This is a genomic window from Janthinobacterium algoris, from assembly GCF_051380935.1.
Lineage (GTDB): Bacteria > Pseudomonadota > Gammaproteobacteria > Burkholderiales > Burkholderiaceae_D > Janthinobacterium.
Window position 1 is genome coordinate 396,410 of record NZ_JBNYXZ010000002.1, and the last position, 56,150, is coordinate 452,559.

The window sequence follows — 56,150 nt, forward strand, 5'->3', positions numbered from 1 at the left end:
GAGCACGGCGTCATCATTGAAAAATGCGGCCTGTACTCATTCTTCATCATGTTTACCATCGGCATCACCAAGGGCCGCTGGAATACCCTGTTGACGGCCTTGCAGCAGTTCAAGGACGACTACGACAAGAACCAGCCGATGTGGCGCATCCTGCCGGAATTCGCGGCGGCCAACCCACGCTATGAAAAAATGGGCTTGCGCGACCTGTGCCAGCAAATCCACGATTTCTACAAGGCTTACGACGTGGCCCGCCTGACGACGGAAATGTACCTGTCGGACATGATCCCGGCCATGAAGCCGTCGGACGCGTTCGCCAAAATGGCGCACCGTGAAATCGAGCGCGTGGCCATCGACGAACTGGAAGGGCGCATCACGTCCATCCTACTGACGCCGTATCCACCGGGCATTCCGCTCTTGATCCCGGGCGAGCGCTTCAACAAGACCATCGTCGACTACCTGCGCTTCGCGCGTGACTTCAACGAGCGCTTCCCCGGCTTCGAGACGGATGTGCATGGCCTCGTGAAACGCGAAGTCGATGGCAAGCGTGGTTACTTCGTCGACTGCGTCAAATTGGATGAGAACGTTTAAAAACGTCGCCCTTCCTTAGACAGTGGTCATGAACGCCGCCTGATGCAGATCAGGCGGCGTTTTTCATTTCAGACGGTTGCTCATGGCTGGCTCCGATGAAAGACGGAGGGCCCCATGCCTTCCTCACGCAAGGGCCATGCCGGCCAAGCGCAGGGCACGGACGGGGTAATGACGAACGGCGTTTCGCCGATAGCGTAAAAACCATCGTTTCCGGCGTAGCGCGTTTCCTTGTCAAGATAAGCTTTCAAACAAGCTTAATCGGCTGGAATGATTACGTCGCCTATCCGCCACAGTGCGCGTCATCAGTAAAAAATATTTTTCATTTTCAAATAACAAACTTCGCCCTACCTCACTATAAATAGCCTCAATAACACGCTAACGTCCATTAAAAATAAACGTAGTCAACATGCAAATACTTAATTGAAAACGGGATTTTGGTAAGCAAGCCCTACAATTAACAGGTCAGATTTTAATTGCCTGAAAGAAACTAAATGACGCACCCTACTTTGCGCCGCTTACTGTCCATCACATTGCTCAGTCTGCTTGCCGCCTGCGGCGGTGGCGGTGGCGGCGACAGCAAGACCGGCTCTACCCAGAACCCGGACGTTTCGGTCGTGCCGCCAGCGATCACCGCTCCCGGCACGTCGCCTGGCGATACCATTCCGCCGCCGCCCCTGACCACGCCGCCTGCCAAGCAGACGGCCACCTTTACGCGCCCGGAAGCGTCGCGCTTCCTGGGCCGCGCCACGTTCGGCCCGGACATGGCAGCCATCGATGCGCTGGCCGCCAGCGATAGCGATGTCTGGTTCCGCGCGCAGTTTTCCAAGCCGCAAACCTTGCACCGCAAATATATCGATGCCAAATATTCCGCTGCGGGCGCGGTGGCCACCAAGGCCGTGCCAAACGACTTTTATGAGTCGTTCTGGCAGCAGGCCGTGCGCGGCGATGACCAGTTGCGCCAGCGCGTAGCCTTTGCCCTGTCTGAAATCTTCGTCGTCTCTACGCAAAACGAGGCCGTGTGGCCGCAAACGCGGGGCGTCGCCAGCTATTACGATATGCTGGGGCAACAGGCGTTCGGCAACTTCCGCACCTTGCTGCAGGGCGTGGCCAGCCATCCGATGATGGGTCTGTACCTGTCGCACCTGCGCAACCAGAAGGAAGCGGCCACGCGCACGCCCGACGAAAATTTCGCGCGCGAAGTCATGCAGTTATTTACCATCGGCCTGTACCAGCTGAACACAGATGGCTCATTGAAATTGTCCGGCGGCAAACCCATCGACACCTACACACGCGACGATGTGAGCGGCCTGGCGAAAGTATTTACGGGCTGGAGCTGGGCCGGGCCGGACCAGGCCGCGAACCGTTTTTATGGCAGCGTGGCCGATCCGGACCGCGACTGGAAACCGATGCAGAACTATGCGGCGTTTCACTCCACCAGCGAAAAACGCTTCCTCGGCGTGAGCGCGGCGGGCGCTGGCGGCGGCGAAGCGGACATGGCGCTGGCCCTCGACACCCTGTTCAACCATCCGAATGCGGGCCCGTTTTTTGGCCGCCAGCTGATCCAGCGCCTGGTCAGCAGCAATCCCAGCCCGGCCTATGTGGGCCGGGTCGCGGCCGCCTTTGCCAATAATGGCTCGGGCGTGCGCGGCGACATGCAAGCCGTGATCCGCGCCGTGCTGCTGGACCCCGACGCGCTGGCGCCAGCGGGCACCAGCCTGCGCACGGGCAAACTGCGCGAACCGCTTGTGCGTTTGGGCAACTGGATGCGCGCGTTTAACGCCAAGGATGCCGCCTTGCAGTACCGCATCTATTACCTGAGCGACCCACTCTCCGGCTTGGGCCAGAATCCCATGAACGCGCCATCGGTCTTCAACTACTTCCGTCCCTCCTACGTGCCGCCCAATTCGGCGCTGGCGACGGCCGGCCTGGTGGCGCCGGAAATGCAGATCACGTCGGAGCCGTCCGTCACCGGTTACCTGAACTTCATGCAGGACGCCATCCGCGGCGGCGTGGCGGAAAGCCGTGCCGTGCGGGCCGACTACTCGGCCGAACTGGCTCTGGCCGACCAGCCGGCCGCCTTGCTGGAGCGGGTCAACTTGCTGTTGATGTCGGGCAATATGTCGTCCCGGCTACGCAGCAAGATCGTCTCGGCTGTGAGCAGCATCGCGATTCCCGCAGCCAGCGGCAGCAATGCCGCGCAAGTGACGACGGCGAAAACCAACCGCGTGCACCTGGCCATTTTCCTGGCCATGGCCTCGCCTGAATACCTGGTTCAGAAATAAGGAAGCTGCATGACTATCACCTCCCACTTCTCGCGCCGCCGCTTCCTCGGTTCCATGCTGGGCCTGGCCGGCAGCACGGCCGCGCCATTCGCCCTGAACCTGGCCGCCATGGGCCAAGCTGCGGCCCAGTCCGCCGACGACTACAAGGCCCTCGTGTGCCTGTTCATGGCCGGCGGCAACGATACCTTCAACACGGTACTGGCCACCGACACGCCCTCCTGGAGTGAATACTTGCGGCTGCGCAACACGGGCGGCAACGACTCGATCCACCTGCCCGGCGTCGGCGAAACGGGCGGCGTGCTGCCGATCGTGCCTGCCACGGCGCAAGCGGGCCGCAGCTTTGCCCTGCATCCCGCCCTCGGCCCCGTGAAAGACCTGTTCGACGGCGGCCGTGCCGCCATCCTTGCCAACGTGGGCACCCTGATCCAGCCAGTGACGCTGGCGCAATACAAGGCAGGCAATGTGGCGCTGCCGCCGAAACTGTTTTCGCACAACGACCAGCAATCGACCTGGCAATCGGGTCTGCCGGAAGGCGCCAGCGTGGGCTGGGGCGGACGCCTGGGCGACCTGCTGGGCACGCGCAACTCCAATGCGACGTTTACGGCCATCTCGGCCGCGTCGAACGCCCTATTCCTCAGCGGGCGCCAAGTGCGCCAGTTCCAGGTGGGACAGGCAGGCGCCGTGCCGATCCGCAATATCGGCAGCGGCTACCTGTTCGGCACCACCCAGGGTGAGACCGCCTTGCGCGACATCATCAGCACGGCGGGCGACGACATGATGGAGCAGGAACACGTAGCGACAGTCCAGCGCGCCATTTCCAGCCAGAGCGTGCTGAGCGGCGCCATGCTGGCGGCCGGCGCGGGCGGCGTGCCGAATCCGCCGCCGTATGTCAACCCGAACACGGGCGCGTCTGGCGTCAACCAGTTGGCCGTGCAATTGCAGACCGTGGCGCGCATCATCGGCGGACGCGGCGCCCTGGGGGCGAAACGGCAAGTGTTTTATGTGACACTGGGCAGCTTCGACACGCATGACCGGCAAAAAGTGTTGCACGGCGACCTGATGGCGCGCCTGGCGCACGCGCTGGCGTATTTCGACGCGACCCTGGCTGCCCTGCAGGGCGCCGACGTGCGGCGCCAGGTGACGACATTTACGGCATCGGACTTCGGCCGCACCTTCAGCAGCAACGGCGACGGCACGGATCACGGCTGGGGTGCGCACCACTTTGTCGTGGGCGGCGCAGTGAAAGGCCGCGACATCTACGGCACCGTTCCCGTCACGGGCCTGGGCCATGCGCTGGACGTGGGTTCCGGCGCCCTGCTGCCGACCACGTCCGTCGACCAGTACGGCGCCACCCTGGCCACGTGGTTTGGCGTGGCCGACAGCCAGCTGGCCGAGGTGTTTCCGAATATCGGCAACTTCAGCCGGCGCGACCTGGGTTTCATGACGGCAAGCTAGCCGTTGACGGCCACCGTCAAGGTGACGACATAGCCATCCGTGGCATTGCCCGTCACCGCGGCCATCTGCAGGCTGGTGCCGTCGCTGAAGACGTTGTCGGTGGCATAGCTGATCTGTGCCAGGTTGCGCACGCTGGCCGTGTAGCCGCTGGCCGCATACACCTCGTTTAGCGTTGCCATCGGGAAGGTGAATTGCGAGGTCTTGATGCGGTTCGCAGCGCTGGCCGCCTTGGCCAGACTGGGATAGACCTCGAAATGCACGTGCGGCATGCGCCCCGCGTAGCAGCCGGGGAAAATGGTGGTGAAGGCGAGGTTGCCGGTGCTGTCCGTTTCCTGCACGCCGCGCAAATAATTTTGCGCCGTCACGCCGCTCGAATACAGCGAATACAAGCCTTCGCGGTCGCAATGCCACAGGTAGACGGCATAGCCGGCCAGGCTGGCGCAATTGCCGCTGGCATTGAGCAACTGCAGCCTGATGGTGAGCGGCACGCCCGCCGCCGCGCCCGTGGCGCCATTAAAGCTGGCGCGGATATCGCTGCGCACCACGCCCGACTGGTTCAGCACATTAATGATGCTGCCGCCATTCGTGTTCGTGCCGTCGGCCGGATACGGCCCGCCCGTTTCCTCGGGAATCACCGTGCAGGCGCCCGTGGTGGGCGTCGCGGCCGTACCCATACCGGAGGTGCCCGTGCTGGCGCCGCTGCTCGCGGCGGTACTGCTGGCGTCCGAACCACCGCCGCAGCTGACCAGGGGCAAGGTGGCGGCGCCGGCCAGCAGCCAGCGCAGGACTTTCCGCCGGTCAGCCGCCTGCCGCATCATTTCGAGGTCGGATGCCAGACCGTGATCGTGTAATTCCATACATACTCCAATAAGTGGGGCAAGCCCGCCAGGGCGAGCTTGCGTTCCATGGTTCAGGCCGTTGTATTGACCAGATTGCCGCTGGCAGACAGGCTACCGCCCGCATTCGCCGCGCCCAGGCTACCCGACAGCGCCTGCAGGAAGCTGCCCAGTTTGCTACTACTGCCGGTGCTGCCCTCATCGCCGCCCAGTGCGCTGAGCAGGCTGGCAAAGCTGGACTGCAAGTCCGTCACGCTGCTGTCCGTGCTGTCGCTGCTGCTGTCGCCACTGTCGCTACTGGACGCGGCGAGTTTTTGCAGCAGGTTTTGCAAGTCCGACTCAATGTTGCCGGGTCCGCCAGCGCGCGCGCCACCGCCGGGCGGCGGTTCGGAAGGCGGTTCGCCGCCCTCCTCTTGCCCGCCAACACTGCCGCCGCTCTGCGCATGCAGGCTGCCCATCAGCTGGTGCAGGAAGGCGCCCAATGCCTGGCCCACGTCGCCGCTGGCGCCACTTTCAGACGTGGCGGTATCACTGCCGCCATCACTGGCGTCCACTGACACGCCAATCGATGACAAGGCGCTGGAAATGGCGTCGAGAAAGGCGCCATCGTCAGGCTTTTGCGGCCGCGCGCCGCCCACGCTGCCGGTGCCGCCGCTGCTGCTGGTACTGCTGGTACTGCTGGTGCTGCCGGTACTGCTACTGCCGCTCAGGCGGCTGAGCGCGCTCAGCTGGCTGGCGGTGCTGTTTGAACTCAAGGCAATGATGCTCATGCTCAATCTCCTATGCTTCGATGATACGGTTATTGGGGGTGGCGCGGACCGGGGCGGCTGTCGTGCTGCTGCGTCTGCTCGCGCTGCTCCGGCGTCAGCACGGCCAGCAATTGCTGCTCCAGCCGCGCCTGCTGCAAGCTGATTGTCGCCATCGCTTGCGCCGCCGTGTTCGCTAACGCGCTGGCTTTCGTATCGTCGTAGGCGCTGGACGCGGCCAGTTCGCGCAGCTGTGCATGGGCCTTGAAGGCGATCTTTTCCTGTTGCCGCAGCAAGGGTGCCTGGGCGTAGGTGGCAGCAAAAACCTTGTCCTGCTGCGCTTCGCTCAACTCGATGCCGCGCAGAAACGGCGGCAAGCCTTGCGCGCCTGGAGCGCTTGGAGCGTGAGCAAAGCCGGGCGGCGGCTCTGGCATGGCGCGTGGCGGCGGGCCGTCCGGTGCCGGGGTCTGCTGGCTCTGCTGGGCCAGTGCGAGCAGCGGCATGCTGCAGGCGGACAGCAGCAACAGGGATACGGCGATACTCAGGTATTTCATCGAGCTTTCCTTTCCTGGCGATCAGTCCTGATTGTCGGCGTCTGGCATGTAAAGCAACGTTAGGGCCGCGTAAAAGCGTGTAAAGGAAGGTGCGGGAATGTAAGCAGACGTATGTAAAAGCGCGTAAAACCGCCTTGAACAGCCCCCTTTGACTGCTATCATCGGGCGATATTCACCCGAAAAAGCACAGGCATGAGCAAGGTTTTGTTAATCGATGACGACGTGGAACTGGTCGGCATGTTCCAGGAATACCTGACGCAGGAAGGTTTTGACGCCCGCGCCGTGCATGACGGCGAAAGCGGCGCGGCCGAGGCGCTGACGGGCCTGTACGCCATCGCCATCCTCGACGTCATGATGCCGCGCATGAATGGCCTGGAAACCCTGCGCCGCATCCGCGCCGGCAGCAACTTGCCCATCTTGATGCTGACGGCGCGCGGCGACGATACGGACCGCATCGTGGGCCTGGAACTGGGCGCCGACGATTACGTGACAAAACCTTGCACGCCGCGCGAGCTGACGGCGCGCATCCGCGCCATCCTGCGCCGTTCGCAAGCGGCGCCGCACGACAGTTCGGGCCTGGCGCCGCTGGCCGTGGGCCAGTTGACGATGTGGCCGGAACAGCGCCGCGCGTCCTGGGCCGGTGCGCACCTGGAGCTGACGAGCACGGAATTCAACCTGCTGGAAGTGCTGGTGCGCCATGCGGGCAAGCCTGTGAGCAAGAATCAATTGTCTGAGCTGGGCCTGGGCCGGCCCATGGCACGCTTCGACCGCAATATCGACGTGCACTTGAGCAGCCTGCGCCGCAAGCTGGGCAGCCTGGCCGACGGCCGTTCCTGCCTGCAAACCGTGTACCGTCTCGGCTACCAGCTGATCAAGGAGTAAGCGTGGGCCGTCTGTTCTGGAAGTTTTTTCTGTGCATCATGCTGGCGCAAGTAACGGCTACCATCGGCATCGGCGGCACCTTCTGGCTGAAAAACCGGGCCGCGCAGCAAGAGCGGGCCCTCGACATCGACACCAGTCCGCCGGCGCAAATGATCATCGAGGCTGCCAGCGCCACCCTGGAAGCGGGTGGCAGCCAGGCCTTGCGGCAATTCCTGGGCAAGCTCGAACGCATGCGCGTATTTGCCGTCGATATCCAAGGGCAAGAACTGATGGGCCGCACGGTGCATCCCACCATGCTGGCCAAGGCGCGCGCCATGCTGGAACAGGGCCAGGCCCATCCCGTGGTGCGCGAAGCGGCGGGCGGCGATGGCAAGCGCTACCTGCTGTTCCTGCCGTCGTCTGCACGCTTCCGCAATGCCGAAGCGGGCGCCGCGCGCGACACGCTCAATGCCGTCGCCATGAGCGGCCCGCGCGCCATGGGACCCGGTCCACGACCCAACGAAGCGGGCGCCCCGCCGCCACGCGGCGAATTCGGCCGCGGCATGCCGCCCGGCCCGCGCATGGACAGTCCCTACCGCACCTTCATCCCGCTGGCCGCCGCCATCGCCGCCAGCCTGCTGTTCTCCTTCTTGCTGGCCTGGTATTTTGCGCGCCCCATCCGCGACTTGCGCCAAGCGTTCGAAGCCGCTTCGCACGGTAATCTGGCGCCCCGTTTTCATGCCAGCGGCAAGCGCGGCGATGAATTGACGGACCTGGGCCGCGATTTCGACCGCATGACCGGCCGTTTGCGCAGCCTCATGGAAAGCCAGACGCGCTTGCTGCATGATGTCTCGCATGAGCTGCGCTCGCCATTGGCGCGCTTGCAGGCTGCCATCGGCCTGGCGCACCAGCAGCCGGAAAAGATGGACGCCTCGATGCAGCGCATCGAACGCGAAAGCGAACGCATGGATAAGCTGATCGGCGAACTGCTGACCCTGTCGCGGCTGGAAGCGGGCGCCGGCTCGCCCCTCAGCGAAGACGTCGACATCGCCGACCTGTTGCACGACATTATGGAAGACGCCCGCTACGAAGCGAAGGCGCGCCAGGTGAGCATAGCCCTGGCGGGCGACGCGGCCATCGCCGACGCGGCTGTCTCGGGCCGGCCAGAACTGCTGGCGCGCGCCGTGGAAAACGTGGTGCGCAATGCCGTCAAGCACAGCCCGGATGGCGGCACGGTGGAAGTGAATTTATCGCGCCTGCATGACGGCAAGCAGGATCTGCTGTGCATCGCCGTGCTGGACCGGGGGCCAGGCGTGGCCAGCGCCGACCTGGCCAACATTTTCCAGCCTTTCTTCCGCGCCATCCATACCCAGCACAGCACGGATGGGCATGGCCTGGGCCTGGCCATCGCCCAGCATGTGATCAGCGCCCACGGCGGGCGCATCGGGGCCAGCTTGCGCAGCGGTGGCGGGCTGTGCGTGGAAATGCTGCTGCCCGTCAAAACGCCAGGCTGACCTGTCGGCGAGCCTGGCGTCGGGTATTGCCGGGAACTTTGCTAAGCCTGCGTATCGATGATGCTGCCCAGAGTGGACGAAGTCGATTTAGCAGGACTCGTCGCCGTATCGGCGCTGCTGGCCGTCTGCGTATCTTGTTGCGCCGCCTGTTGCGCGGCCGCCGCTTGCAACTGAGCAATTTGCGCCTGCAAGGCCTGGATTTGCTGCGCCAGCTGCTGTTGCAGCTTTTGCGACGCGTCCGTCTGCGTGCCCTTCTGCGATTCCGTCAATTGCTTTTGCGCCGCCGTGATCTGCTTTTGCAGCGCCGCGATCTGCGAACTGCTGCCCGAACTGGCGCTACCGGCCGCGCCGACTGCGCTGCCTGAACCGATTGCCGCTACCATGATGCCTCCCGAATGTGTCGATACCAAGGTTAACGGCAGGCATGGGCGCGGATGTAGTGCCGCGGGTGTAAAGGCAGGTAAAGAGCGCGGCCGGCACGCATGCTTGCTCCTCGGCACAACAAACTGGCACACTGACGCTTCCCCAGCCAAACCCTGATCGGATCGCCATGCCCCTGCTGCCCGCCCTGCCCGACCACGTGCCCCGCCAGCGCTGCGGCGTGATCGAGTTTCCCGTCCACCACATGCGTGGCGGCACATCGACAGGCCTGGTCTTGCATGCGTCCTGCGTACCGGCCGAGCAAACGTTGCGCGAGGAATTGCTGCGCCACCTGATGGGCGTGCCACAATCCGGCCGGCTGCCGGGCAACCGGCAAATCACGGGCCTGGGACGCGGTGCGCCCACCAGCAACAAAGTCTTCCTGGTCGAGGTGGAACAGCATGCCGGCCAGCCGCGCCTGGTCAGCACCCTGGCGCAGCTGGCCGGCGAGCACGCGGATATCGACTGGAGCGTGAACTGCGGCAATATGTCGTCCGCCCTGCAACTGTGGGGCCTGGACAGCGGCGTGATCGAGGCGCTGGCCATCGGCGCGCACGATATCGATATCCGCAACACCAACACGGGCGTCATCACCACCTCGCGCATGGCGCGCGAACTCGATGGCAGCTTTACGGCCACCGGCATTCCCGGCGTGCCCGGCAGCTTCCCCCGCGTCGACCTGTTCCTGCAGCAACCCGCGGGCGCCAAGACGGGTAAATTATTACCGACAGGCAAGGCGCAAGACAAGGTGCACGGCTACGACGTCTCGTGCGTGGACGTGGCCGTGCCCATGGTCATCGCGCTAGCGAGCCAGTTCGGCAAGACGGCACAGGAAGCAATACGGAAACTGGAGGCGGACACGGCGTTCATGCAAGCCATCCGCCAGGCATGGAGCGCGGCGGGACTGCTGATGGGCTTGCGGCGGCGCGATGGCGGGTTGATGACATTGGAAGAACTGGAACGCAGCGAAACTATCCCCAAGTTCTGCATTGTGGCAGCGGCAACGGGAGAGGGAAATATTGCGGTACGCTACTTTACGCCGCAAGCGGGCCACGCCTCGCTGGCCGTCTCGGGCGGCTGCTGCCTGGCGGCGGCTTGTCTGATACCGGGCACGGTGGCGCATGCGCTGGTACGCGGCGTGCCGCCAGTCGGGCAAGCGGATGCAGAGATTGAACTGGGCATAGCAAACCCGGCCGGCATCCTGGCCACCACCATCGTGGCGCGCCAGGCTGGGGCGACGGGAAACATCGTCATCGACAGCGCGGCCTACCGGCGCAGCACGCAAATCTTGCTGCGCGGCCATGTTCCCCTGTACCAGCCGTCAGCCGCATTGAAAGCGTGGCTACTGAAGCAGTTTTAAAGCAAGACCAGGCTGGGCTGGCGCCCCGCCATGCATGGCAATCAGGTCTTGGGCAAGGTCACGCCAACTTGGCCCTGGTATTTTCCACCACGGTCCTTGTACGAGGTTTCACACACTTCATCGGACTCGAAGAACAGCACTTGCGCCACGCCTTCATTGGCGTAGATTTTCGCCGGCAATGGTGTCGTATTCGAAAACTCCAGGGTCACAAAACCTTCCCATTCCGGTTCGAACGGGGTGACGTTGACGATGATGCCGCAGCGCGCATAGGTGCTCTTGCCCAGGCAAATCGTCAATACGTTGCGGGGAATGCGGAAATACTCGACCGTGCGGGCCAGCGCGAACGAGTTCGGCGGGATGATGCAATAGCCCTTGCCCGACACATCGACGAAGTTGTTTGCGTCAAAATCCTTCGGGTCGACGATGGTAGTGTTGATGTTGGTAAACAACTTGAACTCGTCGGCGCAGCGGATGTCATAGCCATAGCTGGACGTACCGTAGGATACGATGCGGTTGCCGTCGCGTTCCTTGACCTGGCCCGGTTCGAACGGCTCGATCATGCCCGTTGCTTCCGCCATGCGGCGTATCCATTTATCGCTTTTAATCGTCATCGCAGGGGGTTCTTTCTAGAATATCAGAATGGCGGGGGCCGCATGCCTGCTGCAGGCACGGCCCGAATGGCAGGATTTTACGCGAAAACCCGCCACTTTTGGCCCTTGCAAGATGAAAATCGTTGGTCTCAGGCTACTGTTTCGCCTGCAAGGAAGTGATCATCTCGCGCACCACTTGCGCCGTCAGTTCAGGGTTTTCCATAGGAAACAGATGGCCGCCCGGTACCTGGCGGAAAAACTTGCCGACCAGCTTGCGCGTGGCCTTCAAGCCCGCCTGGCGGCATTCCACCGATTCCGTGCCGCCGATAAAACCGATGGGCACGGGAAAGCCAGCCTTGACGAGGCCGCCGATATGGTGCGGCAAGCTGCGGTAGACATCCGTTTCCACTTCGCGCGTAAAGCGCAGCTGCACCCCTTCCGGATGAGGGACCAGGCCGCTGTCTATGTAGTCGTGCAAGACTTGCGGCGCCCAGATGGCGAACATGTCTTTGGCGGCAAAGTGTGCGTACGCGGCTTGCGCGTCGGGCCATAGCTTGCGCCGTCGGGCGGAAAAACGCGACGGAGAAAACCGTTCGCCCAGCGCCGTATTGCGCGCCAAGCGCACCAGCAAGGCGCGCCAGCCGGCCACAACGGGCGAATCGAGCAAGACCACGCAGCGCACCAGGTCGGGCCGCTGCTTGGCCACCATCACGCTGAGCATGCCGCCGAGCGAATGACCGACGAGGATCACGGGCCCGCTGTAGCGGCGCTCCAGCGCATCGATATACTCGCGCACCAGCTCGGGCCAGCCCGTGCTGACGGGGTAAGCAGGATCGTGCGCGTGCATGTCGAGCGCCTGCACAGCGTAGTGCTGGCTCAGCAAGCCGAACAGCTTGCGGTAGGTGCCGGCAGGATAACTGTTGGCGTGGGCAAAGTGCAGCTGCGGGAGGGTCATCGTGGGATGGTGCCGGTGAATGCGATAGGCAATTGTAATGGCATGCCGGCACGACGTATCAGAGGAAGGCCTCTAATTTCCGAGGTACCAGCGGGTGCGCTGAAGCCATGCCCGGCACGAAGGAGGCCAGCACCGCGCCCAGCTCCGCGCTTGATTCCACCACGCAAAAGGCATCGTCGAACGCATGCTCGCGGTTCATGTGATTGCGCACAATGATGCATTCCAGCCCAGCCGCGTTGGCGGCGCGCAAGCCGCGCGGCGAATCTTCCACGGCCACGCACTGGGCGGCGGCCAGGCCAAGGCGCTGCAAACCCAGCTGGTAGCCGTCGGGCGCCGGCTTGCTTTCCCCATACATTTCACGCGTCAGCACGAAGTCGAAATGTTGCAACATGCCCGTGGCCGCATGGCTGATCTGGAAGTGCTGTGCATACGCGCTCGTCACCACGCCCATGGCCACATGCGGGCGCAGCGCCGCCAGCACCGGTTCGATGCCGGGCATGGCCAGCCGACGCGCCTGGCGCAGCCGTTGCGCAAACAGCACGGTGCGCTCGGCGCGCAGGCGCTCGACCAGTTCGATGGCGTGGCCCTGCCCCAGCAGCACATGCCAGGCGCCGTAGTTATTGTCCAGGAACCAGTCAAAGAATTGCTTCAGCGTCAAGTCTATGCCGTAGGGCAAGAGCAAGTCGCGGTTGCTTTCGTAAAACAGCTGCTCGGTATTGACCAGCACGCCATCGTTGTCCCACAGCACGCCCTGGATGGTTTTCATGGTGAGGTTTTTACGTACAGAAATTACTTGAAAAATATGTCGTAAGACAATTTCACGATCAGCAACACCAGCAGCACCAGGAACAGGATGCGCACGAAGGCGGCGCCGCGGCGCACGGCGATCCAGGTGCCGGTCAGGGCGCCCAGGATGTTGCACACAGCCATCGGTGCGGCCACCGCGTACACCACGTGACCGGCGGGAATGAAAAACGCCAGCGCGGCCACGTTGGTGGCAATATTCACCAGTTTCGAGCAAGCCGAAGCAAGGATGAAATCGAAGCCGAAGACGCGGATGAAGAGGAAGATCAAAAAACTGCCCGTGCCTGGCCCGAACAGGCCGTCATAAAAGCCGATGGCGCCGCCGATGACGATGGCGAGGATGCGTTCGCGCGGACCGATGGGGCGCGCTTCGCGCGTCGTGCCGAAATCCTTCTTGATGAAGGTGTAGATGGCCATGATGATGATCAATACCAGTACCATCGGGCGCACCACCTGCTGCGGCACATACGACACGGCCGCCGCGCCGATGAAGGACATGAAAAAAGCGCTGGCCACGGCGGGCAGCACCAGCAACCAGGGGATGTGCACCTTGCCGACAAACGAGCGGGCGGCAAACGTGGTGCCGCAGGCGGACGCCAGTTTATTCGTGCCCAGCAAGGACGTGGAAGCCATGTTCGGCATCAGGTTGAACAGGGCCGGCAGCTGGATCAGCCCGCCCCCGCCCACGGCGGCATCGATCAGGCCGGCAAAGAAGGCAAATAAACACAGCAGCGAGATGGTCAGCATGATAGGCAGTAAGGAATGGGCGACAGCGGCAGTATAGGCGCCGTGGATTTTTCCGGATGCAACTTCATATTGCGGAAAACGCAATCAGGCGTGACGCTTGACGGAATGCGCTTCGTGCGGTCTACTGGCTTCTTTTGCCGGGAGCCACGCGATGTCGATGAAACTGATGTGGGAGATCCGCGCCTTCTGCAGCGTGGTGGAAAAGCGCAGCTTCATCCACGCGGCGCGCATGCTGGGACGCTCGCCGTCCGCCGTCACGCGCGCCATCCAGTTCCTCGAAGACGCCATCGGCGCCGAGCTGATCCTGCGCACGCAAAAGCAATTCACCCTGACGACGGCCGGGGAAACATACTATGCGTCGGCCAAGCACTTGCTGGAAACGCAGGCCGAGGCGGAAGATCAATTGGCTGAGCTGAGCAACTCGCCGCAAGGCTGGGTGCGCCTCTCGGCGCCGGAAATCCTGTCGCTGGGCTTCTTGCCGAAAGTGCTGGCGCAATTTTCGCGCGATTATCCGAACGTCTCGGTCGACATTCATTTCTCGGACAAATCGATCGACCCCATCCAGGAAAAGCTGGACTTTGCCATCCGCGGCGCCTTTCCCCAGTCGAGCGAGCTGATCGGCTATCCCCTGTGGAACTACCGCCGCTACATGTACGCTTCACCCGACTATATACAACGCATGGGCGCACCGGACGAACCCGAAGAGCTGGCCGGCCACGACATCATCATGCACTCGGCCCCGCGCATCCTGCGCGACTGGCATTTCGTCTCCAGCGACCGCAACGTGCGCTACCAGGTGCAACCGCGTTTCCGCTTCACTTCCGGCATCGCCACGTTCCAGGCCGCCCTGGAAGGCGCCGGCATCGTGCGCCTGGCCAGCTGGCTGGCGGAACCGGCCGTAGCCGCCGGAACACTGCGCCGGGTCTGCACGGCGTACCGCTTGACGTCGTCCAAGGAGCTGGACCCCAGCATCCACGCCGTCTACGGCAGCTCGCGCATGGCCAAGGGCGCGCGGCTGTTTCTGGAATATGTGCGGCAGCGGGGGCTGGAGATACCCGATGAGCGGGTCGGCGTCGCGCACTCCCCCGCATGAATAAGCAGGCATAGTCGGCCTGAACTAAGTAATCCTCGGGACATTATGATGAACTTATGGCGCATAGAACCGGCTGCTATGCAAGGCGCCCGCTGCGACGCAGTGCGCGCATTGCGAGCAGTGGGCAACGCCGCAGAGCACCAGTGATGGAAGTCAGAAATCACAATAATTTATTGGGGGTTACTTAGCGCCCATGCCAGTAGCGCGGCCGGCTGGCGCGATACTGCGTTACCTCAATACCCGCCCCGAACTCCAGCACCACGGCACCCGCCACATCCGTGCGTAGCCGCGTGATCCCCATGTCGCCATAGCGCGCATACACCTGCGCCTTCGGATGTTTATAGCGGTTGCGGTGCCCGACCTGGAAAATCGCCAGGGTCGGATGAACGGCGTTCAAAAACGCCGGCGTGGACGAGGTACCGCTGCCGTGGTGCGGCGCCAGCAGCACGTCGGCCGCCAGTTCGCCATCCGCCGAGCGCGCCAGCAACTGCGCTTCCTGCGCCGCTTCGATATCGCCGGCCAGCAAAATTGCATGCTGGCCTGCCGTGATTTTCACGCTGCAACTGCGGGCGTTCGGTTTCAACGATATATCGTCGTGGCTGGCTGGCAGCGGGTGCAGCATGGCGAAATGTACGCCTTCCCAGGTCCAGCTCTGGCCCGCCATGCAGTGTAAATACGGCCGCCGGGCTTGCCGTCGGAGCTCGACGGCCGGGTGGCCATCGAACAGCGACGAGGCCAGCCAGCCTACGTCTATGTTTTCCAGCAAGGACACGGCGCCGCCCGCGTGATCGAGGTCGCTGTGAGAAATAATCACGCCATCAAGCGTGCCTATGCCGCGTGCGCGCAAGTAGGGCACGATGACGCGGCTGGCGCCATCGGCATCGAGGCTGTAGGCGGGTCCCGTGTCGTACAGCAGCCGGTGCCCATGCGTTTCCACCAGCACGGCCATGCCTTGTCCCACGTCAAAGGCCGTGATCCACATGCGGCCCGGCGGCGGACTGGACGGCAAGGCCGTCAGCAGGGGCAACCAGCCCAGCATGCCTGCCCAGCGATGCGGCCATCCCCGTGGCGCCAGCAGCCATGCCGTGCCAAATAATGCCCAGCAAAAACTCCACCACGGCGGCGCGGGCGCCGTCCACACGGCAAAACGGCGCGCGCCCAGCCAGTCCAGCACTTGCGCCAGCATCTGCACGATGGCGTGCGCCAGCAGCAGCAACCAGTCACACAGGGGCGCTGGCATCAGGCTGCCCGCCAGCGACAAAGGCGTGACGACCAGGCTAATGATGGGTATGGCCAGCGCATTGGCCACGGGGCTGACCAGCGACACTTGCGAGAACAGCAGCATCGTCAAGGGCACCAGTCCCACCGTCACCACATACTGCGTGTGCGCGCCCAGCGCCACGGCGGCGCGCAGGCGGCGCCAGCGGCTGGCGCTCTCCGGCAAGGACGCCGTGGTGCGGCCCGCCGTGGCGTACAGCATGGTGGCGACGGCGCCGAACGACAGCCAGAAACCGGGCCACAGCACGGCCCACGGATCGAACAGTACGACCACGCCCAGCGCCAGGCACAGCACGTGCCCTATGCTGGTGATGCGTCCCAGCCACAAGGCCAGCGCCACCACCAGCAACATATACAAGGTGCGCTGCGCGGGCACGCCGAAGCCAGCCAGCAGCACATAGACAAATGCCGCCAGCGCGCCCGCCAGTGCCGCCACCTTTTGCGCCGGCAACAGCAAAGGCAGTTGCCGGTCGGTAAAAAACGAGCGCCGCCACAGGGCGCCCGCGCCCAGGGCGAACAGGCCCGCAATCATGGTGATGTGCAGACCCGATATCGAGATCAGGTGACTGACGCCCGTACGGTTGAACACTTGCCAGTCCGACTGTGGAATGGCGCGCTGGTCGCCCACCACCAGCGCCACGATCACGCCCGCATACTGTTTGCCGTCCAGGCTACGCAGTATGCGCGCACGCAACGCCGCGCGGCTGGCCTCCACCACATTGCCGAAGCCGGGCACGAAGGCGGCCAGGCGCACGTTCGGCGTATCCGCGCGCGGTTGCGGCCGCACATAGCCGGTGGCGCGCACGCCCCGCTCCAGCAGCCACGCCTCGTAGTCGAAACCCATGGGATTCGCGTTGCCATGCGGGCGCTGCAGCCGTACCGTCAGGCGCCAGCGCTCGCCCGGCTGCACGTCACCCACCGCGTTCGTCACCTCATCGCGAAAACCCGCGTACCAGGACAGGGCGATCAAGGGCGGCACCTTCGCCCCAACAGCCTTTTCCACGGCAAAATTGAAGCGCACACCCTGCTCGAAACGGTACGGCAGGCTGGCCACCGTACCGGTGACGGTGATGTCCTGGCCTTCATCGGCCAGCGCCAGTTGCGGCGCCAGGGCCGCGTGGGCCAGCCATGCAGCCCAATAAAAGCCCAGTCCCACACCGGCGACAAGCGCGACAGCAGAGCGCCAGCGCGCGTGATGGCGCAGCAGCAATGTAAGCAGTCCCCCTGCGCCAGCGATCACCCATAGCAGCGTGCCTGCATGCGGCGGCAGGCTGGCCTGCGTCTGCAGCCAGGCGGCGCCGGCGGCAAAACCGAGTATCAGGATGCTCATGAGTAGGCCGGATCGTCGCTCGACGCGAAAGGGGCTCAGGTACTGTGCCGCTTTCCACGCCCTGCCATCTGATCTGGCGCAAAGATAGGGTAGATAAAACCGCTCTTGCACGCAATGCGCCACGGTCGCTGGCGAAACTTCCCCCATGCTAAGATGGTTATCCGGCGCCAAAGCGCCACGACTTTGCGGACCTTGCATGACCCCACTGACAGCGGTCGAAACCTATTTGCGGGACTTTCATCAGCGCCAGGTCGGCGTGACCTCCGCAGCGTTTGCACACCTGCCCGCCCGCTCTGCGTCCACCCGCTACGCCTCGTCCTATGCTGTGCTGACCGACCTGGTGCTGACCGACCTCGTGCCGCTCAGCAATATGCCCCTGACGGTGCTCGACCTGGCCTGCGGCGATGGCTATCTGCTGGGCCTGCTCGCGGCCAGGGCACCGGCAACACTGCATTTGACCGGTATCGACATGAGCGAAGCCGAACTCGCTGTGGCGCGCGCCACCCTCCCCCCATCCGTGCGGCTGCAGTGTTGCCGCGGCCAGGCGCTGGACCTGCCATCGGCTAGCGTGGATTATCTCGTTTCGCACATGGCGCTGATGCTGATGGACGACATCGAGCAAGTCGTCAGGGAAATGCGCCGCGTGCTGCGGCCCGGTGGCCAGGTCGCGGCCATCGTCGGCCGGACTTTTTTGCTGGGCGAAGTCAACGACGTTTTCATGCGCGTCTTCAACGCCATTGCCAGCGTAGCGCTGCCGCCGCTACGCTTCGGCGACCGGCGCGCCGGGTCGGAAGCCGGCTGGCGCGAGCTGCTCGATGGCGCGTTCGCGCACGTCGCGTTTGACGATATCGACGTCCCATGGACGCCCACGCCCAACGAACTGTGGGCCGCCCTGACAGACACGTATGACATCGACCGCCTGGACGACGACGCCAGGCAGCGCCTGCGTAGCGCGTTCTTGGATGCCGTGGCGCATCTGCTAACCGGTGACGGAGTGATCGTCACCGGCTGGGGGCTACGCCTGGTACGCGCGCGCGCCGTCTGAACTACCATCGACGCCATGACCTGCTGGCATCACCGGCAACAGGGCTGGCGCGCAGCCCCCCACCTGTCAATTGCAGGCTTGCTGGCAGGCGGACTGCTCGGCGCCGCACTCGGCTTGAGAAGTACCGCCAGCGATGCAAGCCCGCCATTCGACAGCGCAGTAGTGATAGCAGCTGGCGAGGGCTGGCGTCGCAGTCACAGCTAAGCCGAGACCTGTCGCAAAAAGAAATGCAGCGAGCTTTTTATTCATAGTGTTCTCCCAAAGTCGAATGGCTGATGAATCCCTGCGCGCGCCATCCTCTGACGCAGGGTCACATACACAGGTATGTCGGGTGTCATCGCAAGCTGTCTGTGCGTCAGCGCGAAGTGGAAAGTCCTGCGGCTGCCAGCGCATCCTGGAGCACCGTTAAGTCAAGCTGTCTATATTAACGCGGCGCGCCCCAGCTAATAGCCAGGCCGGCAGCCAGAATAATTTCGCGCATCGCCGTCAATTTCAGTTATTTTAAAAACATGCAAAAATTTCTTCGCCAAATCTGAGGCCATGATCAGCTCATCATTATTAATTGTCAAGATAATTCAATTCATTTCGCGCCATCGGATAATTCCTCACGCAATGAAAAGAATAGGCGCGAGACCGTAGCTGTACCGCTTTGCTTCATTTCAAATCCACGGTGTCGGGCGCCGTCACCATTGAAACGAAGCGGCAATTACTCCTTGTTCGACGCGCGCAAGAGAATAAGTCCAACCTTGCCCCCGGAAAAAAAATCCGCACACCATGCAAATATCATTACCATGGAAATGAATAGAAACATACTCTTTGTTATTATCACCATAACGGCAATAAAAAATGCACAATTAAATTAAGCAGATCATAAGCAGATCAAATATACTTAATAAAAATACATTCATTGATTCTCTGGCAGAATAAAAGCGCAATAGGCAAAAACGACAAGCCACTTGAAAGATCAGCGCTCCTCATTGGCTGGTCGCGCCTTTGTGGCTCTCGTTCTTTGCAACAACCGCACCACGCGCGCGGAAAAATCTTTGCCCTGCGCACGGTATAATCGGCCTCGCTTACCTCGACACCCAGGCACGACATGACTTCCTCCGCACTTCCTCCCGATACTTCCACCGACATTTCCGACAGCACCGAAGACAATAACGACGCCACCCTGGTCGCGGAACTGGGGGAACTGGCCGAACATATCCGCCTGGTCAAGATGGAAGGCCGCGTCTTTGTGCGCTTTTCCGGCACGGTCAAGGCGGGTGGCTTGCACGTGCCGTATGCACTGGTGCCAGCGCAGGGCGTGCTGGCGCGGCCGGCCAAGTGGCGCAAGATGGACCGCGAGGCCAAACTGGCCATGGTGCGCGAACGGGCCAGCGCGGCCGTCTTCGAGGAATTGCGCCAGCATGTGATGGATTTCGTCGCCGATATCGCGGGCCTGAGCGAAGACGTGGAGACGGACCCGATGGTCTTCCTGCACACCCTGGCCGACATGCAGACGTCGGAGCCGGCCGGCATGGTGTTCGACCGCATCCGCCAGCGCTTCAACCACGCCATCGAGCGCCAGCAGGAAGAGCAGCATGCGGCGCGCACGCGCCAGAGCATCAACCTGGCCGAGTATCCCGCCTCGTTCGAGATGGCCCGGCGCCTGCCGCGCCGCTTCATCGCCCTGCTGGGACCGACGAACTCCGGCAAGACACACCGCGCGATGGAAGCGCTGGTGAAAGCGAAGAGCGGCATTTATCTGGCGCCCCTGCGCCTGCTGGCCCTGGAAAACTACGAACGCCTGCAGGAAGCCGCGCCGCATGGCAAGGCGCTGGCCGTGAGCCTGATCACGGGCGAGGAACGCCGCCTCGTCGACGACGCCACGCACGTCGCCAGCACTGTGGAAATGCTGGACACGAAAACTGTCGTCGAGGTAGCCGTTATCGATGAAATCCAGATGCTGGCCGACCCGGACCGGGGCGCCGCGTGGACGGCGGCAGTCTGCGGCGCGCCGGCCCACACCGTGTACCTGGTGGGCGCGCCGGAAGCGCGGCGCGCCATCGAAGCGCTGGCCGAGCGCCTGGACTGCCCGCTGGAAGTGCACGTATTAAAACGCATGGCGCCCCTGTCGATGGAGCCGACCGCCGTGCGCAAGGTGCGCAACCTGCGCCGCGGCGACGCCGTCATCGCTTTCTCGCGCCGTGAAGTGCTGATGTGGCGCGACATGATCACGGAAACGGGGTTGTCGGTAGCGACCGTCTACGGCAACCTGTCGCCCGAAGTACGGCGCGCGCAGGCGCAGCGCTTTCGCGATGGCACGGCCGATATCGTCGTCGGCACGGATGCGCTGGCGATGGGCCTGAACATGCCAATCGCGCGCATCGTCATGACCACCTGCGTCAAATACAATGGCCGCGAAGAGGAAGAGATTTCGGCCGCGCTGGCGCGCCAGATCGCCGGGCGCGCGGGCCGCTATGGCGTGCATGAGGAAGGCCTGGTGGCCGGCTACGACAACGAGACGCATGAAGTCATGCGCGCGCTGCTGAAGGAAAAGCTGCATCCGCTGAACACCAGCGGCTTTGCCGTGGCGCCCTCGCTCGAACATTTGCACCGCATTTCGTCGGTGACGGGCGAGCTGTCGCTGTCAAAACTGCTGCGCCGCTTCATCCACAATATCGACGTGCCGGACGGCTTCTTCTTCCCCCGCATCACGGAAGACCAGAAGGAGCGCGCCGTCTGGCTCGACACCCTGCCCCTGTCCGTGGCCGACAAGTTCACCTTGTCGCTGGTGCCGATTTCCAGCAAGGTGCCGTCCTTGCAGACGGCGTGGGAACACTGGGCAAAGAATCTGTCGCAGGGCAAGACCAGCACTCTGCGCCAGCATGCGTATGGCGGCGGTACGCAGAATCTGCAGCAGGTGGAAGACACTTGTCGCTACTACTCCGCGTATGCGTGGCTCAGCTACCGCCTGCCGGAATTCTTCCCCGATATCGCCGTGGCGCAAAACCTGTCGCGCGACGCGTCGGAACGCGTCGATTCCATCCTGCGCGCGCACAATGCGGCCTCACGCGGACGCTCCGGAAAAAAGTTCAAATGAGCGTCAACTGATTTCCCAGAACCAGACCTCGCCGCAATCCCAGTAGCATTCGGTGCCGCAGGCCTTCACGCCGATGGATGGCAGCAGGATGTCGATATGCCCGCCAGCGCCGCCCAGATAGCCGGGGATGCGGAAGAAGGCGACCAGGCCCTGGCGCTGGCCGATGCCGGCCATGGCAGCATCCCTGGCTAATTTTTCGGGCCTGCCAAACATCGAGGGGCTGGCCAGCATGTGCGCCAGCTTGGCCTGTCCCGGCTCGATCAGCGCGCCCTTGAATGGCCCCTTGCGGATGGCCATGCGGCCTTTCAGCCTGATGCCGGCCTTGATCAGCGCCAGGCTGACGCGGATGGCGCAGGTGTTGGCAAAGCTGTCCTGGCCGATCAAATCCTCCCAGCCGATTTCGCCAAACAGGGCCGCCTGGTCGACGGCTGCGACGCTCGAGTAATTTTCACGCAGATTGATGAATGCAGGTTTCACGCCAGCCTCCCGTTGCCCCTGGTCAACAGGGAACATCAGGCCGATTGTAGGAGGCTGCGGCAGCCCCGCACTGAGCGAGGTCAAGCGTAGATCGGCTTAGGTCGGCTTAGGTCAAAGGCCGTAACCCGACAACACCCGTAACACCAGCAACGTGTCGGATGAGCGCCGCTTACGGTTTGCCCGGCGCCGCATAATGCAATTTGAGCACCAGCCCATTATGGTCATCGGCCATGTAGATATCGCCATCCTGGCCCTGCTTCACGTCGACGGGCGCGCCCCTGCCTTGCTTGCCCTTGCGCTCCCAGTTGCTGATCAATTCGACGGACTTGCCCAGCGGCGCGCCGGCCTTGTCGGGCAGCAGCGCCACCAGGCGGTGGCCGTTGCTGCGATAGCCGTGGTAGCCGATGATCAGGCTGTTCTTGTACAGCTCCGGGAAGCGGCTGGCCGTGTAGAACGTCATGCCCAGCGGCGCGGCGTGGCCGGGCAGCAGGCGCTGCGGCGCCGCATATTGGGCGTCGCAAGCCGTCTTCGGATATTCGGGGCTCGCCACATTGTCGTCGTAGCAGTACGGCCAACCATAGTGCCGGTCGGCCTTGATCAAATTGAGTTCTTCATGCGGCAGGTTTTCGTCGCTTTTCAGTTGCGGCATGGCGGCCTGGATGGCGTCGCGTGCGTTTTCCGCCTGCCATAACTCGCCCGTGGCGGGATGGAAGGCCAGTGCCATGGAATTGCGCAAGCCGCGCGCATGCGTGCGCCAGCCCGTCACCGTGCCGGCCGGCCAAGCCATCTTGTACTCGCGGATGGCGCCCAGCGCTTCCGGACCTTCCGCCGAAGGGCAGGCCTTGGCCGGATCGGGTGCCTTGCCATCGTTCTCGCAATGGTCGGTGCTGGAACCCACGTTCACATACAGGTCGCCCTTGGGACTGAAGCGCATGTTCGTCAGCAGGTGCAAACCCAGTCCCGGCAGGCGCGGCGTCTTCGCCGTGCCGCCGATGATATCGGTGGTAGCGCGGGCGGGGTCGCGCAAGTCGACGCGGAAGATGCGTCCCACCTCGCCCACGTAGACCATGCCGTCCGGTCCCTGCACGATGCCGTTCGGGCGATCAAGCTTGTCGAGCAACAGCTTGCGCTCGTAGCCACCACCGTCCGCCTTGCGCTGCAACAGCCACAATTTGCCCTGCTTCGGCGTCCATCCCACCATGTCCGTGACGAGGATGTCGCCATTCGTCAGCGGCAGCACGCCACGCGGGAATTTCAGGCCGTCGGCCAGCACGGCCACGCAAAAACCGGGCGGCGTGTTGACGTCGAGGCGCGGCAAGCCGTCGCACTGAGCGCCAGGCGCCGCCAGGGCTTGCGCGAACGCGCCGCTCAAACAGGCCGCCAGGGCGCCAGAGGTGATCTTTTTGTTCATCAGGGTGTTTCCATCAAGGGTAGTCGGGGCATCACGGCGCGCGCGTTGGCACTGGTAACGGCGGCCACTTGCGCGATATCCAGGCCGCGCAATGCAGCCAGCACGGCGCCAATGCGCGGCAATGCTTCGGGGCTGTTGCGGCCAGGGTGTATCCAGGCCGGGGAAATATCGGGCGCGTCCGTCTCCAGCACGATAGCGTCCAGTGGCAAGTCCGTGGCCATGCGGCGTATCTGCAGGGCGCGGGTAAACGTCATGGCGCCGCCGAAACCGAGCTTGAAACCGAGGGCTATATAGCCCTGCGCCTGCTGGAAGCTGCCGTTGAAGGCATGCGCGATGCCGCCGTTCGGGCGAATCTGGCGCGCATGCTTGAGGACGATGTCCTGCGAGCGGCGCACATGGGCCAGCACGGGGAGGTCGAAGTCGCGGGCGATCTTCAGCTGTTCGCGCAAAAAATGCTCCTGCTTGGCGCGCATGGCCGGTTCGCACAGCATGGGAATGAAGAAATCAAGGCCGATCTCGCCTATGGCGACAAAGCGCGGGTCGGCCATGGCCGCTTTCACGGCGTCGCGCAGGGCGATCAAATCGTCTTCCGTGGCGTGTGGCACGTAGATCGGGTGGATGCCCAGCGCATAGCAGGCGTTGGACGCCGCTGCCGCCAGGTCGCGCACGATGGTGAAATTGGCCCGTTCGACGGCGGGAATGACGATCATTGCCACGCCCTGGCCGCCGGCACGTGCCGCCACCTGCAGCGATTCGCTGCCGAATTCATGCGCGTCGAGGTGGCAGTGCGTGTCGATCCACAGCATGGCGGCTCCTTAGTATTGCTTAGTATTGCTCAGTATTGCTCAGTATCAATAAGGCTGCAGCCCTTCGTCCGTCAGGCGCAGCACGCGGTCGCAGCGCTTGGCCAGTTCAATATCGTGCGTGACGATGACGAAGGCCGTGCCCAGGGTGCGTGACAATTCCAGCATCAGGTCGAAAATCTGTTCGGCCGTGGCGTGATCGAGGTTGCCCGTCGGTTCATCGGCCAGCACGCAGGCTGGCTGCGTGACGAGGGCACGCGCCAGGGCCACGCGCTGGCGCTCGCCGCCGGACAATTCGCCCGGCGTGTGCGTAACGCGCTTGGCCAGGTTCACGCGCGTAAGAATTTGCTGCGCCAGGTCGGTGGCGGGCGCGCGCTTCATGCGCCGTATCATCAGCGGCATGGCGACATTATCCAGCGCGGAAAACTCGGGCAGCAGGTGATGGAATTGGTAGACGAAACCCAGCGAGGCGTTGCGCAGGTCGCCGCGCGCCTTTTCGCTGAGGGTGGCGAAGTCCTTGCCCAGCAGGGTCACCTTGCCGCTGGTCGGCGTATCGAGGCCGCCCAGCAGGTGCAGCAGGGTCGACTTGCCCGAGCCTGATGCGCCGACGATGGCCACGCGTTCGCCGCGGTGGATGTCGATGTCGATGCCGGCCAGCACCTGCACCTTGTAGCTGCCTTGCGTAAAAGTCTTGCCCAGGCCACGGCAGCTAAGGACGGCAGAATCAGCGGAAGCGCCGTTAGAGGCAGGTTTGTTCAGATCGGTCATGGTAGTAGTCAGTGGTTTATTCATAGCGCAGGGCTTCCGCGGGTTTGACGCGGGCAGCCCACCAGCTTGGGTACAGGGTCGCCAAAAAGGCGAGGATCACGGCCAGCACGCCGATCTTGGTGACGTCGGGCCAGCGCAGGTCGGACGGCACGGTGCTGATGAAGTAAATGTCCTTGGAGAGGAACTGCACGCCCAGCAGATGCTCGATGAAGGGCACGATGACGTCAATGTTCATGGCCACCAGCACCCCGCCGCCCACGCCCAGCAGCGTGCCCAGGATGCCCACCAGAGCGCCCTGGATCATGAAAATCTTCATGATGGAGCGGGGCGAGGCGCCCAGGGTGCGCAGGATGGCGATATCGGCCTGCTTGTCCGTCACCGTCATCACCAGGGTTGACACCAAGTTGAAGGCGGCCACCGCGATGATCAGCGTCAAAATGATGAACATCATGCGCTTTTCCGTCTGCACGGCGGCGAACCAGTTGGCGTTCAGCTTCGACCAGTCGCGCAGCCACAGGTCGCCAGGCATGGTTTTTTTCAGCTCCGCCGCCACTTGCGGCGCCTTGTTCATGTCGGCCAGGCGCAGGCGCAGGCCGGACGGGCCGTCGAGGCGCAGCAAACGCTGGCCGTCTTCGATATTGATGAAAGCCAGGCCGGCATCGAATTCATTGTGGCCCGCCTGGAAGATGCCGCTGACGGTAAAGCTGCGCATGCGCGGCAGCACGCCGGCCGGCGTGACCTGGCCCTGCGCCAGCATCAAGGTCACTTTTTCACCGAGGTTGACGCGCAAGGCGCGCGCCAGTTCGATGCCCAGCACGATATTGAAGGTGCCCGGCTGCAGCGCCTTGAAGCTGCCCATGCGCGTCTGGCCGGCCACGTCGGAAACGTTCGGCTCTTCCTCGGGCAGCACGCCGCGCACGATGGCGGGGCGCAGCGCATCGTCGCGCAGCAGCATGCCTTGCGTTTCCACAAACGGCGCGGCGCCCTTGACGGCCGGGTTTTTAAATGCCTGCGCCGCCTCGGCGCGCCAGTCCGGCATGCTGCCGCTGTTGTCGAACACTTCCACGTGGGCCAGCACGGACAGCATGCGGTCCGTCACTTCCTTCTGGAAGCCATTCATCACGGACAGCACGACGATCAGCGCCGCCACGCCCAGGCCGATGCCGGCCATGGAAATGAGGGAAATAAAGGAGATGAAGCTGTTGCGGCCACTGCGCTTGCCGGCCCGCGTGTAGCGCAGGCCGACCAGCCATTCGAAGGGCAAATTCTTGAAAATACTCATTGTTCAGGCGGTCTTTATCGTTTCTTGGAAAGTTATTCGTAGCGCAAGGCCTCGGCCGGCTTGACGCGCGCGGCGCGCCAGCTAGGGTAGATGGTCGCCACCAGCGCCAGACCAAAAGCGATCAGACCGATCTGCGCCACGTCCAGCCAATGCACGTCCGACGGCACGGCGCTGATCTGGTAGATTTCCTTGGAGATGAAGTGCAGGCCGAAGATGCCTTCGATGAAGGGTACGATGACGCCCACGTTCAGCGCCAGCAGCACGCCACCGATCACGCCCAGCGCACTGCCCAGCAAGCCCACCAGCGCGCCCTGGATCATGAAAATCTTCATGATGGAGAACGGCGAGGCGCCCAGGGTGCGCAAAATCGCGATGTCGGCCTGCTTGTCGGTGACCGACATCACCAGCGTCGAGACGAGGTTGAACGCGGCCACGGCGATGATCATGCTGAGGATGATGAACATCATGTTCTTCTGGCTTTGCACCAGCGCATACCAGCTGGCACTGGCGCGCGACCAGTCGCGCATCCACAGCTGGCCCGGCATCGAGGCTTTCAATTCGCGCGCCACCTGCGGCGCCTGGTTCATGTCATGCAGACGCAGACGCAGACCGGACGGGCCATCGAGCTGCAGCAGCTGCTCGGCATCCTGCATGTTCACAAACGCCAGGCTGCCATCGAGTTCGTTATGACCCGCCTCAAAGATGCCGGTCACCTTGAGCGCGCGCATGCGCGGCATGACGATGCCATTGGCCGGGTCGCCCGCCCTCGGCTCGCGTTCCAGCATCAGGGTCACGTTCTGTCCCACTTTCACGTCGAGCGCCTTGGCCAGGTCGATGCCCAGCACGATGTTATACGAGCCTGGCGTGAGGTCCTTGAAACTGCCCTGCTTCATCTGGCTCGCCACGCTGGAGACGGTGGCTTCCTGCTGCGGCAGCACGCCGCGCACGACGGACGGGCGCATGGTTTCGTCGTTGAGCAGCATGCCCTGGGTTTCCACGAACGGCGACACGGCTTTTACTTGCGGGTTGGCGTAGGCGGCGCGCTCCTGCGCCTGCCAGTTAGGCATAGAACCGCCGGTATCGAACACTTCGACGTGGGCCAGCACCGACATCAGCCGGTCGGTGACTTCCTTCTGGAAGCCGTTCATGACGGAGAGGACGACGATCAGGGCGGCCACGCCCAGGCCGATGCCGGCCACGGAAATGAGGGAGATGAAGGAAATGAAGCTGTTGCGGCCACTGCGTTTCCCGGCGCGCGTATAGCGCACGCCGACCTGCCACTCGAAAGGAAATTGTTTGATGATGCTCATGCGCTCCCGCGACAACGATGATATGCGAGCGCGCAGTGTGCCACACAATGGCCATTTCATGCATGAAACTGCATGTGAAACAGCGCACGCTGGCGCCAAATCTGGCGCCAGCGCCTTATTGTGCCAACCCAAACACCTGCAGCAGCTGCCCCGCCAGCGCATATTGCCGCATCTGCGCCAGGGTCAAACGGTGCAGCTGGTCGATGCGCCGCTGCTGTATCGTGAAGTAGCTGTCGCGCGTCTGGATGATCTGCTGCAGGTTGCGCCGCCCCGCCTCGTACTGGATACTGCCGCCGCGCACGACAAATGCCATTTTCTTTTCCTGCTCGTCGAGCAGAGCCAGGGTGCGCTGCGCACTGGCGATACGCGGCAGCATGCTGGCCAGGTCGGCGCGCGTGCCCTGCTCGGCGCGCGCCACGTCCGCCTCGGCCGCCTGGGCGCGGCTGATGCTCTCGTCGCGCTGCGCCAGGGAGCCGCCGCCGAGTGGAAATTCCCAGCTAACGCCCACCGACCAGCCGCGCTGCTGTATCGTCGATGGCGGCGGCGTGGTCTTGTTATTGAGCAAATGTCTGACATCGAGGTCGATTTTCGGCGCCAGCGTGGCCGCCACGCTGCGCACGCGCAGCTGGGCCGCCGCCGCCCGCTCGCGCGCGGCGCGCAACTGCGCCTGCAGCATGTCGGCGTTTGCCAACGCCTGCGCCGGCAGCGGCGCAAACGTAAAGTCAGCAAACTGCGCCACCGGCTCGAAGGCCAGCGCCTCGAGCTTGATCTGCGCGGCCAGACGGTCCGTCAGCAGGCCGTCGTGTACCAGTTCCGCGTCCAGCTGCGAGCTTTGCGCCAGTTCGCGGTCCACTTCCGACGATTTTCCCAGCTCCGCCTGACGCGCCACCTGTTTCACCAACTGCGTCACGTCGCGCAGGCGTTCCTGCGACTGCAGCAGGCTGCGTTCCAGGCGCTGCATGTCGAAATACGCTTCGGCCAGTTTTTCCGCGCTTTCCGCGCGCGCGCGCTGCACGTCGAAGGCGGCGCCCGCCATTTCGCGGTCGGCCGCATCGAGTTCGGCGCGGTCGGCGCCGCCGTTGTACACATTCCAACGCAGGCTCGCCTCCACTTCGTGCGTGCGCCGTTCCACGTCCAGCGTCCCGTCGAGGTCATTGCTGCGCCCGCGCCTGGCCTGCAGCGCCGCATTCGGGAACAGGCGCGAGCGGGCCTGCTTGTAGCGCGCCTCGGTGGTGGCCAGCGCCGCCTGCGCCGCGATAAGCTGCGGGTCGCGCGGCACGGCGCGGGCCAGCAGGGCCGGCAAGCCGCGCATGGGCGCCGGCTGGACGGACAAGGTTCCTGGTGGCTGCGCCTGCGCTTCCACCACGATGCTGGCGCACGCCAGCATGATCGATACCAATATGACACGCATCAACGCTCCTGCAGGGAAGACTGCAAGCCGCGCAGCACGGGCTTGAACACATATTGCAGCACCGAGCGGCGCCCCGTCAGGATGCCCACGTCGACCGGCATGCCGGGGGTAATCGGCAGCACCTTGCCGTGCGCCGTCAACTGGCTGCGGTCGGTACTCAGCTGCACTTCGAAATACGGTTCGTTACGCTCGTCGGGGATGGCGTCGGCACCCACGCGCACCACTTGCGCCTTCATGCGGCCATAGGTGGTGGCGTCGTAGGCGAGCACGTTTGCCGAGGCGCTCTGCCCCACGTGGATAAAACCGATGTCGGACGGTTTCACGCGCACGGAAATGAGCACTTCCGAGTCGGCCGGCACGATTTCCAGAATAGGTTTCCCAGGCTGCGCCACGCCGCCCACGGTGGCTACCAGCACGCGGTTGACGACGCCGTCGACGGGCGCCATCACGTCGCGCCGGCTCACCTGATCCTGCTGGCCCTTGACGGTACTGGCCAGGGCGCCGGCCTTGGTTTCATATTCGCTGCGCTGCGCGCCCCACTGGCCGCGCATGCGCGCTTCCACTTCGCCAGCCTGCGCCTGCGCCTCGGCCAGGGTGGCCACCAGGCGTGGCACGGAGCTGCGCAGGCTGTCGAGCTCCGTGCGCTGCTGCTGCACGCGCTGCTGCGCGTTCAGGTAATCGCCGCGCGAACCAGCACCCTCTTTGAACAGCCGCTCTTCGATCGACAAACTTTCCAGGGCGATCTTCAAGCCAGTGTCGAGCTGGGCAATGCGGCTGTGCGCCTCGGCCAACTCGCCGCGCCGGCGCGTCACGCCTTCGCGCGCGGCCGCCGTGGCGGACGCAAATTCGCGCTGGCCATCGCGCCACAACTGCGTTTCCTTGGCGATCAGCTCGGGCGCCTCACGCTGCCATTCCGGCGCGAACTGCGGCGTGCCGCCCGTCAGCAAGGCATCGAGGCGTGCCCTGCCCGCCAGCGCGGCCAGGCGGTTCTGCACGCTGGCGCCCAGGTTGGCATCGTATTGCGCCGTATCAAGGCGCAGCAGCAAGTCGCCGCGGCGCACCCGCTGGCCCGGTTTCACCAGCATTTCACGCACGATACCCCCTTCCAGGCTTTGCACTTCCTGCAAATGCGATGGCGGCGTGATGGCGCCGCGCCCATTCACGGACACGTCGAGCTGGGCGAACGTGGCCCAGGCCAGGGTCAGCGACAGCAACACGGCCGTCAGGGCCAGCATGCAAATAATGATGCGGCGCGGCTCGCGTTCCGGATCCGGGTGCGCCTGCGGCAGCGGACGGGCATTCAGCGCGCTCATACTGCAGCGCCCGTCGTGTTGGCAACGGCGGCGGCTGGCTTCGCGGCCTGGTTTTGGCCCGCATTTTGACTTGCATTTTGACCCGCATTTTGACCATTAATCACACGCAAGACTTCATCGCGCGGGCCGTCGGCCACGATGCGCCCCTTGTCGAAGACGATCAGCCGGTCCACCAGCGCCAGCATGGCCATGCGGTGCGTGACGAGGACGATGGTCGTATCTTTTAAGGTACGCAAACGGCCGATCAAACGCTGCTCGGTGGCCGGGTCGAACATGCTGCTCGGTTCATCGAGCAGCAGCATCGGCGGTTTCGCCAGCAAGGCGCGGGCCATGGCCACGGCCTGGCGCTGGCCGCCGGACAGGCGTTCGCCCCGCTCACCCACTTCCGTCGCCACGCCATTCGGCAGCTGGGTGATGATGTCGTCCAGGCAAGCAAGGCGGATGGCGTCAAGCAGGCCGGCATCGTCCGCCTGGCTGCGGCCCAGTTCGATATTTTCGCGCAGGGTGCCGTGGAATAGCGTCACGTCCTGCGGCACATAGCCGATCTGGCGGCGCAGGCTCAAGGGTTCGAGCTGGGTGCTGGCCAGGTCGTCGAACAGCACGCTGCCGCTTTGCGGGCCGTACTGGTTCAGCAACAATCGCAACAAGGTGCTCTTGCCGGAACCGAGCTTGCCGATCACGCCCACCCGTTCGCCGGGACGTATCTGCAGACTCAGTTTATCCAGCAGCGGCGGCGAGTTCGGGTAGGCAAAACCCACGTCGCGGAACTCGATGCGCCCGGACAGTGGCGGCGCCTGCAGGCTGGCCGCATCGTCGTCCGTGGGCGCTTCCATGATCTTGTTCAACGCGTGGTATGACAGCTTGGTCTGCTCCCAGCGCATGATCAGGCCCGCGATCTGGCTCACGGGCGCCAGCGCGCGCCCCGTCAGCATGCTCACGGCGATGATCTGGCCCAGGGTCAGCAGGCGTTCTCCCATCAGCAACGCGCCGACGGCCACCACGGCCACGCCGGACAGGGCCAGCACGGCCGTGTTGATGTAATTGACCCGGCTGACGATTTCACGCGTCTCGACGCTGTTGGCGGCGATGGCCACCGTCAGACTTTCCCATTTGCGGCGGCTCCACGCCTCAGCGCCCAGCGCCTTGATGGTGTCGAGGCCATTCATGGTTTCAAACAGATGCGCCGTGCGCTGCCCGCTTTCCTGCATCGAAGCGGCCACGTGGCGCGCCAGCGCCGCACGCGAGGCGAAGGCGACGAGCAGCAGGATCGGGATGGCGGCCAGGGGTACCAGCACCAGCCAGCCGCCGACAAAAGCGATGACCAGCAGGAACAGCAGCAGGAAGGGCAAATCACCGAGGGTGGTCAGGGTGGTCGAGGCAAAGAATTCGCGCACGGATTCAAAGTCGCGCACGGTATTGGCCAGGGCCCCGCCCGAGGCGGGCCGGCTGGCCGCGCGCAGACGCAAGCACTGGGCGAAGATGTTCGACGACAGCGCCACGTCCATGCGCCGCGATGCCGTTTCCACCAGTTCGCCGCGCAGCAAGCGCATGGCCAATTCAAAACCTGTCAGTCCCACCACGGCGATCGTCAGCACCCACAGGCTGGACGTGGCGTTGTTGGGGATCACGCGGTCGTACACTGCCATCGCATAGAACGGCACCAGCGCGCTGATGACGTTCAAGACCAGCGTGCCCAGCAAGGCCCAGCGAAAGACCCAACGGTTGCGGTTGAAGACGTCCCAGAACCATCGGCCCGCCGCCGGCATGCTGTAGAGCAAGCTGCGCTGGTCGAAAAACATCACGGGCCGCACGGCCACCCAGCGCCCGGCGGGAACTTCCTGCGCCAGCATGGCCGCGTCCAGCCAGGAGGTACCGGCGATGCCCGGCACATGGCATTCATATTTATCATCGGCAATGCTCAGCACCACCAGCGCCTGGCCCTCGCCGTTGACCAGCAAGGCCGGCATTTCCGTGGCGCGGCGCGGCTTATCCATCGGCAGCGGCGTGCCGGCCAGGTTGGCATGGCTGAGCGCCTGGTCGAGAAAATCAGCGGCGGCCGGGTCGCCATGCGCTGCCACGCTGGCGCGCAAGCGCTCGGCTTGCACGCCGGTGTCAAGAAAGCGGGCCAGGAAGACGATGGCGTCGGCAAGCGTCTCGGCGCAGGCGGTGGATGGGGAAGCGTCGACGGCGGCGTGCGCGGCAGAAGGTAGCGTCATGATGAGCTCAAATCCGATCTCAGGCAGTTGCAATGAACAGTGAGGAACTATTGTCAAGGTCGCGCAGTAGTGGCTTGCAGAAACATTGTGCCATAGTAATAACAGCTATTCAGAATGATGTTGTGAAAAAATAAAACTGCGGTGCGTCGTGACCGACGCACCGCAGCAGAAACTACCAAGTCAATACCGCTGCTGCCGATTTATGCCGCGCCAGCCCTGCGGCGGCGCGCCATGAAGCCCAGCAAGCCCAGGCCTGCGACCAGCATGGCCCACGTTTGCGCTTCCGGCACCGGCGACACGCTGAGCAGGGTTTGCGAGGCAGGATTGACGCTGCTCAGGCTAGTGTAGTTGTACAGGTTCTGGATGGCGCCATTGCCCTTAGCCACGCCCAGCATGCTGTTCGCCTGGCTGACGACGGCATTATTCAGGTTCTTGAAGCGCAGGTCGCCCGTCAGCAAGTTCGTGTTGTCGTTATTCAATTCCCACAAGGCCAGCTGGAAGGCGGCGGCGCTGTTGGCGCTGGTGGACACATTCGCAATGGACGAGGCGTAATAGCCCTCGTACAGGCGCTTGACGGAATCGCTGGCGGTAAAGGCGCTGCTGCTGTAACTATTCGCGCTGTTGCTCACGGCCACATGGGGATCGAGGCAAAAAGCCAGGAAGGTGTTGCTGTCGTACTTGACTTCCCACAAAGTAGGCGAGATGGCGTTGCCGGAGCCAAAAGCACCGCCGCTGGCGGTAAACAGGCTGACGCTGTGCGAGTCGATGACTTGCAGGTTGGACGCTGCCAGGGCGCTGCCGCTGGCGAGGGCGAAGACAGCCGCTGCGATGCTGCCGCGGACGATCAGGTGCATGGATTTTTTCATTGCGTATTCTCTTTAAAGTGATTGGAGAGCGCCGGCGCCGCCTGCGGACAGGGGCGCCGGAACATATCAGCCAGGCGGGTATGGCCTGGTAAAACAGGACATCAGGCAGCCATTTCCTGGGGCTGTGCATTGGCATGTGCCATGGCGCGGCGCAAGACTTCGGCCATTTCGCACTGGGCCTGGGCTTCGGCAGCGGGAGCCACCGGGGCTGCAGCCACCGTGGCGACGGTCGCATCCTGGCCCAGCGCCGTGTCGAGTGCATGGTCGTCGCGCAGCAGGTCGGCCATGCTCGGCAAGGTGATGCCGGCCTTGGCCGCATCCTTGGCGTCGACGTTGAAATACACGTCCGTCATGTCTACCGTCTTGCCATCGGCCAGGGTGGCGCTGCTGCGCTCCAGGTGCAGGTTGTCGTTGGCGTCGAGGAAAGGCAGTTCCGTGTAGGAAACCGTCAGGCTGGCCACGCCCGCGTCATGCAGCGACATCAGCTCGCCATCGTCCGTGACGCCATTGCTGTTGGCGTCGCGCCAGATGCGCAATTCGGCAAACTTGTCATCGTGCAAGTCGACCACGCCGTCACCGTTCGAGTCATAGCTGGACAGCTTGGCAAAGCCCGTGCCCTTCTCGCTGCCGCCGAACAATTCGGAGATATTGTCGATCTTGCCATTGCCATTGCTGTCGATGGCCAGCAAGCCGTCATGTGCCGAGACCCAGCCCGACTGGATGGCGCTGCCCGTGCCCAGCAAGTCGAAACTGCCGTGGAAATCGGCGCGGGCGATCGTGTGCACGCCGTCACCGTTCAGGTCGATGACGATAGGCGTGATGGCGGCATCCCAGCGCATGTCGTTCTGGCCCGAAGCCAGCTTCAGGATGTCCGTGTAGATCACGTTGGCATAGGAACCATTGCTGTTGACGTCCGAATCGATGTTGTCGTTGCTGCCCACGTTCTTGGCGCCCCACTTCCAGCTGTTCATGGCATAACCAGCATGCATCACGTTGCTCTTGTCGAACTTCAGCGAATAGCTGCCCGGATCGAGGTTGCTGAACAGATAGTTGCCACTGGCATTCGTGTACGTGGTGGCCAGCAAGGCACCGCTGCCGGAATACAACTGCACTTTGATGTTGGCGATGCCGGCCTCGTTGGCATCCTGTATGCCGTCATGGTCGGCGTCGCGCCATACCTTGTCGCCCAGGCTGGCTTTGCGATAGATGCCCGCATCCCAGCTCATGTCGTTCTGGCCGGCAGCCAGGTTGATCAAGCCGGAACGCCCCGTGCTCGTATCGACGTCGGAATCGGCCGTGTCGCTGCCCACATTTGCCTTGGTGTAGTAGAAACCCGATGGACGGACGACTTCCACCTTGTAGCCGCCGGCGACCAGCTTGTCGAACAGATAATTGCCACTGGCATTCGTCGTTGTCGTGGCGATGATTTGGTTGCTGGCATTGAGCAGATTGACTTTCACGCCCGCCACGCCCAGTTCGCCCGCATCTTGCACGCCGTTGTAGTTATTGTCTTCCCACACGCGGTCGCCGATGCTGCCGGTGACAGGCGCGCATTTGACCAGGCCGGCATCCCATTCCAGCTGGCCATCGCCCGATTTCAGCCCGATCCAGGTAGTAGTGAGGCCGGTGGCCGGATTGACATCCGAATCGGTGGCATAGCCGCCCACGTCCGCCTTGGTGAAGGTATAGCCGGCCGGTGGCTCAAAACCCAGGAAGTAGCGGCCAGGCACCAAGTTGCTGAACAGGTAGTTGCCGCTGGCATCCGTGGTGGCGCTGGCGACCACGACACCCGATTCGTTGAACAGGTTGACTTTCACGCCACCGACACCCGCTTCGCCCGCATCCTGCGTGCCGTTGCCGTTGGCGTCAAACCACACGCGGTCGCCAATGGCAGCCGTTTTGTACAAGCCCGCATCCAGGTCCTTGTAGTTTTGGCCGGCGGCAACCGTCACCAGGCCGCTCTGGCCTGCGGCATTGATGTCGCTGTCGAGCGCATCATTGCCGCCCGCATCCTTGACCGTGGTCAGATAGCCTGGCGGCGCGACGACGGCGACGGAATACGTGCCGGCATCGACGCTGAAATTATAATAGCCGGTGGCATCCGTGACGGTCGAGCCGATCACGCTGCCGGCTGCATTTTTCAGCTGCACCGTGACGCCGCCGATACCGGCCTCGCCCGTATCCTGCACGCCGTTCAAGTTGGCATCATGCCAGACGCGGTCGCCCAAGGAGGCCGGCAGGGCCACGATGCCCGCATCCAGGCTATGGTTGCTGTCGCCGGAAGCAAGCAGTACTTGCGCCGTCTTGCCATCGATGGCGCTGGCATCGGAATCGCGCTGGTCGTCGCCGCCCTGGTCCTGGCCCGTGAAGGCATAACCGGCAGGCAGGCTGGTCTTGTCAAACTGCACGCTGTAGGCGCCCGGCTTCAGATTCGTGAACAAATAGTTGCCATTCGCATCCGTGACGAGCGGGCTGCCGACGACATTGCCCGACGCATCGAGCAAAGTCACTTTCACGCCGGCCACGCCTGCTTCGCCCGCATCTTGCAAGCCGTTCTTGTTGGCATCGAACCATACGCGATCACCCAGTTCGGCGGCGCGGTACAGGCCAGCATCCAGGCTCAAGTTGGTCTGGCCCGGCGCCAGGGTGACAGGCGCCATGTTGCCGGCCGCATCGATATTGCTGTCCTTGGCCGTGTCGCCGCCCTGGTTGGCAGCTGTTGCCGTGTAGCCATTCGGCGTGACAACGGTGACGGAATACGTGCCTGGATTGACGTCGAAATGGTAGCCGCCGTTGGCGTCGGTGGTGGTCGATGCCACTACCGCACCCGCGCCATCTTTCAATTGCACCACGACATTGGCAATGCCCGCTTCGCCCGCATCCTGCACGCCATTGGCGTTCTTGTCTTCCCAGACGAAATCGCCCAGGTGGGCCATCGGCACCTTGAAAGTCAAGTAATGGGGCGCCAGGCTCAGGTCTTGCGCATTGCAGCCTTCCGTGCCGCCATCGTCGCGCACCTTGAAGCCCAGATCGAAGTCGCCGGCAACCGTCTGGCTTGGCACGAAGACCAGGTGGCCCGCGCGGATATCATCGATGGAGATCTCCGTGCCCACCGCGACGGCCACGCCATTGAGCAAGACTTGCCCGGCCGTGGTGGTATTGGTGATGACGACGGACTTGAAGCCGTTGTTCTCGACGTCGTCGTGGAAGCCGAAATCGCTTTCGCTCAGCACGACGCTGGCGCCGTCGACCAGGGTGAAGGTCTTGTCAGCGGCATCCGGGGCGTCATTGACGGGATCGATGATGACTTGCAGGCTCAGCTGGACGATATCGCCATTGCCCTTGTCGATCGTTACCTGGATGGTCGAGAAGCTGCCATTGTAGTTGGCAGCCCAATCGCCGGGACGTACGTACACGGTGTCCGCGTCGAGCATGCCGAACAAGGGGGTGTTGCTGGTCGATTCAGTATCGTCAGGCAACAAAACCGTGAAATTCTTGATGTTCAGTTCGCCTTGCACCGAATAGCCGGCTTGCACCAGCAAATCGCGGATGTCGAAATTCTTGTTAATGTCTTCACAAACGTGAACCGTCGTCGACAGATTGTAAGTAGTCATGCGGCCTCCTGGCGATACGCATCAGTGGCGGCAGGAGTGGAAACGTGGGGGGCCAGGGCGCAAACAGCCTGACCGCGCAAAGCGGCAAATGTATACATGGGTGGGCTTCCAAGAAAGAGACTTGTTTAAAAAATGAAGCCGGCAGCATCTTGTATACGATTTCAAGGGACACAGGAGCCAAACGACGCAACCACACAGCAGGGGTGCGATTGTCTTTCTGATATGTAAGTTAGCGCAATTATATCGTCGATATTTGCAAAAGCAAATTGTTTTCCACTAATAATAATGAGATCAGTGTAATTTTGATGTTTTTTTGATACCTTCACTATTCGACGAAAATTGTATGCCCCTACTCTGGCATGGCCACAATCGCCTACAATCTCGGGATGAATCAAGTTACCCTCGTCCTGCCCTTCGCCTTGCCCACTGCAGAACTGGCTGCCGACCTGCTCAAGGTCTTGCAGGCGCCCGCCCTGGCGGCCCTGTTGTCGCGCACTTCCAATTGCAATTTGGAAACTTTTGACAATACCAACCGCCTGCTGCCGCACGAAGCGTGGCTGGCGCACGCGCTCGGCCTGGCGTTCGCGCCCAACGGCGAGGCGACGCAGGCGGCCTTTGCGGCCCAGGCCATGCGCGGCTACGGCTTGACGCCGGAACCGGGCGCGCGCTATTTCCTGCTGCATCCGGCCCACCTGGCCATCGCCCGCAGCCATATCAGCCTGGAAGACTTGCGCCAGCTCAAGTTAAGCGAGGCCGATGGCCGCGCCCTGTTTGACATTGCGGCCCCCTATTTCGACGAGATCGGCCAGCCCCTGGCGTATGGCGACGCAGGCACCTGGTTCATGCGCGCCGACGCCTGGAGCGACTTGCAGTGCGCCACGCCGGACGGCGCCACCACGCAAGACCTGTCCGTCTGGATGCCGGAAGGCGAGCACGCGCGCGCCGCGCGCCGCCTGCAGAACGAAGTGCAGATGCTGTGGCATGAACATCCCGTCAACGCGGCGCGCGAAGAACGGGGCTTGAAAGCCATCAACTCCTTCTGGATCTGGGGCGGGAGCCTGGCCACGGCGGAATCTGCACCGGCACCTGCGCGCTGCGCCGCCAGCCTGCATACAAAAGACGCGCCCGGCTGGCTGGCGGCGCTGGCGGAACCATCACGGCGCCATGCCAGTCCAAGCAGTGTGCTGGCAGACCAATCCGACGCGATCGTCGTACTGGGCGGCCTGGTCGAAGCGGCGCAGGCCCAGGAATGGGGCATGTGGCTGCAACAGTTGCAGGCACTGGAAGCAGACTGGTTCGTGCCCCTGCTGGCGGCCGTGAAAGATGGCCGCCTGGGCCAGTTGCGCCTGGTACTGAGCCACCGCGACGCCTGGCTAGCTTGCAGCACCAGCAAGCATGCGCAGCGCAAATTCTGGCGCGCAATTACCCTGAACAAGTTGAAAGCATCATGACCCGTACCCGCATCGCCACCCGTCCCTGCCCTTACCGCGAATCCGAACTGCTGCGCCAGGGCGGCATCCACCCCGTGCTGGCCCGGCTGTACGCCTCGCGCGGCCTGTCCGATGCGAAGGAACTGTCGAGCGAACTGGCGGCCCTGATGCCGCCGTCCGGCTTGCTGCACATCGGCGCGGCCGGCGTCTTCCTGGCCGACGCGATTGCCGCCAAGAAACGCATGGTCATCGTGGCCGACTACGATTGCGATGGCGCTACCGCCTGCGCCGTCGCCATTCGCGGCTTGCGCGCCATGGGCGCCGACGTCGATTTCATCGTGCCCAACCGTTTTGAGTACGGCTACGGCCTGACGCCGGAAATCGTCGAACTGACGGCCCGCGAAAAGTCGCCCGACATCATCATCACCGTCGACAACGGTATCGCCAGCATTGACGGCGTGGCCGAGGCGAACCGGCGCGGCATCCAGGTGGTCGTCACCGATCACCATTTGCCGGCCGACACCCTGCCCGACGCGGCTGTCATCGTCAATCCGAACCAGCCCGCCTGCGGTTTTCCCAGCAAACACCTGGCCGGCGTGGGCGTGGTGTTTTACGTCTTGCTGGCCTTGCGCGCGGAGCTGCGCCGACGCGGCATATTCGATGCGCAAACGCAGCCCAAGCTCGACAACCTGCTCGACCTGGTGGCGCTGGGCACGGTGGCTGACGTGGTGCGCCTCGATACGAACAACCGCATCCTCGTCGCGCAAGGTTTGAAACGCATGCGCAAAGGCAATATGCACGCAGGCGTGGCCGCCCTGTTCCGCGTGGCGGGCCGCGAAGCGCGTAGCGCCACGCCGTTCGACCTGGGTTTTGCCCTGGGACCGCGCCTGAATGCGGCCGGCCGCCTGCAAGACATGTCGCTGGGCATCGAATGCCTGATCACGGACGACGAAGGCCGCGCCTGGGCGCTGGCGCAGCAATTGAACGACATTAATCTGAAGCGCCGTGAAATCGAAGCGGAAATGCAGGATACGGCCCTGCTGCACCTCGATGATTTCGAGCCGGCCAACAGCAGCACCATCAGCGTCTTCGATGCATCCTGGCACCAGGGCGTGATCGGCATCGTCGCCTCGCGCCTGAAAGAAAAATTTTACCGCCCGACCATCACGTTCGCGCCGGGCGCTGATGGCTGGATCAAGGGTTCGGGCCGCTCAATTCCCGGCTTCCACTTGCGCGACGCGCTCGACCTCGTATCGAAACGGGCGCCCAGCCTGATCGACAAGTTCGGCGGCCACGCCATGGCGGCGGGTTTGACCATCCGCGCAGACGCCTTCGACGCGTTTTCCAAGGCCTTCGAAGCCGTGGGCCAGGCCTGGCTCAGCCAGCAGCAATTGGAACGGGTCGTGGAAACGGACGGCCCGCTGGAAGACGCCTACTACACGACAGCCTTCATCGAGCTGATGGATGGCCAGGTGTGGGGCCAGGGCTTCTCCCCACCCGTCTTCTGCGACGAGTTCCGCGTCGTCAGCCAGCGCATCCTGAAAGAGCGCCATCTGAAGCTGCTGCTGGAAAAGAACGGCGTGCGCTTCGACGCCATCTGGTTCGGCCACACGGACGCCTTGGGCGAACGCACGCGCGTGGCCTTCCGCCTCGATGCGAATGAATACAATGGCACAACCAAGGTGCAACTCATGGTAGAGCACGCCGAGCCTGCGTAGTGTCACCTGACACAAGCTACTACGCGTCGGTATAGGCGGCCTGCGATGCTCACCGTACTAAAGTACGGCTGCGCTTCTCGACCACCTCTTCCTTCCGCTCGCTACGGTACTGTCAGGTGTTGCGACGTTTGTGGTTTTATTGCTGTGTCTCATGCTTACGTGGAACAATATCGCATCAAACCACAGCGGCAGCTGGAACCACCCTACACACCATTTAAAAACAGCACCATGTTGACCGGCCTGAACCACCTCACCCTGTCCGTGCGCGACCTGGCGCGCAGCATCGTCTTTTACCGCGACACTTTGGGCCTGCGCCTGCATGCGCGCAGGGACAGGGGCGCGTATCTGTCGGCCGGGGATTTGTGGCTGTGCCTGTCGCTGGATACCGGGGCGACCAACGGCACGGGCGGCACCTACACGCACTATGCCTTTTCCATCTCGCAGGAAGACTTCTCCGCCTTTGCCGCCCGCCTGCGCGCCGCCGGCGTGGTGGAATGGCAGCAAAACCTCAGCGCCGGTGATTCCCTGTATTTTCTCGATCCGGACGGCCACCAACTGGAAGCCCATGCGGGTGGCCTGGCGCAACGGCTGGCGGCATGCCGGACGGTGCCCTATGCCGACATGCAATTCTTTGACTAAGGGGCGTGGGCACACACATTGGGAAGAGGATAGCAATATCTCCAAAAAAGGAGTAATATTAGTCCATAAAAGGAGATTATTATGAATCTTGCCTATGCCTACCCCAAGAGCCGCTTCGAGCCGGCGGTACTTGTCGACCTGAACGCCAAAGCCGAGCGCGAGCGATTGTCGCAGGCGGCACTGAAGGGGTTTTTCAAGCTGGCCTCCGCCTGGAAGTTGCGCGACGACGATGCGCGCGAATTGCTGGGCGGCCTGTCCAGCAGCGCCTACTACGAGTGGAAAAAACACCCGGACCGCGTGCTGGAAGTGGACCGCATCACACGCATTTCCTATTTGCTGGGCATCTACAAGGCCTTGCACATTTTGTACGGCGACAAACTGGCCGACGAATGGGTGAGCTTGCCCAACAAAAATCCCGTGTTTGGCGGACGCACGCCTCTGTCGCAGATGCTGGCCGGCGGCTTGCTGGCCATGCAGACGGTGCGCAAGCTGCTCGATGCACGCCGCGGAGGGCTGTAATCTTGCCTGCCATCGCCAATGACCACCTGCCGCCGCTGGCCGCCTTGCGCCAGATCGACACTTGCCGCCTGATTCCCTCGCGCTTCGCCGACATGGAAGACTCCGTGCTGGCGCCCCTGGCCGAAGATGACGAGCACCTGCGCGAGCTGTTTGAACTAGATAACGCGACGAATGCGCGCCTGGTGGCCGAGTATGGCGGCGCGCCAGGCATTGGCGTGGACGAGCTGGTTTTTGGCGTGCCGCACTTTCGCATCATCAACGCCGCCTACACTTACGCCCGGCCGGAAGGTGCGCGCTTCAACGATGGCGAACGGGGTGCCTGGTATTGCGCCTTCGACATGAAAACGGCGCTGGCCGAGATCATTTTCCACAAGACCGTGGAATACCAGGAAATCGACTATTTCGACGACAGCGTCAGCTACCAATCGCTGCTGGCCGATTTTTCCGCCAGCTTCCACGACCTGCGCGGCCAGGAACGCTACCAGGCTTGCCTCGATCCGGCCAGCTACATCGCCTCGCAAGACCTGGCCGCCATCCTGCTCGAAGCCGGTTCCATGGGCGTCATCTTCCCCAGCGTCCGGCACGCCAGCGGCACCAACCTGGCCTGCTTCCGCCCTGCCCTGGTGGGCAATGTTCGCAAAGGCGCCGCCTATCGGTTAACATGGCGGGGTACGCCGACGCCGCACGTGGAAGCCTTGCCAGGCAAATAAAGCGCGCGCAACGGCACCCGACTCACCGCAACTTGATATTTCGCATGCAAACCAATCCTGAAAAAGACACCGAACTACGCCTCAAAGTGAACAGCGAAACGGCCCGCCTGGCCTGGAGCGAACTGGAAAAGCACTTCGCCCAGGGCAATGTCGTCTGGGTCGCCAATGAACTCGATCTGGTCGAAGTGGCCGTGCGCATCTCGCACGACGACAAAACCACCATCACGCAATGGATGGCCGATGGCAAAGTGGCCAAGGTGTCGGACCAGCAGGCGCTGGACTGGCAAGCCGCCGACGCGGCCCTGTGGGCTGTCGTCGTCAGCCCGTTCATCCTGGTGCAGCAGGACAAACCCACCAAACACTGATGCCTACAGGCTGCGCTCGAAGCAAGGAAAATGTGCAGCCAAGTAAATTTGGCACTTAATTTAGCTATCCGATGCTATCATCGGTCTGCCTACTTATGGAGGGCAGTATGAACTTTCTGAACATTCAACCAATTAGCTACTTGAAGACGAACACCAGCGACGTGGTCAAACAGGTGCTGGAAACGCATGACCCAGTCGCCATCACTGTAAACGGCAGAGTTCAGGCAGTTGTTCAAGACGCTGTTAGCTATCAAAAGACTCAAGATCAACTTGCCATGCTCCGTATCCTTGCTCATGGCCGTAAGCAGATTGAGCAAGGCAAAGTAATTGATCATGATGACGTTGTTGCTCTTCTGGAAGCTGAAGACGACGAAAACTGATTCAGCACATGAAAATCATTTGGACTCAATACGCGCTAAACGATTTGCAAGACATTCGCTCCTATCTGAAGCAGAACGAATCCCTTACTTTTGCCAAGAAGGTGACTCAGGAGATTGTGGCTGAAGTCAATTCCCTCAAAGACTGGAACAATAAAGGCGCCTTTGTGCCTGAACTTGAAGACCTTCATTTGACCACCCACCGTCAACTGTTGGCCGGTCAGAATCGCATCATTATCGAGCACGGACATAACGATATCATTTATGTTCATATGATTGCCCATACCAGCCGTGACCTGGAAGCACTGATTCGCCGTCGCTTGCTCCATTCGTAATTATTGGCAAGACGTTCTCTGGGCACGTTTTGCATTTTTACCCAATGCATTGCCCCCGCTAGATTGCGCAATGCAGAGGATTTGACAATGCGCAGCAAGCGCATTGTCAGCTCGCGTCAGTGCCCGCCACCCAGGTAAGCCGCTATCACCTTCGGATCGTTCTTTAAACTCTCGGCCGGGCCGTGCACGGAAATACTGCCGTTTTCCAGCACGTAACCGTAATCGGCCACGTTCAGGGCGGCGGCGGCGAATTGCTCCACCAGCAGCATAGTCACGCCTTCGGCCTTCAGGCGCGTGATGATGCGGAAGACTTCCTCCACCAGAATGGGCGCCAGGCCCATCGACGGCTCGTCCAGCAGGATCACTTCCGGGTTCAGCATCACGGCGCGGGCCATGGCCAGCATTTGCTGCTCGCCGCCCGAGAGCGTGCCGGCCAGCTGGTCGCGCCGCTCCTTCAGGCGGGGAAACAGCTCCAGGGCCTTGTCCAGGTCGCCCTTGATATCGCCTTTCGGACGCGCCCGCGTAAAGCGGGGAAAAGCGCCCAGCAGCAGGTTGTCCGTCACCGACATCGAGGCGAACACGCGCCGTCCTTCCGGCGAATGGGCCAGGCCGGCGCGCGCGATGCGGTGCGAGTCGAGCCCCGTGACATCCTTGCCGCCCAGGGTGACGGTGCCCGATTTCGGTTTCAGCATGCCGGAAATGGCGCGCATGGTGGTGGTCTTGCCGGCGCCGTTCGAGCCGATCAGGGTCACCAGCTTGCCCTTCGGGACATCGAGCGAAATGCCGTGCAAGACTTCGACTTTGCCGTAGGCGGCGTGCAGATTATGAATGGTCAGCATGGTCTTCCTCTCAGTGCGCCGCTGGCGCCAGGGTGTCGGCGCTGCCGCCCAGGTAGGCTTCGATCACTTTCGGATCGCTCTGGACAAGCGCGGGTGCGCCTTCGGCGATCTTCTGACCGAAGTCCAGCACCGTCACCACGTCCGACAGTGCCATCACCACATCCATGTGGTGCTCGATCAGGATGATGGTGATGCCGTGCTCGCGGATCTTGCGGATGATGGCCATCAACTCCTTGATGTCGGGCGCCGTCAGGCCCGCCGCCGGTTCATCGAGCAGCAGCAGGCGGGGATTGAGGCCCAGCGCGCGACCGATTTCCAGCAGCCGCTGCTTGCCATACGGCAGATTGCGCGCCTCTTCGTTTGCCAGGTCGGCCAGGCCCACGAACTCGAGGATGCTGGCAGCCCGCTCGCGCGCCGCCTTCTCTTCGCGCTTGTAGCGCGGCGTGTGCAGCATCACGTCCAGCACATTCGATTTGAAGGTGTTGTGCAAACCCACCAGCACGTTTTCCGTGGCCGTCATCTCGCCGAACAGCTGCACGTTCTGGAAGGTGCGCGCCACGCCGCCCAGGGCGATTTCGGACGGCGTGCGGCCGGAGATCACCGCGCCGGCAAATTCCACCTTGCCCGCCGTCGGCTTGTAGATCCCCGTCAGCACATTCATCATCGTGCTCTTGCCCGAGCCGTTCGGCCCGATCAAGCCGTGCACCGAGCCTTGCGTGACGCTCAGGTCTACCTGGTTCAAGGCTTTCAAGCCGCCGAACTGCATCAGCGCCTGGTCCACGCGCAGCAGCATTTCGCCACGCTGGCCGCCCTGAGCGTGCTCGAACGGCGCCACGCCATGCGAGGCGACGGCCTGCACATGGCGCCGTCCCTTGCCGATAAAGCTCATCAGGAAGCCGACGATGCCGTCCTGCAGGTAATACACGACAAATAAAGTCATCAGGCCGAAGATGGTCAGGCGCCAGTCGACCATGTTTTCCAGTTTGTAGGAAAATGCAGCCAGGCCGATGGTGGCGACCAGGGGCACGAGCACGCCGCGCACGGTGGAACGCTTCTTGGCCAGCATGAAGGCGGAGCCGATCACGCCCAGCACGGCGGCGCTGACGGCGATCTTGCGGAACAACTCGATGTCGGCCAGCAAACTGGGCAGCATGACGACGATCAGCGCGCCGATCAAGGCACCCGAACGCGTCTTGCGTCCGCCCATGATGACGGCCAGCAGGAACAAAATCGTCAGCTCGAAGTTGTAGGTATTGGGCGAGATATACTCTTCCGAATACGCGTACAGGCTGCCGGCCAGGCCCGCAAAACCGGCGCTGATGACAAACGCATACACTTTATAGCGGTACACGGACACGCCCATGCAATCCGAGGCGATCGGGCTGTCGCGCAAGGCTTCAAACGCCCGCCCCAGGTTCGACTTTAAAATGCGATGCACCACCACCAGCGAGACCACCATCAGCGCGGCGACCATGTAGTAGTACTCCACTTCGCTCAATTTGTGGCCGAACAGGACGGGCTTGTGAATCTTGATGCCCATCGGGCCTTCCGTCAGGAAGCTCATTTCATTGATCAGGATTTGCACGATGGTGCCGAAAGCCAGGGTCACCATAGCCAGGTAGGGCCCCGTCACGCGCAGGGCCGGCAAGGCCAGGATGGCGCCAAACACCGCCGCACCCACGATACTGGCGGGGATGGCCAGCCAGAACGACAAGCCCAGCTTGAACACCAGCACGCCCGTGACGTACGAGCCGATGCCGAACAGGCCCGCGTGGCCCAGCGACACCTGCCCCGTGTAGCCGACGACGATATCGAGGCCGAACAGCAGGATGGCGTAAATCAGAATGGTCTCGGCCAGGTGGATGTAGTAGGGGTTCGGAATGACGATGGGGAACAGCGCGAGCGCGGCCAGGCCCGCCGCGCTCAGCGCCAGCATGGTGATTTTCTTGTTCATGTGATCCTCAGACTTTCTTGATCGCGGCTTTGCCGAACAGGCCGGACGGCTTGATGGCCAGCACCAGCAGCAGCAACAGCAGGCCAGGCACTTCCTTGTAGCCGGTGGAAATGTAATAGCCGGTGGTCGTCTCGGCGATGCCCAGTATCAGCCCGCCGACGATGGCGCCCACTCCCGACGTCAGGCCGCCGATGATGGCCACGGCAAACGCTTTCAAGCCCAGCGAGGCGCCCATGGTGGCCCCCGTCAAGGTCAACGGCGCCACCAGCACGCCCGCAAAGGCGGCCGTGGCCGACGACAGCGCGTAGGAAAAGGTGATGACCATGCCCGTGTTGATGCCCATCAGACCGGCCGCGTCGCGGTCGTTGGCTGTTGCCACCACTGCCTTGCCGTAGATCGATTTGCGGTTGAACACTTCGACGGCCAGCATGATGGCCAGCGCGCCGACGATGACGGCTACCTGCATCTGCTGCACATTGGCGCCAAACACCTGGAACGGCGCGGCCGACAGCGGCGACGGGAACATCAGGTCATCCTTGCCCCAGATATTTTCCGCCACGTTCTTGAAAATGATGGCCAGCGCGATGGTCGACATGATCCAGCCGAATTCGGACTTGATCTTGATGGCGGGCCGCACGCCTATCCATTCGACGAACACGCCCTGCAAGGCGCCGAAGGCGATGACGATGGGGACCATCAGCAAATAGCTCATGTACGGGCCGCCATGGATGGTGCCAACCAGGGAGAGGCCCACGAGCGCGCCCAGCATCAGGGATTCGCCCTGGCCGAAATTGAGGGTGCCGGAAGTGGCAAAGGTCAGCTGGTAGCCGAAGGCGATGACGGCGTAAATCATGCCCAGCGCTACGCCGCTGAAGACAAGCTGCAGGAAGATTTCCATGGTATTCCCCGGAAGACGAACGATGAAAAAATGGCCAGTCCTGATTCCTCAAGGCTGGCCATTTCGCGGCTAGTTGAAATTAGCCGGACTTATTTGGCAAGGACGACTTTGCCGTCCTTGACTTCGCCAAACACGGTCAGCTCGGCCGTGATCGCTTCATGGTTGGTCTTGCTGAACGGTTTGTTGTAGGTGGTGACGGCACCCTCCACTTTTTCATTCAGGCTTTCCAGCGCAGCGCGCACTTTCGGCCCGTCCGTACCGCCGGCCTGCTTGAAAGCGGCGGCCAGCAGGTAGATGGAATCGTAACCTTGCGCGGCCGAGACGGCCGATGGCATGCGGCCGCCCGATGGCTTGTAGGCGGCCACATAGGCGTCGATGAAGGCCTTGCGTTTCGGCGTGCTGGCATCCTGGATGAAGGTTTGCGGCATGCGCGTGCCATTGCCGTTCTTGCCCGCGTTGTCGATGAAGTTACCCATGGCCAGGGTCCAGCTGCCGATCAGCGGCACTTTCCAGCCCAGTTTTTCCATGCCGTTGGCGATCTGCGCCAGTTCCGGGCCGATGCCGTAGGTCAGCACCACTTCCGCACCCGCCTGCTTGGCTTTCAACAACTGGGCCGTCATGTCGACGTCCTTGATGTTGTATTTTTCAACGACAACGGGCTTGATGCCCTTCTTGTCCAGCGCCTTTTCCAGGTCTTCGCGGCCCAGCTGGCCATAGTTGGTGGAGTCGGCCAGGATCGCCACTTTCTTGAACTTGCGGTTCTCGATCGCCTCATGCACGATCATGCCGGACTGGATGGTGTCATTGGCGGCATTGCGGAAGATGTAGTTTTCCGGCTGGTCGGCGAATTGCTTGGTGACGATGGAGCCCGTCGCCACATTGTTCATGACGGGAATTTTCGCTTCCTGGTAAAAGCGCTGGGAAGCCAGGGCGACGCCCGTGTTGATGTAGCCGACGGTGGCGGCGACCTTTTCCTTATTGATGAGTTCTTGGGCGATCTGCACGCCGCGTTCGTTCTTCGCTTCGTCATCGCGCTCGATCAGCAGCAAGGAACGGCCCAGTACACCACCCTTGGCATTGATTTCTGCGACGGCCAGCTTGACGCCATCGCGCATCGACACGCCCATCGGCGCGGAACCGCCCGTGAACGGACCGGACACGCCGATCTTGATGGGGTCGGCTGCGACTGCCGCCTGCGAGAAACCCAAAACCAAACTTGCCACGAGCAATTTCTGTTTCAAATTCATTGTCATCTCCTCTGATACAACGTTTTTAATGCCACTTATTTTTATAGTCGTACGCTGGATAACCGCCCCATCGATAAATCATTGTAGGTGAGTAAACATGCACCAGCAACAACTACATATGACGCGTCGCAACATGCGGAAAAGACGCAGTTGCTGGCCAGATGTCAGTCTTTTGTAAGGAAAATATGACGCAAATTGGTGCAGCTGTGCCATCGGACAACAATCCGTGGCAAAACACGACAGGCAAGCAGGCGAGCTCGGCGATTCACCAAGCCGCTGATCTGGCGCAATACCGCCACTGCTCAGCATGCTAAGGTCGGCCATGCCAGCGCGTGCGCGCCGGTCCAATCAGCCACTGCTACCGCATGGAGGCCATATGCAGCGCCCGTCGAATTCGTCCCTTTTTCCCTTGCTACTTGGCGCCATCGCCAGCCTGCTGCTGGGCGGTTGCGCTACCGACCTGGCGCCCGTGCGCACCTTCGCCGAACAGACGCAAAAAATGTCGGTCCACTTCGAACCCATGCTGGCGGGCGGCGTCCACAGCTGCATGGACAAGGCCATGCGCAAGCGTCTGATCCTGGCAGAACGTTTCGATGCGCAAGCCAGTGAACAGGCGGCGCGCGCCGATTGCGCCGCCATCGCGCAGGCCAGCGCATCGGTCGCCAGCCTGAACAACGTCCTGCTGCGCTATGCGCACACCCTGGCGGCGCTGGCCGATGCCAAGCTGCCTGACTACCAGGAAGAGCTTGGCGGACTCGGCGATGCGCTGGGCGGCCTGGCACAGCCGGGCGCCGGCGCGCCACTGCTCGATGCCGACAAGCTGGCCAAGGTCGTCAAATTGAGCGAACACCTGAGCCGCCTGGCCACGCAGCGCCTGCAGAAATCGGCCTTGCGCGAGTTGCTCGACGAGCAGGAAGCTGTCGATATTGTCAGCAATGCGCTCAAGGAATATGCCCAGCGCAGCTACCGTACCGGCTTGCAGGATGAATTGCGCGACCTGGACCTGCTGCGCGGCGCCGTCGACAAGGCCGTGCCGCGCGAACCGCTGGCCGCCAACTACATCCGCACGCGTCTGCACCTGGAAGGCCGGCAATTGCAGGAAAGGGAAAAGATCGTCGCCGCGTACGTCGCCGCCGTCGATGCGCTGCAAGCCAGTGTGGCCGCGCTGCGGGCCAATCTCGACCGCCTGCAGGCGCCCGAACTGCAGCGGCAGCTGGCGCAGTTTGCACGCGACGTCGCCACGCTGCAGCGGCAAGCGGCGTTCTATGCCCCGGCCCGCTGGTAAATGACAGGCCCACCGGAGAATCCCATGGCCCCACTGACCGAACTGACGAAAGATCAAAGCTACGCCATCGCCGACAGCCTGGCGCAAGCGTCAAACCTGGTGCTGGAATTGCGCATCCGCGAACGCGAGGCGCTGGCGCCGGACGAGCGCGCGCTGCTGGAACAATATGAAAACCACCTGGACCAGATGGTAGCCCTGTTTCGCGCGTATGGCATTCACCTGACCGCCGAAGGCGCCGAGCAGGCGTGCGGCGATATCGAGGGCGCCATCGCCAAGGGCAAGCTGCAGCTCAAGCGCATCACCGACATCAAGGCCGCCATAGCCGCAGCGGCCAGGCTGGTCGACCTGGGCGCAGCCATCTTGTCGCGCGACCCGTTCGCCATCGGCGAGGCGGCGGCCGGCTTGCGGGCCAAGCCGAAAACAGCAGACAAAGCTTAACAACGCCTAACAAAACCGTCGCGAGCGGAAGGGAGTTGCGACCGAGAAGCGCAACTGTACGAAGGTACAGTGAGCATCGCAGGTCGTCAATCGCGACGCGCAGTAGGTTTTGATAGGTGTACTAAGGTTCGGGCGGGCGGTGCCCCATCGCGTGCGTGGCCATTTTCAGGTACAGGTTCGCCTGCTCCTCGTTGTGCGCATAGCCCATGCGCCCCTCGGACAGGGCCACGGATTTCTGCTGCAGCGCTTCTGGGTAGCCGAGGTCGCAGGCAGCGTCCAGCCAGTAACGTGCCCTGGCCTCGTCGCTGTCCTGCAGCATGTTCGCCACGATGAACATGGCCGGCGCCACGTTGCGCCGGGCCGCCAGCTCCAGCCAGCGCAGCGCGGCAGCGCTGTCCTGCGGCCCGCCCATGCCGTTTTTCAGCATCAGGCCCAGGTAATATGCGGCAGGACCGCTGCCCTGCCCCGCCGCCTGTTCGAACAGGGCGCGCGCCTGCGGCTGGGACGCTTCTCCCGCGCGCATCAAGGCCTTGGCCCGGGCCGTGACATCAGGTGCAGCCGATGCCAGGGGCGACGCAAAAGCAGCTGCCAGCAGCCATGCCGCCAGCTTCATTTGGACAGGTCGAGCTGGTACAGCGCAAAGCCCTTGCCTGCGCCATCATCGGCCTTCAACTGCGTCACATTGGTGATGCCGGCCGCTTTCGCCAGGTCGATCACGTTCGGCGCAGAATGAAACACCACCGGGCCTTGCGTGGCGACCTTGGCGAAGGTCCAGCTGCGTGCGGAGCCGTTTTTCGCGCGCGTCAGGTGCTTCTGCTGCGTGACGTAGGCAATCAGCAGTTCGCGGTTGTTGTCGGGCGAGGCCACCACCGTCTTGCTGCCGTCGAGGCCAGGGAAATTGCCGCCGCCGCTGGCGCGGTAGTTATTTGTCGCGATGAGGAATTCCTGGCCCGCGTCCATCGGCTTGCCCTGGTAGGTAAGCGCCTTGATGCGCTGGCCCGGCGGCTGCGTGACGTCGATCTGGTAGCGCACGTCGGCACTGGTGATGGCGTCGAAGTTGTAGCTCGGATGGGCCGTGTTGACCAGTTCCTGCGACTCCGCCTTGTTGGGATCGATGGTATTGAAACGCTGTGCCGACTGTTCCAGCCAGGCTTTCAGCTCCGCGCCATTCATCTTCACGCCGTACAGCGCGTTCGGATATAAATACAGGTCGGCCGCATTATTCAGCGCCACATTGCCCGCCTTGACGTCCGTGTAGTCGGACACGCCGGCCGAGCCGCTCTTGAACGGCGACGACAGCGACAGCACGGGCAAGTGCGCGTACTGCGGCAAGTTCGCCTTGACATACGTGGCCAGGTAGCCTGCCTGCGCCTGGTTCACCACCTCGATGGCGCTGACATCGCCCACGTCGGCAAAATACGTCGACATGCGGAAATCCGTGGCGCCGACCGGTGTCTGCACATAGGCAATCGTCGCCGCGTGTTCCTCGGCCACCAGCTTGGCGATGGCCGCATCGGGCGCTACATAGCTCTTGTCCGCATTCTGGATGCCGCGCGCTTCCACCGTGGTGGCGCTCTTGTCGATGACCCACTGCTTGCCGTCATGGCGCAGGTGCAAGCCGATCACGCCCAAGTGCTTGCCCCACAGATTGGCCATCACGGTAGGCACGCCGTTGACCAACCCTTTGACTTTGTCGACGCCGGGCAAATTAAACTGCGGCACCGTGCTGCTGGCGTTCGGGAACAACTGGTGCGAGTGGCCAATCAGCATGGCGTCCACGCCCGGCACTTGCGACAGGTAGTAATTGCCGTTTTCCATGGTCGGCGAGTACGGGCTGTCATCCAGGCCGCCGTGCGAAATCGCCACCACCAGCTCGGCGCCCTTGGCGCGCATCTCGGGGATGATTTTTTCCGCCGTCTCGCGCACGCCCTGCGTATAGACCCTGCCTTCGAGCCAGCGCTTGTCCCAGGCCATGATGGTGGGCGGCGCAAAGCTGATGATACCCACCTTCACGGTCGCCGTCAGCGGCTTGCCATCGGGGCCGGTGGCCGTGATTTGCTTGGCGATGATGTGATATGGCGCAAACAGGGGCTTGCCTGACTTGACGCTGTAGACGTTGGCCAGCACTTGCGGGAACGCGGGGCCGGCGCAGCGCGGTTTGCCGGCGTCAACGCTGTCGACATCGAAGCGGTTGCCCGTCACCTGGCTCAAGAACGCCAGGCCGTAGTTGAATTCATGGTTGCCGATGCCGCCGCCATCGACCTTCAGCAAATTCATGGCCTTGTAGATGGCCAGCGTCTGGTCGCAGGCCAGCGGTTTGACGAGGGCCTGGTAGTCGGCCAACGCAGTGCCCTGGATGGTGTCGCCGTTGTCGAGCAACAGGTTGTTCGGAAATTCGGCACGCGCCTGGGCGATCAGGGCCGCCGTGCGTTCCAGGCCGATCGACGGCTCCGCCTGCAGCTTGTAGTAATCATAACTGAGCACATTCGCGTGCAAGTCCGTCGTCTCCAGCAGGGCCAGGGTGGCGCGGCTGCCGGCCGGCGCGGCCGATGGCGCCCTGGCGCGTCCCGTGGCGGCGGGCGGCAAGGCGCCGCAGCCGGCCAGCAGCAACGGTAACAGGGCAAGACGGGGGAGTTGAAGCATGATGTATTCCTGTGGAAAGACAATATCGCCAGCATCATACGCAGCACGGCAGCCATCTTCAAGGCAAAAATATTGTCGCAAATACAGCAAAATGGTCATTTTATTGCCCTGTGCAATAGCAATTGCGCCGCAGCGGCAGCGGAAACGCGCCGCGCTCGCGTATAATCCAAGGTTTGATTTCACCATAGAAGACCAGAACATTATGGAAGCCGAACGCATCAATATCATCTCCGCCCTGCTCAACGACCTGACGGTCCGTGAAGCCGAACTTCGGAGGTATCTTTGACTTCACTGTCAAGTCGGAGAAACTAGAGCAAGTCAACGAAGAACTGGAAGATCCGACCGTCTGGAACGATCCCAAGCGCGCCCAGGACCTCGGTAAAGAGAAGAAGGCGCTGGAAGCCATCGTCTTCACGCTGACCAAGGCCGATGCCGACCTGCGCGACACCCGCGACCTGTTCGACATGGCCCGCGAAGAAGGCGACGACGAGACGCTCGAAGCGATCGAGCAGGACGTGCAGGAAATCCGCAAGGTCATCGAAAGCATGGAGTTCCGCCGGATGTTCAACAATCCGATGGACCCGAACAACTGCTTCATCGACATCCAGGCCGGCGCCGGCGGTACGGAAGCCCAGGACTGGGCCTCGATGCTGCTGCGCCAGTACCTGCGCTATTGCGAACGCAAGGGCTTCAAGGTCGAGATCCTGGAACAATCCGACGGCGAGGTAGCCGGCATCAAGACGGCCACCTTGAAGGTCGAGGGCGATCACGCCTACGGCTTTCTGCGCACGGAAACGGGCGTGCACCGTCTGGTGCGCAAGTCGCCATTCGACTCGGCCAACGGCCGCCACACCTCGTTTACGTCGCTGTTCGTGTATCCGGAAGTCGATGATTCGATCGAGATCGACGTCAACCCGGCCGATATCCGCGTCGATACCTACCGCGCTTCGGGCGCCGGTGGTCAGCACATCAATAAAACCGACTCCGCCGTCCGCATGACCCATGCGCCGACCGGCATCGTGGTGCAGTGCCAGAACGACCGTTCGCAGCACCGCAACCGCGCCGAAGCGATGGAAATGCTGAAAGCCAAGCTGTACGAACATGAACTGCGCAAGCGCATGAGCGAGCAGCAAAAGCTGGAAGACTCGAAGACCGACGTGGGCTGGGGTCACCAGATCCGTTCCTACGTGCTGGACCAGTCCCGCATCAAGGATTTGCGCACCGGTTTCGAGACGGGCAATACTAAGGGTGTGCTCGATGGCGACATCGACGAGTTCATTTCCGCCTCGCTCAAGCAAGGCGTGTAAGGATGAATGTATCCGTTCCAGCCCGGCGTGCCTTCCTGTTCGACATGGATGGCACCATCGTCGACAACATGGCCTTCCACACGACATCGTGGCTGGCGTTCTTTGAACGCCACGGCCATGCGCTGGATGCGGACGCCTTTTTCCGCGACACGGCAGGACGGCAGGGACACGAAATCATCGCCAAGTACCTGGGTGAGGATGCCGATCACGTTACCCTGCTGGCTGAAAAAGAAGTCGTCTACCGCGAACTGTACGGCCCGCACCTGGCCACGGTGGCCGGCTTCAATCAGCTGATCGCCAGCGCGCGCCAGGCCGGCGTCGGGCTGGTGGTGGGCACGGCCGCGCCGAACGAGAACATCGCATTCACGCTCGACGGCCTGGACCTGCGCCACCGCTTCGACGCCATCGTCGGCGCCGCTGACGTGGAACGGGGCAAGCCGCATCCCGACGTTTTCCTGAAAGGCGCCCAGCTGGCCGGCGCACTGCCGCAAGACTGTATCGTCTTTGAAGACGCGCCGCTGGGCGTGGAAGCGGCGCGCCGTGCCGGCATGCGCGTCGTGGTGCTCACCACCACCCTGCCAGCCGAAGCGTTTGCCACCTTCGACAACGTCATTGCCATCGTGCCGGATTTCTCCGCACTCGACGTCGACGCACTGTTTGCCAGCGTGGCGCCAGCGCTGGCACCACATCATCAATCATCACCAACGAAGAACACCATGACTACGGATATCCAAGAACAAGCCGCCGCCCCCGATGAAAACAAGATCATCGCCGAGCGCCGCGTCAAGCTGGCCGCACTGCGCGAACAAGGCATCGCCTTCCCGAACGATTTCCGCCCCGAGCACAAGGCGGCGGATCTGCACGCGCAATACGGCGCCAAGACGCGCGAAGAGCTGGAAGCCGAACCTGTCACCGTGGTGCTGGCCGGCCGCATGATGCTCAAGCGCGAAGCAGGCAAGAAAGCCGCTTTCGCCACCCTGCAAGACGCATCCGGCCCGAAGGCCGACGGCCGTATCCAGATCTACGCCACCCTTGATCTCACCGGCGAAGCGGCCATGGCCGCCCTGCACCACTATGACCTGGGCGATATCCTGGGTGTGACGGGCACCCTGTTCAAGACCAAGACGGACGAACTGACCATCAAGGTCACGCAACTGCGCCTGATCACCAAGTCACTGCGCCCGCTGCCGGACAAATTCCACGGCCTGGCCGACCAGGAAACGAAGTACCGCCAGCGCTACGTCGACCTGATCATGAACGAAGAGACGCGCCGTACCTTCAAGGCACGTACCGCCGCCATCTCGTCGATCCGCCGCTTCATGGAAAAGAACGAGTTCATGGAAGTGGAAACGCCGATGCTGCACACGATTCCGGGCGGCGCCGCGGCAAAGCCATTCATCACGCACCACAATGCGCTGGACATGCAAATGTTCCTGCGCATCGCGCCCGAGCTGTACCTGAAGCGCCTGGTCGTGGGTGGCTTCGACCGCGTGTTCGAGATCAACCGCAACTTCCGCAACGAAGGCGTGTCGATCCGTCACAATCCGGAATTCACGATGATGGAATTCTACGCGGCCTACACCGACTACAAATGGCTGATGGACTTCACGGAAGCCGTCATTCGCCAGGCCGCCATCGACGCGCACGGCACAGCATCCCTGACCTACGGCGGCCGCGAGCTGGACCTGGCCAAGCCGTTCCACCGCCTGACCATCGTCGAAGCGATCAACAAGTACGCGCCAGGCTACACGCCGGAACAGTTGAACGATGCGGAATTCATCAAGGAAGAGCTGAAGAAATTCGGCGTCAAACCATTCGCCACGGCCGGCCTGGGCGCGCTGCAACTGGCGCTGTTCGAAGAGACGGCTGAAGCGCAACTGTGGGAACCGACCTACATCATCGACTATCCTGTCGAAGTGTCGCCACTGGCGCGCGCTTCCGACACGGTGGCCGGCATCACCGAACGTTTTGAACTGTTCATGGTGGGCCGCGAGATCGCCAACGGTTTCTCCGAGTTGAATGACGCGGAAGACCAGTCGGCCCGCTTCCTGGCGCAAGTCGCTGCCAAGGACGCCGGCGATGAAGAGGCGATGTTCTACGACGCCGACTACATCCGCGCGCTGGAATACGGCATGCCGCCAGCCGGCGGCTGCGGCATCGGTATCGACCGCCTGATGATGATCATCACGGATTCGCCGAACATCCGTGACGTCTTGCTGTTCCCGCATTTGCGCCGCGAAGACTAATCACGGACGCCAGTCAATAAAAAGGTTCTTCGCGTTTGGTGGGGGAAGATGGACTTGACGTTTTTGCTGGAAGGGGGTGGCAGCGAGGGTTTTGAATTGGTAAATTGATGTCGCCAAACAAAACAATTACCTTACCACTCTCGCCGCCATGTTCAATGTTATGTCGTCCCTTCCATTTTGGGAAGG

General features: G+C 62.6%; 48 protein-coding genes and 1 pseudogene (1 of these 49 cut by a window edge). 23 read left to right on the forward strand and 26 right to left on the reverse strand.

Annotation, left to right across the window (positions count from 1 at the left end):
- From ACQ4W7_RS04685 to ACQ4W7_RS04695, 3 genes are all read left to right on the forward strand, one after another.
- A protein-coding gene (locus ACQ4W7_RS04685; protein ID WP_426073678.1) for an Orn/Lys/Arg family decarboxylase crosses the window boundary here: on the forward strand, nucleotides 1-588 show its final stretch. The gene continues 1,677 nt to the left of window position 1, outside the view; the window shows 588 of its 2,265 coding nt (coding positions 1,678-2,265); its start codon lies beyond the left edge, outside the window; its stop codon occupies nucleotides 586-588.
- A 491-nt stretch (nucleotides 589-1,079) separates the two neighbouring features.
- A complete protein-coding gene (locus ACQ4W7_RS04690) occupies nucleotides 1,080-2,870 on the forward strand; it encodes a DUF1800 domain-containing protein (RefSeq protein ID WP_436528810.1) in 1,791 nt (596 codons plus the stop codon).
- A gap of 9 nt (nucleotides 2,871-2,879) precedes the next feature.
- Nucleotides 2,880-4,325 carry a DUF1501 domain-containing protein gene (locus ACQ4W7_RS04695; RefSeq protein ID WP_426073680.1) on the forward strand — a complete coding sequence of 482 codons (1,446 nt, stop codon included), beginning with the start codon at nucleotides 2,880-2,882 and terminating at the stop codon, nucleotides 4,323-4,325.
- Here the strand turns inward: ACQ4W7_RS04695 and ACQ4W7_RS04700 are convergent.
- From ACQ4W7_RS04700 to ACQ4W7_RS04710, 3 genes are read right to left on the reverse strand one after another with little or no spacing between them, the layout of a single operon-like run.
- Nucleotides 4,322-5,182 carry a dioxygenase family protein gene (locus ACQ4W7_RS04700; protein ID WP_436528812.1) on the reverse strand — a complete coding sequence of 287 codons (861 nt, stop codon included), beginning with the start codon at nucleotides 5,180-5,182 and terminating at the stop codon, nucleotides 4,322-4,324. The genes ACQ4W7_RS04695 and ACQ4W7_RS04700 overlap by 4 nt on opposite strands.
- Nucleotides 5,183-5,235: 53 nt before the next feature.
- A complete protein-coding gene (locus ACQ4W7_RS04705; protein ID WP_436528814.1) occupies nucleotides 5,236-5,931 on the reverse strand; it encodes a hypothetical protein in 696 nt (231 codons plus the stop codon).
- A gap of 29 nt (nucleotides 5,932-5,960) precedes the next feature.
- Nucleotides 5,961-6,461, reverse strand: a complete 501-nt coding sequence (locus tag ACQ4W7_RS04710; RefSeq protein WP_436528816.1) for a Spy/CpxP family protein refolding chaperone — start codon at nucleotides 6,459-6,461, stop codon at nucleotides 5,961-5,963.
- Between the two features lie 192 nt (nucleotides 6,462-6,653).
- Between ACQ4W7_RS04710 and ACQ4W7_RS04715 the strand changes: the two genes are divergently transcribed.
- Nucleotides 6,654-7,343: a response regulator transcription factor gene (locus ACQ4W7_RS04715; protein WP_426073684.1), complete on the forward strand. Its 690-nt coding sequence runs from the start codon at nucleotides 6,654-6,656 to the stop codon at nucleotides 7,341-7,343.
- 2 nt (nucleotides 7,344-7,345) lie between these two features.
- Nucleotides 7,346-8,836 (forward strand): sensor histidine kinase, encoded by a 1,491-nt coding sequence (locus ACQ4W7_RS04720; RefSeq protein ID WP_436528819.1) that lies wholly within the window; start codon nucleotides 7,346-7,348, stop codon nucleotides 8,834-8,836.
- Nucleotides 8,837-8,877: 41 nt separating this feature from the next.
- Here the strand turns inward: ACQ4W7_RS04720 and ACQ4W7_RS04725 are convergent, their stop codons facing one another.
- Nucleotides 8,878-9,219, reverse strand: coding sequence for a FlxA-like family protein (locus ACQ4W7_RS04725; protein WP_436528821.1), 342 nt, complete (start codon nucleotides 9,217-9,219; stop codon nucleotides 8,878-8,880).
- Nucleotides 9,220-9,386: 167 nt separating this feature from the next.
- Between ACQ4W7_RS04725 and ACQ4W7_RS04730 the strand changes: the two genes are divergently transcribed.
- Nucleotides 9,387-10,616, forward strand: coding sequence for a PrpF domain-containing protein (locus ACQ4W7_RS04730; protein WP_436528823.1), 1,230 nt, complete (start codon nucleotides 9,387-9,389; stop codon nucleotides 10,614-10,616).
- A gap of 41 nt (nucleotides 10,617-10,657) precedes the next feature.
- On the opposite strand, the gene dcd is transcribed toward ACQ4W7_RS04730, so the two are convergent.
- The 4 genes from dcd to ACQ4W7_RS04750 all read right to left on the reverse strand — a co-directional run bounded on the left by dcd (nucleotide 10,658) and on the right by ACQ4W7_RS04750 (nucleotide 13,712).
- Nucleotides 10,658-11,227 carry a dCTP deaminase gene (gene dcd, locus ACQ4W7_RS04735; protein ID WP_426073688.1) on the reverse strand — a complete coding sequence of 190 codons (570 nt, stop codon included), beginning with the start codon at nucleotides 11,225-11,227 and terminating at the stop codon, nucleotides 10,658-10,660.
- A gap of 133 nt (nucleotides 11,228-11,360) precedes the next feature.
- A complete protein-coding gene (locus ACQ4W7_RS04740; RefSeq protein ID WP_436528825.1) occupies nucleotides 11,361-12,161 on the reverse strand; it encodes an alpha/beta fold hydrolase in 801 nt (266 codons plus the stop codon).
- 58 nt (nucleotides 12,162-12,219) lie between these two features.
- A complete protein-coding gene (locus tag ACQ4W7_RS04745; protein WP_426073690.1) occupies nucleotides 12,220-12,927 on the reverse strand; it encodes an HAD family hydrolase in 708 nt (235 codons plus the stop codon).
- 23 nt (nucleotides 12,928-12,950) lie between these two features.
- Nucleotides 12,951-13,712, reverse strand: a complete 762-nt coding sequence (locus ACQ4W7_RS04750) for a sulfite exporter TauE/SafE family protein (protein WP_426073691.1) — start codon at nucleotides 13,710-13,712, stop codon at nucleotides 12,951-12,953.
- Between the two features lie 157 nt (nucleotides 13,713-13,869).
- Between ACQ4W7_RS04750 and ACQ4W7_RS04755 the strand changes: the two genes are divergently transcribed.
- Complete coding sequence (locus ACQ4W7_RS04755) at nucleotides 13,870-14,805, forward strand: LysR family transcriptional regulator (RefSeq protein ID WP_436528828.1); 936 nt, start codon at nucleotides 13,870-13,872, stop codon at nucleotides 14,803-14,805.
- 184 nt (nucleotides 14,806-14,989) lie between these two features.
- On the opposite strand, the gene ACQ4W7_RS04760 is transcribed toward ACQ4W7_RS04755, so the two are convergent.
- Nucleotides 14,990-17,413, reverse strand: a complete 2,424-nt coding sequence (locus ACQ4W7_RS04760) for a DNA internalization-related competence protein ComEC/Rec2 (protein WP_436528830.1) — start codon at nucleotides 17,411-17,413, stop codon at nucleotides 14,990-14,992.
- A 196-nt stretch (nucleotides 17,414-17,609) separates the two neighbouring features.
- Here ACQ4W7_RS04760 and ACQ4W7_RS04765 point away from each other — a divergent pair, with 196 nt between their 5' ends.
- Together ACQ4W7_RS04765 and ACQ4W7_RS04770 are read left to right on the forward strand one after the other, a co-directional pair.
- Nucleotides 17,610-18,458: a class I SAM-dependent methyltransferase gene (locus ACQ4W7_RS04765; protein WP_436528832.1), complete on the forward strand. Its 849-nt coding sequence runs from the start codon at nucleotides 17,610-17,612 to the stop codon at nucleotides 18,456-18,458.
- A gap of 1,096 nt (nucleotides 18,459-19,554) precedes the next feature.
- Nucleotides 19,555-21,543, forward strand: a complete 1,989-nt coding sequence (locus ACQ4W7_RS04770) for a helicase-related protein (protein WP_436528834.1) — start codon at nucleotides 19,555-19,557, stop codon at nucleotides 21,541-21,543.
- Nucleotides 21,544-21,546: 3 nt separating this feature from the next.
- On the opposite strand, the gene ACQ4W7_RS04775 is transcribed toward ACQ4W7_RS04770, so the two are convergent.
- The 11 genes from ACQ4W7_RS04775 to ACQ4W7_RS04825 form a co-directional block, all read right to left on the reverse strand.
- Entirely contained in the window at nucleotides 21,547-22,020 is a 474-nt protein-coding gene (locus ACQ4W7_RS04775; protein ID WP_426073696.1) for a T6SS effector amidase Tae4 family protein, read from the reverse strand.
- Between the two features lie 169 nt (nucleotides 22,021-22,189).
- Nucleotides 22,190-23,431: a PQQ-dependent sugar dehydrogenase gene (locus tag ACQ4W7_RS04780; RefSeq protein WP_436528836.1), complete on the reverse strand. Its 1,242-nt coding sequence runs from the start codon at nucleotides 23,429-23,431 to the stop codon at nucleotides 22,190-22,192.
- Nucleotides 23,431-24,234 (reverse strand): TatD family hydrolase, encoded by an 804-nt coding sequence (locus ACQ4W7_RS04785; RefSeq protein ID WP_436528885.1) that lies wholly within the window; start codon nucleotides 24,232-24,234, stop codon nucleotides 23,431-23,433. Before ACQ4W7_RS04785 ends, ACQ4W7_RS04780 begins: the two co-directional genes overlap by 1 nt.
- A gap of 48 nt (nucleotides 24,235-24,282) precedes the next feature.
- Nucleotides 24,283-25,002, reverse strand: a complete 720-nt coding sequence (gene lolD / locus ACQ4W7_RS04790) for a lipoprotein-releasing ABC transporter ATP-binding protein LolD (protein WP_436528838.1) — start codon at nucleotides 25,000-25,002, stop codon at nucleotides 24,283-24,285.
- A 16-nt stretch (nucleotides 25,003-25,018) separates the two neighbouring features.
- On the reverse strand, nucleotides 25,019-26,284 hold the full coding sequence (locus ACQ4W7_RS04795) for a lipoprotein-releasing ABC transporter permease subunit (RefSeq protein WP_426073699.1): 1,266 nt from the start codon (nucleotides 26,282-26,284) through the stop codon (nucleotides 25,019-25,021).
- A gap of 32 nt (nucleotides 26,285-26,316) precedes the next feature.
- The gene (locus ACQ4W7_RS04800; RefSeq protein WP_436528840.1) at nucleotides 26,317-27,594 is read right to left on the reverse strand and encodes a lipoprotein-releasing ABC transporter permease subunit; all 1,278 of its coding nucleotides are present in this window, start codon (nucleotides 27,592-27,594) and stop codon (nucleotides 26,317-26,319) included.
- A 115-nt stretch (nucleotides 27,595-27,709) separates the two neighbouring features.
- Nucleotides 27,710-29,005, reverse strand: a complete 1,296-nt coding sequence (locus ACQ4W7_RS04805; RefSeq protein ID WP_436528842.1) for a TolC family protein — start codon at nucleotides 29,003-29,005, stop codon at nucleotides 27,710-27,712.
- Nucleotides 29,005-30,318, reverse strand: a complete 1,314-nt coding sequence (locus ACQ4W7_RS04810; RefSeq protein ID WP_436528844.1) for an HlyD family type I secretion periplasmic adaptor subunit — start codon at nucleotides 30,316-30,318, stop codon at nucleotides 29,005-29,007. The genes ACQ4W7_RS04805 and ACQ4W7_RS04810 overlap by 1 nt, the downstream gene beginning before the upstream one ends.
- Nucleotides 30,315-32,534, reverse strand: coding sequence for a type I secretion system permease/ATPase (locus ACQ4W7_RS04815; RefSeq protein ID WP_436528846.1), 2,220 nt, complete (start codon nucleotides 32,532-32,534; stop codon nucleotides 30,315-30,317). The genes ACQ4W7_RS04810 and ACQ4W7_RS04815 overlap by 4 nt, the downstream gene beginning before the upstream one ends.
- Nucleotides 32,535-32,734: 200 nt before the next feature.
- On the reverse strand, nucleotides 32,735-33,388 hold the full coding sequence (locus ACQ4W7_RS04820; RefSeq protein ID WP_426073704.1) for a PEP-CTERM sorting domain-containing protein: 654 nt from the start codon (nucleotides 33,386-33,388) through the stop codon (nucleotides 32,735-32,737).
- Between the two features lie 113 nt (nucleotides 33,389-33,501).
- Nucleotides 33,502-37,014: an SdrD B-like domain-containing protein gene (locus ACQ4W7_RS04825; RefSeq protein WP_436528848.1), complete on the reverse strand. Its 3,513-nt coding sequence runs from the start codon at nucleotides 37,012-37,014 to the stop codon at nucleotides 33,502-33,504.
- A 386-nt stretch (nucleotides 37,015-37,400) separates the two neighbouring features.
- Here ACQ4W7_RS04825 and ACQ4W7_RS04830 point away from each other — a divergent pair, with 386 nt between their 5' ends.
- The 8 genes from ACQ4W7_RS04830 to ACQ4W7_RS04865 all read left to right on the forward strand — a co-directional run bounded on the left by ACQ4W7_RS04830 (nucleotide 37,401) and on the right by ACQ4W7_RS04865 (nucleotide 43,107).
- Nucleotides 37,401-38,465 carry a hypothetical protein gene (locus tag ACQ4W7_RS04830; protein ID WP_436528850.1) on the forward strand — a complete coding sequence of 355 codons (1,065 nt, stop codon included), beginning with the start codon at nucleotides 37,401-37,403 and terminating at the stop codon, nucleotides 38,463-38,465.
- Nucleotides 38,462-40,162, forward strand: a complete 1,701-nt coding sequence (recJ, locus tag ACQ4W7_RS04835) for a single-stranded-DNA-specific exonuclease RecJ (protein WP_436528852.1) — start codon at nucleotides 38,462-38,464, stop codon at nucleotides 40,160-40,162. Before ACQ4W7_RS04830 ends, recJ begins: the two co-directional genes overlap by 4 nt.
- Nucleotides 40,163-40,390: 228 nt before the next feature.
- Nucleotides 40,391-40,801, forward strand: coding sequence for a fosfomycin resistance glutathione transferase (gene fos / locus ACQ4W7_RS04840; protein ID WP_436528854.1), 411 nt, complete (start codon nucleotides 40,391-40,393; stop codon nucleotides 40,799-40,801).
- Nucleotides 40,802-40,882: 81 nt separating this feature from the next.
- Nucleotides 40,883-41,320 carry an MbcA/ParS/Xre antitoxin family protein gene (locus ACQ4W7_RS04845; protein ID WP_436528856.1) on the forward strand — a complete coding sequence of 146 codons (438 nt, stop codon included), beginning with the start codon at nucleotides 40,883-40,885 and terminating at the stop codon, nucleotides 41,318-41,320.
- 2 nt (nucleotides 41,321-41,322) lie between these two features.
- On the forward strand, nucleotides 41,323-42,030 hold the full coding sequence (locus tag ACQ4W7_RS04850) for an RES family NAD+ phosphorylase (RefSeq protein WP_436528858.1): 708 nt from the start codon (nucleotides 41,323-41,325) through the stop codon (nucleotides 42,028-42,030).
- 44 nt (nucleotides 42,031-42,074) lie between these two features.
- Nucleotides 42,075-42,395, forward strand: a complete 321-nt coding sequence (locus tag ACQ4W7_RS04855) for a DUF2288 domain-containing protein (protein WP_426073710.1) — start codon at nucleotides 42,075-42,077, stop codon at nucleotides 42,393-42,395.
- Nucleotides 42,396-42,502: 107 nt separating this feature from the next.
- On the forward strand, nucleotides 42,503-42,775 hold the full coding sequence (locus ACQ4W7_RS04860; RefSeq protein ID WP_436528860.1) for a type II toxin-antitoxin system Phd/YefM family antitoxin: 273 nt from the start codon (nucleotides 42,503-42,505) through the stop codon (nucleotides 42,773-42,775).
- Nucleotides 42,776-42,783: 8 nt separating this feature from the next.
- Nucleotides 42,784-43,107 (forward strand): type II toxin-antitoxin system RelE/ParE family toxin, encoded by a 324-nt coding sequence (locus ACQ4W7_RS04865; protein WP_436528862.1) that lies wholly within the window; start codon nucleotides 42,784-42,786, stop codon nucleotides 43,105-43,107.
- A gap of 116 nt (nucleotides 43,108-43,223) precedes the next feature.
- Here the strand turns inward: ACQ4W7_RS04865 and ACQ4W7_RS04870 are convergent, their stop codons facing one another.
- From ACQ4W7_RS04870 to ACQ4W7_RS04885, 4 genes are all read right to left on the reverse strand, one after another.
- Complete coding sequence (locus tag ACQ4W7_RS04870) at nucleotides 43,224-43,946, reverse strand: ABC transporter ATP-binding protein (RefSeq protein ID WP_426073713.1); 723 nt, start codon at nucleotides 43,944-43,946, stop codon at nucleotides 43,224-43,226.
- A gap of 10 nt (nucleotides 43,947-43,956) precedes the next feature.
- The gene (locus tag ACQ4W7_RS04875) at nucleotides 43,957-45,900 is read right to left on the reverse strand and encodes a branched-chain amino acid ABC transporter ATP-binding protein/permease (RefSeq protein ID WP_436528864.1); all 1,944 of its coding nucleotides are present in this window, start codon (nucleotides 45,898-45,900) and stop codon (nucleotides 43,957-43,959) included.
- A 7-nt stretch (nucleotides 45,901-45,907) separates the two neighbouring features.
- Nucleotides 45,908-46,798, reverse strand: a complete 891-nt coding sequence (locus ACQ4W7_RS04880) for a branched-chain amino acid ABC transporter permease (protein ID WP_436528866.1) — start codon at nucleotides 46,796-46,798, stop codon at nucleotides 45,908-45,910.
- A gap of 89 nt (nucleotides 46,799-46,887) precedes the next feature.
- Complete coding sequence (locus ACQ4W7_RS04885; protein WP_426073716.1) at nucleotides 46,888-48,045, reverse strand: ABC transporter substrate-binding protein; 1,158 nt, start codon at nucleotides 48,043-48,045, stop codon at nucleotides 46,888-46,890.
- Between the two features lie 376 nt (nucleotides 48,046-48,421).
- Between ACQ4W7_RS04885 and ACQ4W7_RS04890 the strand changes: the two genes are divergently transcribed.
- Both ACQ4W7_RS04890 and ACQ4W7_RS04895 read left to right on the forward strand, forming a co-directional pair.
- Entirely contained in the window at nucleotides 48,422-49,330 is a 909-nt protein-coding gene (locus tag ACQ4W7_RS04890) for a hypothetical protein (protein ID WP_436528868.1), read from the forward strand.
- Between the two features lie 24 nt (nucleotides 49,331-49,354).
- On the forward strand, nucleotides 49,355-49,768 hold the full coding sequence (locus ACQ4W7_RS04895; RefSeq protein WP_436528870.1) for a hypothetical protein: 414 nt from the start codon (nucleotides 49,355-49,357) through the stop codon (nucleotides 49,766-49,768).
- Between the two features lie 121 nt (nucleotides 49,769-49,889).
- Here the strand turns inward: ACQ4W7_RS04895 and ACQ4W7_RS04900 are convergent, their stop codons facing one another.
- A complete protein-coding gene (locus ACQ4W7_RS04900; protein ID WP_436528872.1) occupies nucleotides 49,890-50,381 on the reverse strand; it encodes a tetratricopeptide repeat protein in 492 nt (163 codons plus the stop codon).
- Complete coding sequence (locus ACQ4W7_RS04905; RefSeq protein WP_436528874.1) at nucleotides 50,378-52,411, reverse strand: bifunctional 2',3'-cyclic-nucleotide 2'-phosphodiesterase/3'-nucleotidase; 2,034 nt, start codon at nucleotides 52,409-52,411, stop codon at nucleotides 50,378-50,380. Before ACQ4W7_RS04905 ends, ACQ4W7_RS04900 begins: the two co-directional genes overlap by 4 nt.
- Here ACQ4W7_RS04905 and ACQ4W7_RS04910 point away from each other — a divergent pair.
- The 4 genes and pseudogenes from ACQ4W7_RS04910 (at nucleotide 52,410) to lysS (ending at nucleotide 55,964) form a co-directional block, all read left to right on the forward strand.
- On the forward strand, nucleotides 52,410-52,697 hold the full coding sequence (locus tag ACQ4W7_RS04910; RefSeq protein ID WP_436528889.1) for a hypothetical protein: 288 nt from the start codon (nucleotides 52,410-52,412) through the stop codon (nucleotides 52,695-52,697). The two genes, ACQ4W7_RS04905 and ACQ4W7_RS04910, sit on opposite strands and share 2 nt — an antisense overlap.
- Nucleotides 52,614-53,718 (forward strand): peptide chain release factor 2 gene (gene prfB / locus ACQ4W7_RS04915; protein WP_152284547.1). Its coding sequence is split into 2 segments (ribosomal slippage): nucleotides 52,614-52,694 and nucleotides 52,696-53,718, totalling 1,104 coding nucleotides; the frame shifts between segments, so codons are not numbered across the junction. Before ACQ4W7_RS04910 ends, prfB begins: the two co-directional genes overlap by 84 nt.
- A 2-nt stretch (nucleotides 53,719-53,720) precedes the next feature.
- Nucleotides 53,721-54,269 (forward strand): annotated as a pseudogene (locus ACQ4W7_RS04920) (HAD family hydrolase); the annotation flags it as partial.
- A gap of 165 nt (nucleotides 54,270-54,434) precedes the next feature.
- Complete coding sequence (gene lysS / locus ACQ4W7_RS04925; protein WP_436528887.1) at nucleotides 54,435-55,964, forward strand: lysine--tRNA ligase; 1,530 nt, start codon at nucleotides 54,435-54,437, stop codon at nucleotides 55,962-55,964.
- Nucleotides 55,965-56,150: the final 186 nt, after the last annotated feature.

Bases quoted from the DNA above. Each gene is read 5' to 3' on its own strand.
- ACQ4W7_RS04830 (WP_436528850.1), top strand. From the start codon at position 37,401: ATGAATCAAGTTACCCTCGTCCTGCCCTTCGCCTTGCCCACTGCAGAA.
- ACQ4W7_RS04705 (WP_436528814.1), bottom strand. From the start codon at position 5,931: ATGAGCATCATTGCCTTGAGTTCAAACAGCACCGCCAGCCAGCTGAGC.
- ACQ4W7_RS04810 (WP_436528844.1), bottom strand. From the start codon at position 30,318: ATGAGCGCGCTGAATGCCCGTCCGCTGCCGCAGGCGCACCCGGATCCG.
- dcd (WP_426073688.1), bottom strand. From the start codon at position 11,227: ATGACGATTAAAAGCGATAAATGGATACGCCGCATGGCGGAAGCAACG.
- lolD (WP_436528838.1), bottom strand. From the start codon at position 25,002: ATGACCGATCTGAACAAACCTGCCTCTAACGGCGCTTCCGCTGATTCT.
- ACQ4W7_RS04820 (WP_426073704.1), bottom strand. From the start codon at position 33,388: ATGCACCTGATCGTCCGCGGCAGCATCGCAGCGGCTGTCTTCGCCCTC.
- lysS (WP_436528887.1), top strand. From the start codon at position 54,435: ATGACTACGGATATCCAAGAACAAGCCGCCGCCCCCGATGAAAACAAG.
- ACQ4W7_RS04825 (WP_436528848.1), bottom strand. From the start codon at position 37,014: ATGACTACTTACAATCTGTCGACGACGGTTCACGTTTGTGAAGACATT.
- ACQ4W7_RS04690 (WP_436528810.1), top strand. From the start codon at position 1,080: ATGACGCACCCTACTTTGCGCCGCTTACTGTCCATCACATTGCTCAGT.
- ACQ4W7_RS04730 (WP_436528823.1), top strand. From the start codon at position 9,387: ATGCCCCTGCTGCCCGCCCTGCCCGACCACGTGCCCCGCCAGCGCTGC.
- ACQ4W7_RS04855 (WP_426073710.1), top strand. From the start codon at position 42,075: ATGCAAACCAATCCTGAAAAAGACACCGAACTACGCCTCAAAGTGAAC.
- fos (WP_436528854.1), top strand. From the start codon at position 40,391: ATGTTGACCGGCCTGAACCACCTCACCCTGTCCGTGCGCGACCTGGCG.
- ACQ4W7_RS04815 (WP_436528846.1), bottom strand. From the start codon at position 32,534: ATGACGCTACCTTCTGCCGCGCACGCCGCCGTCGACGCTTCCCCATCC.
- ACQ4W7_RS04890 (WP_436528868.1), top strand. From the start codon at position 48,422: ATGCAGCGCCCGTCGAATTCGTCCCTTTTTCCCTTGCTACTTGGCGCC.
- ACQ4W7_RS04750 (WP_426073691.1), bottom strand. From the start codon at position 13,712: ATGCTGACCATCTCGCTGCTGTGTTTATTTGCCTTCTTTGCCGGCCTG.
- ACQ4W7_RS04780 (WP_436528836.1), bottom strand. From the start codon at position 23,431: ATGAACAAAAAGATCACCTCTGGCGCCCTGGCGGCCTGTTTGAGCGGC.
- ACQ4W7_RS04755 (WP_436528828.1), top strand. From the start codon at position 13,870: ATGAAACTGATGTGGGAGATCCGCGCCTTCTGCAGCGTGGTGGAAAAG.
- ACQ4W7_RS04795 (WP_426073699.1), bottom strand. From the start codon at position 26,284: ATGAGTATTTTCAAGAATTTGCCCTTCGAATGGCTGGTCGGCCTGCGC.
- ACQ4W7_RS04800 (WP_436528840.1), bottom strand. From the start codon at position 27,594: ATGAGCATCATCAAACAATTTCCTTTCGAGTGGCAGGTCGGCGTGCGC.
- ACQ4W7_RS04910 (WP_436528889.1), top strand. From the start codon at position 52,410: ATGATGTATTCCTGTGGAAAGACAATATCGCCAGCATCATACGCAGCA.
- ACQ4W7_RS04900 (WP_436528872.1), bottom strand. From the start codon at position 50,381: ATGAAGCTGGCGGCATGGCTGCTGGCAGCTGCTTTTGCGTCGCCCCTG.
- ACQ4W7_RS04770 (WP_436528834.1), top strand. From the start codon at position 19,555: ATGACTTCCTCCGCACTTCCTCCCGATACTTCCACCGACATTTCCGAC.
- ACQ4W7_RS04845 (WP_436528856.1), top strand. From the start codon at position 40,883: ATGAATCTTGCCTATGCCTACCCCAAGAGCCGCTTCGAGCCGGCGGTA.
- ACQ4W7_RS04695 (WP_426073680.1), top strand. From the start codon at position 2,880: ATGACTATCACCTCCCACTTCTCGCGCCGCCGCTTCCTCGGTTCCATG.
- ACQ4W7_RS04880 (WP_436528866.1), bottom strand. From the start codon at position 46,798: ATGGAAATCTTCCTGCAGCTTGTCTTCAGCGGCGTAGCGCTGGGCATG.
- ACQ4W7_RS04715 (WP_426073684.1), top strand. From the start codon at position 6,654: ATGAGCAAGGTTTTGTTAATCGATGACGACGTGGAACTGGTCGGCATG.
- ACQ4W7_RS04805 (WP_436528842.1), bottom strand. From the start codon at position 29,005: ATGCGTGTCATATTGGTATCGATCATGCTGGCGTGCGCCAGCATCGTG.
- ACQ4W7_RS04875 (WP_436528864.1), bottom strand. From the start codon at position 45,900: ATGAACAAGAAAATCACCATGCTGGCGCTGAGCGCGGCGGGCCTGGCC.
- ACQ4W7_RS04740 (WP_436528825.1), bottom strand. From the start codon at position 12,161: ATGACCCTCCCGCAGCTGCACTTTGCCCACGCCAACAGTTATCCTGCC.
- ACQ4W7_RS04745 (WP_426073690.1), bottom strand. From the start codon at position 12,927: ATGAAAACCATCCAGGGCGTGCTGTGGGACAACGATGGCGTGCTGGTC.
- ACQ4W7_RS04860 (WP_436528860.1), top strand. From the start codon at position 42,503: ATGAACTTTCTGAACATTCAACCAATTAGCTACTTGAAGACGAACACC.
- ACQ4W7_RS04905 (WP_436528874.1), bottom strand. From the start codon at position 52,411: ATGCTTCAACTCCCCCGTCTTGCCCTGTTACCGTTGCTGCTGGCCGGC.
- ACQ4W7_RS04700 (WP_436528812.1), bottom strand. From the start codon at position 5,182: ATGGAATTACACGATCACGGTCTGGCATCCGACCTCGAAATGATGCGG.
- ACQ4W7_RS04865 (WP_436528862.1), top strand. From the start codon at position 42,784: ATGAAAATCATTTGGACTCAATACGCGCTAAACGATTTGCAAGACATT.
- ACQ4W7_RS04885 (WP_426073716.1), bottom strand. From the start codon at position 48,045: ATGAATTTGAAACAGAAATTGCTCGTGGCAAGTTTGGTTTTGGGTTTC.
- recJ (WP_436528852.1), top strand. From the start codon at position 38,462: ATGACCCGTACCCGCATCGCCACCCGTCCCTGCCCTTACCGCGAATCC.
- ACQ4W7_RS04765 (WP_436528832.1), top strand. From the start codon at position 17,610: ATGACCCCACTGACAGCGGTCGAAACCTATTTGCGGGACTTTCATCAG.
- ACQ4W7_RS04870 (WP_426073713.1), bottom strand. From the start codon at position 43,946: ATGCTGACCATTCATAATCTGCACGCCGCCTACGGCAAAGTCGAAGTC.
- ACQ4W7_RS04710 (WP_436528816.1), bottom strand. From the start codon at position 6,461: ATGAAATACCTGAGTATCGCCGTATCCCTGTTGCTGCTGTCCGCCTGC.
- ACQ4W7_RS04760 (WP_436528830.1), bottom strand. From the start codon at position 17,413: ATGAGCATCCTGATACTCGGTTTTGCCGCCGGCGCCGCCTGGCTGCAG.
- ACQ4W7_RS04725 (WP_436528821.1), bottom strand. From the start codon at position 9,219: ATGGTAGCGGCAATCGGTTCAGGCAGCGCAGTCGGCGCGGCCGGTAGC.
- ACQ4W7_RS04895 (WP_436528870.1), top strand. From the start codon at position 49,355: ATGGCCCCACTGACCGAACTGACGAAAGATCAAAGCTACGCCATCGCC.